This window comes from Pseudomonas vlassakiae (genome assembly GCF_014269035.2).
GTDB lineage: Bacteria > Pseudomonadota > Gammaproteobacteria > Pseudomonadales > Pseudomonadaceae > Aquipseudomonas > Aquipseudomonas vlassakiae.
This window is the reverse complement of sequence record NZ_JABWRP020000005.1, coordinates 113,677-168,890: the sequence shown is the minus strand read 5'-3', so window position 1 is coordinate 168,890 and position 55,214 is coordinate 113,677. Positions and strand designations below refer to the sequence as shown.

The 55,214-nt window shown below is 62.7% G+C and carries 59 protein-coding genes and 3 tRNA genes (2 of these 62 only partly in view); 19 read left to right on the top strand and 43 right to left on the bottom strand.

The features are described 5' to 3' along the window. Both HU738_RS08850 and HU738_RS08845 read left to right on the top strand, forming a co-directional pair. On the top strand, positions 1–576 hold the end of the coding sequence (locus HU738_RS08850; protein WP_186603470.1) for a proline--tRNA ligase. The gene continues 1,140 nt to the left of window position 1, outside the view; 576 of the gene's 1,716 nt are visible here — the last part of the coding sequence; the start codon falls outside the window, past its left edge; it ends in the stop codon at positions 574–576. A 20-nt stretch (positions 577–596) separates the two neighbouring features. After that, entirely contained in the window at positions 597–1,547 is a 951-nt protein-coding gene (locus HU738_RS08845; RefSeq protein WP_054883411.1) for a hypothetical protein, read from the top strand. A gap of 36 nt (positions 1,548–1,583) precedes the next feature. Here the strand turns inward: HU738_RS08845 and dinB are convergent, their stop codons facing one another. Next, positions 1,584–2,645 (bottom strand): DNA polymerase IV, encoded by a 1,062-nt coding sequence (dinB, locus tag HU738_RS08840; protein ID WP_186603474.1) that lies wholly within the window; start codon positions 2,643–2,645, stop codon positions 1,584–1,586. 208 nt (positions 2,646–2,853) lie between these two features. On the opposite strand from dinB, the gene HU738_RS08835 reads away from it, so the two are divergent. The 5 genes from HU738_RS08835 to HU738_RS08815 all read left to right on the top strand — a co-directional run bounded on the left by HU738_RS08835 (position 2,854) and on the right by HU738_RS08815 (position 7,504). Beyond that, a tRNA-Met gene (locus HU738_RS08835) sits at positions 2,854–2,930 on the top strand. A gap of 137 nt (positions 2,931–3,067) precedes the next feature. Then, positions 3,068–3,144: transfer RNA gene (locus HU738_RS08830), tRNA-Met, on the top strand. A 100-nt stretch (positions 3,145–3,244) separates the two neighbouring features. Beyond that, positions 3,245–3,321 (top strand) — tRNA-Met (locus HU738_RS08825). Positions 3,322–3,653: 332 nt separating this feature from the next. Beyond that, positions 3,654–6,212, top strand: a complete 2,559-nt coding sequence (gene mprF / locus HU738_RS08820; protein ID WP_437182022.1) for a bifunctional lysylphosphatidylglycerol flippase/synthetase MprF — start codon at positions 3,654–3,656, stop codon at positions 6,210–6,212. Next, the gene (locus HU738_RS08815) at positions 6,212–7,504 is read left to right on the top strand and encodes a virulence factor family protein (protein ID WP_186603167.1); all 1,293 of its coding nucleotides are present in this window, start codon (positions 6,212–6,214) and stop codon (positions 7,502–7,504) included. Before mprF ends, HU738_RS08815 begins: the two co-directional genes overlap by 1 nt. A 91-nt stretch (positions 7,505–7,595) precedes the next feature. Here the strand turns inward: HU738_RS08815 and HU738_RS08810 are convergent, their stop codons facing one another. Further along, complete coding sequence (locus HU738_RS08810) at positions 7,596–9,506, bottom strand: potassium transporter Kup (protein WP_186603168.1); 1,911 nt, start codon at positions 9,504–9,506, stop codon at positions 7,596–7,598. A 233-nt stretch (positions 9,507–9,739) separates the two neighbouring features. Here HU738_RS08810 and rimO point away from each other — a divergent pair, with 233 nt between their 5' ends. After that, positions 9,740–11,071 (top strand): 30S ribosomal protein S12 methylthiotransferase RimO, encoded by a 1,332-nt coding sequence (gene rimO / locus HU738_RS08805; RefSeq protein ID WP_054883416.1) that lies wholly within the window; start codon positions 9,740–9,742, stop codon positions 11,069–11,071. A gap of 70 nt (positions 11,072–11,141) precedes the next feature. On the opposite strand, the gene HU738_RS08800 is transcribed toward rimO, so the two are convergent. Genes HU738_RS08800 through HU738_RS08790 form a run of 3 tightly spaced genes read right to left on the bottom strand, consistent with a single transcriptional unit; the run spans position 11,142 to position 14,368 of the window. Then, positions 11,142–11,891 carry a hypothetical protein gene (locus HU738_RS08800; RefSeq protein ID WP_186603169.1) on the bottom strand — a complete coding sequence of 250 codons (750 nt, stop codon included), beginning with the start codon at positions 11,889–11,891 and terminating at the stop codon, positions 11,142–11,144. A 54-nt stretch (positions 11,892–11,945) separates the two neighbouring features. Continuing rightward, positions 11,946–13,526 carry a DUF5666 domain-containing protein gene (locus HU738_RS08795; RefSeq protein WP_186603170.1) on the bottom strand — a complete coding sequence of 527 codons (1,581 nt, stop codon included), beginning with the start codon at positions 13,524–13,526 and terminating at the stop codon, positions 11,946–11,948. Then, a complete protein-coding gene (locus tag HU738_RS08790) occupies positions 13,523–14,368 on the bottom strand; it encodes a DUF6502 family protein (RefSeq protein WP_186603171.1) in 846 nt (281 codons plus the stop codon). Before HU738_RS08790 ends, HU738_RS08795 begins: the two co-directional genes overlap by 4 nt. A gap of 204 nt (positions 14,369–14,572) precedes the next feature. On the opposite strand from HU738_RS08790, the gene HU738_RS26190 reads away from it, so the two are divergent. The 5 genes from HU738_RS26190 (at position 14,573) to tsaA (ending at position 17,685) form a co-directional block, all read left to right on the top strand. Next, on the top strand, positions 14,573–14,962 hold the full coding sequence (locus HU738_RS26190) for a hypothetical protein (protein ID WP_217871444.1): 390 nt from the start codon (positions 14,573–14,575) through the stop codon (positions 14,960–14,962). Between the two features lie 226 nt (positions 14,963–15,188). Next, a complete protein-coding gene (locus tag HU738_RS08780) occupies positions 15,189–15,644 on the top strand; it encodes a GNAT family N-acetyltransferase (protein ID WP_186603173.1) in 456 nt (151 codons plus the stop codon). A gap of 119 nt (positions 15,645–15,763) precedes the next feature. Continuing rightward, on the top strand, positions 15,764–16,474 hold the full coding sequence (locus HU738_RS08775; protein ID WP_186603174.1) for an rRNA pseudouridine synthase: 711 nt from the start codon (positions 15,764–15,766) through the stop codon (positions 16,472–16,474). Positions 16,475–16,521: 47 nt separating this feature from the next. Beyond that, positions 16,522–16,983, top strand: coding sequence for a YehS family protein (locus tag HU738_RS08770; protein ID WP_054883423.1), 462 nt, complete (start codon positions 16,522–16,524; stop codon positions 16,981–16,983). A gap of 6 nt (positions 16,984–16,989) precedes the next feature. Beyond that, complete coding sequence (gene tsaA / locus HU738_RS08765; protein WP_186603175.1) at positions 16,990–17,685, top strand: tRNA (N6-threonylcarbamoyladenosine(37)-N6)-methyltransferase TrmO; 696 nt, start codon at positions 16,990–16,992, stop codon at positions 17,683–17,685. Positions 17,686–17,754: 69 nt separating this feature from the next. On the opposite strand, the gene fpr is transcribed toward tsaA, so the two are convergent. After that, positions 17,755–18,534, bottom strand: a complete 780-nt coding sequence (fpr, locus tag HU738_RS08760) for a ferredoxin-NADP reductase (protein ID WP_060479477.1) — start codon at positions 18,532–18,534, stop codon at positions 17,755–17,757. Between the two features lie 118 nt (positions 18,535–18,652). Here fpr and finR point away from each other — a divergent pair, with 118 nt between their 5' ends. Beyond that, positions 18,653–19,579 (top strand): LysR family transcriptional regulator FinR, encoded by a 927-nt coding sequence (gene finR, locus HU738_RS08755; RefSeq protein WP_176506524.1) that lies wholly within the window; start codon positions 18,653–18,655, stop codon positions 19,577–19,579. On the opposite strand, the gene HU738_RS08750 is transcribed toward finR, so the two are convergent. From HU738_RS08750 to HU738_RS08740, 3 genes are all read right to left on the bottom strand, one after another. After that, a complete protein-coding gene (locus HU738_RS08750; protein ID WP_010952700.1) occupies positions 19,576–19,941 on the bottom strand; it encodes a diacylglycerol kinase in 366 nt (121 codons plus the stop codon). The two genes, finR and HU738_RS08750, sit on opposite strands and share 4 nt — an antisense overlap. A 73-nt stretch (positions 19,942–20,014) precedes the next feature. Next, on the bottom strand, positions 20,015–20,665 hold the full coding sequence (gene erdR, locus HU738_RS08745) for a response regulator transcription factor ErdR (protein ID WP_054883428.1): 651 nt from the start codon (positions 20,663–20,665) through the stop codon (positions 20,015–20,017). Between the two features lie 179 nt (positions 20,666–20,844). Beyond that, complete coding sequence (locus tag HU738_RS08740) at positions 20,845–21,555, bottom strand: tRNA-uridine aminocarboxypropyltransferase (protein WP_054883429.1); 711 nt, start codon at positions 21,553–21,555, stop codon at positions 20,845–20,847. Between the two features lie 225 nt (positions 21,556–21,780). Here HU738_RS08740 and HU738_RS08735 point away from each other — a divergent pair, with 225 nt between their 5' ends. Further along, positions 21,781–22,200: a quorum-sensing-regulated virulence factor family protein gene (locus HU738_RS08735; protein WP_054883430.1), complete on the top strand. Its 420-nt coding sequence runs from the start codon at positions 21,781–21,783 to the stop codon at positions 22,198–22,200. Here the strand turns inward: HU738_RS08735 and HU738_RS08730 are convergent, their stop codons facing one another. Continuing rightward, positions 22,201–22,404 carry a hypothetical protein gene (locus tag HU738_RS08730; RefSeq protein WP_176506526.1) on the bottom strand — a complete coding sequence of 68 codons (204 nt, stop codon included), beginning with the start codon at positions 22,402–22,404 and terminating at the stop codon, positions 22,201–22,203. A 292-nt stretch (positions 22,405–22,696) separates the two neighbouring features. Here HU738_RS08730 and HU738_RS08725 point away from each other — a divergent pair, with 292 nt between their 5' ends. Beyond that, on the top strand, positions 22,697–23,815 hold the full coding sequence (locus HU738_RS08725) for an LOG family protein (protein ID WP_176506527.1): 1,119 nt from the start codon (positions 22,697–22,699) through the stop codon (positions 23,813–23,815). A gap of 64 nt (positions 23,816–23,879) precedes the next feature. Here HU738_RS08725 and recX read toward each other — a convergent pair whose 3' ends face one another. From recX to HU738_RS08615, 22 genes are all read right to left on the bottom strand, one after another. Further along, positions 23,880–24,350, bottom strand: coding sequence for a recombination regulator RecX (gene recX, locus HU738_RS08720; protein WP_176506528.1), 471 nt, complete (start codon positions 24,348–24,350; stop codon positions 23,880–23,882). A gap of 11 nt (positions 24,351–24,361) precedes the next feature. Further along, positions 24,362–25,429, bottom strand: coding sequence for a recombinase RecA (gene recA / locus HU738_RS08715; RefSeq protein ID WP_186603176.1), 1,068 nt, complete (start codon positions 25,427–25,429; stop codon positions 24,362–24,364). 103 nt (positions 25,430–25,532) lie between these two features. Next, on the bottom strand, positions 25,533–26,015 hold the full coding sequence (locus tag HU738_RS08710) for a CinA family protein (protein ID WP_186603177.1): 483 nt from the start codon (positions 26,013–26,015) through the stop codon (positions 25,533–25,535). Positions 26,016–26,112: 97 nt separating this feature from the next. Continuing rightward, positions 26,113–26,556 carry a lysis system i-spanin subunit Rz gene (locus HU738_RS08705; RefSeq protein ID WP_186603240.1) on the bottom strand — a complete coding sequence of 148 codons (444 nt, stop codon included), beginning with the start codon at positions 26,554–26,556 and terminating at the stop codon, positions 26,113–26,115. A 35-nt stretch (positions 26,557–26,591) separates the two neighbouring features. Beyond that, the gene (locus tag HU738_RS08700) at positions 26,592–27,140 is read right to left on the bottom strand and encodes a glycoside hydrolase family 19 protein (protein WP_176506530.1); all 549 of its coding nucleotides are present in this window, start codon (positions 27,138–27,140) and stop codon (positions 26,592–26,594) included. Positions 27,141–27,166: 26 nt separating this feature from the next. Beyond that, positions 27,167–28,201 (bottom strand): phage late control D family protein, encoded by a 1,035-nt coding sequence (locus HU738_RS08695; protein WP_186603178.1) that lies wholly within the window; start codon positions 28,199–28,201, stop codon positions 27,167–27,169. A 4-nt stretch (positions 28,202–28,205) separates the two neighbouring features. Beyond that, positions 28,206–28,412: a tail protein X gene (locus HU738_RS08690; protein ID WP_176506532.1), complete on the bottom strand. Its 207-nt coding sequence runs from the start codon at positions 28,410–28,412 to the stop codon at positions 28,206–28,208. After that, positions 28,387–29,232, bottom strand: a complete 846-nt coding sequence (locus tag HU738_RS08685; RefSeq protein ID WP_176506533.1) for a phage tail protein — start codon at positions 29,230–29,232, stop codon at positions 28,387–28,389. Before HU738_RS08685 ends, HU738_RS08690 begins: the two co-directional genes overlap by 26 nt. A gap of 9 nt (positions 29,233–29,241) precedes the next feature. Further along, positions 29,242–30,906 carry a hypothetical protein gene (locus tag HU738_RS08680; protein WP_186603179.1) on the bottom strand — a complete coding sequence of 555 codons (1,665 nt, stop codon included), beginning with the start codon at positions 30,904–30,906 and terminating at the stop codon, positions 29,242–29,244. Between the two features lie 125 nt (positions 30,907–31,031). Continuing rightward, positions 31,032–31,334 (bottom strand): phage tail assembly protein, encoded by a 303-nt coding sequence (locus HU738_RS08675; RefSeq protein WP_186603180.1) that lies wholly within the window; start codon positions 31,332–31,334, stop codon positions 31,032–31,034. 10 nt (positions 31,335–31,344) lie between these two features. Further along, a complete protein-coding gene (locus tag HU738_RS08670) occupies positions 31,345–31,854 on the bottom strand; it encodes a phage major tail tube protein (RefSeq protein ID WP_027920000.1) in 510 nt (169 codons plus the stop codon). Between the two features lie 13 nt (positions 31,855–31,867). Continuing rightward, on the bottom strand, positions 31,868–33,034 hold the full coding sequence (locus tag HU738_RS08665; RefSeq protein ID WP_186603181.1) for a phage tail sheath subtilisin-like domain-containing protein: 1,167 nt from the start codon (positions 33,032–33,034) through the stop codon (positions 31,868–31,870). 96 nt (positions 33,035–33,130) lie between these two features. Next, complete coding sequence (locus tag HU738_RS08660) at positions 33,131–33,502, bottom strand: phage tail assembly chaperone (protein WP_186603182.1); 372 nt, start codon at positions 33,500–33,502, stop codon at positions 33,131–33,133. 41 nt (positions 33,503–33,543) lie between these two features. Beyond that, positions 33,544–35,520 (bottom strand): phage tail protein, encoded by a 1,977-nt coding sequence (locus tag HU738_RS08655; protein ID WP_202884334.1) that lies wholly within the window; start codon positions 35,518–35,520, stop codon positions 33,544–33,546. Continuing rightward, positions 35,513–36,121, bottom strand: coding sequence for a phage tail protein I (locus tag HU738_RS08650; protein WP_186603183.1), 609 nt, complete (start codon positions 36,119–36,121; stop codon positions 35,513–35,515). Before HU738_RS08650 ends, HU738_RS08655 begins: the two co-directional genes overlap by 8 nt. A 1-nt stretch (position 36,122) precedes the next feature. Beyond that, positions 36,123–37,004: a baseplate assembly protein gene (locus HU738_RS08645; protein ID WP_176506539.1), complete on the bottom strand. Its 882-nt coding sequence runs from the start codon at positions 37,002–37,004 to the stop codon at positions 36,123–36,125. Then, entirely contained in the window at positions 37,001–37,327 is a 327-nt protein-coding gene (locus HU738_RS08640) for a GPW/gp25 family protein (protein ID WP_054885343.1), read from the bottom strand. Before HU738_RS08640 ends, HU738_RS08645 begins: the two co-directional genes overlap by 4 nt. A gap of 72 nt (positions 37,328–37,399) precedes the next feature. Further along, positions 37,400–37,960 carry a phage baseplate assembly protein V gene (locus HU738_RS08635; RefSeq protein WP_176506540.1) on the bottom strand — a complete coding sequence of 187 codons (561 nt, stop codon included), beginning with the start codon at positions 37,958–37,960 and terminating at the stop codon, positions 37,400–37,402. After that, positions 37,957–38,454, bottom strand: coding sequence for a hypothetical protein (locus HU738_RS08630; protein WP_186603184.1), 498 nt, complete (start codon positions 38,452–38,454; stop codon positions 37,957–37,959). The genes HU738_RS08635 and HU738_RS08630 overlap by 4 nt, the downstream gene beginning before the upstream one ends. Positions 38,455–38,465: 11 nt before the next feature. Then, entirely contained in the window at positions 38,466–38,804 is a 339-nt protein-coding gene (locus tag HU738_RS08625; RefSeq protein WP_060479503.1) for a phage holin family protein, read from the bottom strand. A 480-nt stretch (positions 38,805–39,284) separates the two neighbouring features. Further along, a complete protein-coding gene (locus HU738_RS08620) occupies positions 39,285–40,031 on the bottom strand; it encodes a LexA family transcriptional regulator (protein ID WP_099814888.1) in 747 nt (248 codons plus the stop codon). Between the two features lie 35 nt (positions 40,032–40,066). After that, positions 40,067–41,134: a hypothetical protein gene (locus HU738_RS08615; protein WP_186603241.1), complete on the bottom strand. Its 1,068-nt coding sequence runs from the start codon at positions 41,132–41,134 to the stop codon at positions 40,067–40,069. Between the two features lie 163 nt (positions 41,135–41,297). Between HU738_RS08615 and mutS the strand changes: the two genes are divergently transcribed. Together mutS and fdxA are read left to right on the top strand one after the other, a co-directional pair. Beyond that, entirely contained in the window at positions 41,298–43,871 is a 2,574-nt protein-coding gene (gene mutS, locus HU738_RS08610; protein WP_176506543.1) for a DNA mismatch repair protein MutS, read from the top strand. A gap of 140 nt (positions 43,872–44,011) precedes the next feature. Next, a complete protein-coding gene (fdxA, locus tag HU738_RS08605; protein WP_176506544.1) occupies positions 44,012–44,335 on the top strand; it encodes a ferredoxin FdxA in 324 nt (107 codons plus the stop codon). A 502-nt stretch (positions 44,336–44,837) separates the two neighbouring features. Here fdxA and rpoS read toward each other — a convergent pair. From rpoS to HU738_RS08565, 8 genes are all read right to left on the bottom strand, one after another. Further along, complete coding sequence (gene rpoS / locus HU738_RS08600; protein WP_016392283.1) at positions 44,838–45,845, bottom strand: RNA polymerase sigma factor RpoS; 1,008 nt, start codon at positions 45,843–45,845, stop codon at positions 44,838–44,840. Positions 45,846–45,954: 109 nt separating this feature from the next. After that, the gene (locus HU738_RS08595; RefSeq protein WP_186603185.1) at positions 45,955–46,818 is read right to left on the bottom strand and encodes a peptidoglycan DD-metalloendopeptidase family protein; all 864 of its coding nucleotides are present in this window, start codon (positions 46,816–46,818) and stop codon (positions 45,955–45,957) included. A 160-nt stretch (positions 46,819–46,978) separates the two neighbouring features. Then, a complete protein-coding gene (locus tag HU738_RS08590; protein WP_176506620.1) occupies positions 46,979–47,617 on the bottom strand; it encodes a protein-L-isoaspartate(D-aspartate) O-methyltransferase in 639 nt (212 codons plus the stop codon). 41 nt (positions 47,618–47,658) lie between these two features. Beyond that, a complete protein-coding gene (gene surE, locus HU738_RS08585; RefSeq protein WP_110639791.1) occupies positions 47,659–48,408 on the bottom strand; it encodes a 5'/3'-nucleotidase SurE in 750 nt (249 codons plus the stop codon). After that, entirely contained in the window at positions 48,396–49,454 is a 1,059-nt protein-coding gene (gene truD, locus HU738_RS08580) for a tRNA pseudouridine(13) synthase TruD (protein ID WP_176506545.1), read from the bottom strand. The genes surE and truD overlap by 13 nt, the downstream gene beginning before the upstream one ends. Then, a complete protein-coding gene (gene ispF, locus HU738_RS08575) occupies positions 49,451–49,924 on the bottom strand; it encodes a 2-C-methyl-D-erythritol 2,4-cyclodiphosphate synthase (RefSeq protein WP_054885354.1) in 474 nt (157 codons plus the stop codon). Before ispF ends, truD begins: the two co-directional genes overlap by 4 nt. Positions 49,925–50,000: 76 nt before the next feature. Further along, entirely contained in the window at positions 50,001–50,855 is an 855-nt protein-coding gene (gene fghA / locus HU738_RS08570) for an S-formylglutathione hydrolase (protein ID WP_176506546.1), read from the bottom strand. Between the two features lie 8 nt (positions 50,856–50,863). After that, entirely contained in the window at positions 50,864–51,976 is a 1,113-nt protein-coding gene (locus HU738_RS08565) for an S-(hydroxymethyl)glutathione dehydrogenase/class III alcohol dehydrogenase (protein ID WP_016712915.1), read from the bottom strand. A 108-nt stretch (positions 51,977–52,084) separates the two neighbouring features. On the opposite strand from HU738_RS08565, the gene HU738_RS08560 reads away from it, so the two are divergent. Further along, on the top strand, positions 52,085–52,981 hold the full coding sequence (locus HU738_RS08560) for a LysR substrate-binding domain-containing protein (protein WP_054885357.1): 897 nt from the start codon (positions 52,085–52,087) through the stop codon (positions 52,979–52,981). 65 nt (positions 52,982–53,046) lie between these two features. Here HU738_RS08560 and ispD read toward each other — a convergent pair whose 3' ends face one another. From ispD to eno, 3 genes are all read right to left on the bottom strand, one after another. Then, positions 53,047–53,754 carry a 2-C-methyl-D-erythritol 4-phosphate cytidylyltransferase gene (gene ispD, locus HU738_RS08555; RefSeq protein WP_186603186.1) on the bottom strand — a complete coding sequence of 236 codons (708 nt, stop codon included), beginning with the start codon at positions 53,752–53,754 and terminating at the stop codon, positions 53,047–53,049. Next, positions 53,751–54,032: a cell division protein FtsB gene (gene ftsB / locus HU738_RS08550; RefSeq protein ID WP_054885359.1), complete on the bottom strand. Its 282-nt coding sequence runs from the start codon at positions 54,030–54,032 to the stop codon at positions 53,751–53,753. Before ftsB ends, ispD begins: the two co-directional genes overlap by 4 nt. A gap of 156 nt (positions 54,033–54,188) precedes the next feature. After that, positions 54,189–55,214 carry the 3' portion of a phosphopyruvate hydratase gene (gene eno, locus HU738_RS08545; RefSeq protein ID WP_176506548.1) on the bottom strand. 264 nt of this gene lie beyond the right edge of the window, so the window shows 1,026 of its 1,290 coding nt (coding positions 265–1,290); the start codon falls outside the window, past its right edge; the stop codon is at positions 54,189–54,191.

Sequence of the window (55,214 nt, the reverse complement as noted above, 5' to 3'; positions counted from 1 at the left end):
CAAGTCGCCGACCTGCGCAATGTCGTCGAAGGTGACCCAAGCCCGGACGGCCAGGGCACCCTGGTCATCAAGCGCGGCATCGAAGTGGGCCATATCTTCCAGCTCGGCACCAAGTACAGCGAGGCGCTCAAGTGCCAGGTGCTGGGTGAAAACGGCAAGCCGGTGACCCTGTCCATGGGCTGCTACGGCATTGGCGTGTCCCGCGTGGTCGCCGCCGCCATCGAGCAGAGCTACGACGACAAAGGCATCATCTGGAACGACGCCCTGGCACCGTTCCAGATCGCCCTGGTACCCCTGCGTTACGAAACCGAGGTAGTCCGCGAGGCAACCGACAAGCTGTACGCCGAACTGACTGCAGCCGGCTACGAGGTGCTGCTGGACGACCGCGACAAGAAGACCAGCCCCGGCATCAAGTTCGCCGACATGGAGCTGATCGGCATTCCGCACCGCATCGTCGTCAGCGATCGCGGCCTGGCCGACGGCAACCTGGAGTACAAGCACCGCACCGAGTCGGAGGCCCAACAGCTGCCGCTCAATGAAGTGCTGACCTTCCTGCAGGCCCGCGTTCGCCGCTGATAACCAATGCACGAGTAATCATGTCCAAGCGAAGTACCTTTACCCTGGGGGGCGCCGCACTGTGCGGCGCCTTGCTCGCCAGCGGTTGCGCCAACCAGATGTCCCAGCGCAGCGATCATGAGGAGCGTGTCGAGCGCAAGCTGCTCGAACACACCTTGCAGATCGATGTCGGCGAGCCGAAGGTGATGGAGCTTCCGCAACGGCGTGTGCGCATCCACGAGCAGAAGCGTTTCGAGGTCACCGAATACGAGGTCACCCGCCGCTACGACCGCTACACCCCATACCAACCGTGGCGGGAGATCTACGAGATCCCGCTGGGCGCGGTAGCCGTGGTGGCCGGTATAGGGGCTAACGTAGTCAACGTGTTCACCCTTGGCAACCTGCCGCAGAGCATCACCCACGACTGGCTCAGCTATGGCGTGGATGGCCTCAATCCGTTCATGAATACGCCGTCCAATGGCCGTGCTCAGCAGAACCTGGCGGGCATCAGCGAAGTGCAGAAGGACAAGCGCGAGGAGTTCACCAGCGTGCCCTGGAGCGAGCGGCTGGTTGAAGTCAAGGCAGGCAAGATGACCCACGAACTGACTACCGACAGGAACGGCGTCTTGCGCCTGAACCTGCTGGACAGCCCGTTCTCGGAACAGCACCTGAATCACGTCGGCACCTTGCACCTGCAAGCGGTCGACGAGGACAACGCGGTGCGTGGCGATGCCAGCCTGCTGGTCAGCGCCACCTTGCGCAACAAGCTGCGAGAGGCCCATGAGCTGATCTTCGATGACCTCGAGGATGACGATGTGGGCCAGTGGGTACACCGGGTCAAGCGCTTGTCCGAGCTGGGCCTGGAAGAGGAAGCCAGCGAGATGGAGCAGAGCCTGATCGAGCTGACACGCAACGATCCGGAGCTGCAACAGGAATTCCTGTCGGCACTGACCAAGGCCACTGGCCGGTTGGTCGCTGATCCCGGCCTGTAGGAGCGGGCGTGGTAGCGAAGGGCCGCAAAGCGGCCCTCACTGCTCAGAAGTAAACAGCTCCAGCTGTTCATGCGCCCCGCGCAGGTCCCTCAGCCTCACCCCCACCCCCAGCAAGCGCACCGGCTTGCCACCCCGGGCGAACGCCTGGCTTAGCAGCTGTCGGTAGCTTTCCAGGTCCCTCCCCGCCCCTGCCTGCTCCATCGTCGTCTGGCTGAAGTCATGGAACTTGACCTTGACGAACGGCTTGTCCGGGCGGTAACTGCTGTCCATCCGGGCAATCCGCTGATTGAGGCTTTCGAGCAGCTCCGGCAACCGTTCAAGGCAACTGGCCAAGTCTGGCAGGTCGTTGTCATAGGTATTTTCCACACTGACCGACTGCCGGCGGCTATCGTTGTGAACCGCACGCTCGTCAACCCCTCGCGCCAACCCCCAGAGCCGCTCGCCAAAACTGCCGAATTCACGCGCCAACGCCAGCCGCGACCATTCACGCAAGTCAAGACAGGTGTCGATCCCCAGGCGGTTCAACTTGTCGGCGGTCACTTTGCCCACGCCATGCAACTTGGCCACCGGTAATGCAGCCACAAAGGCCTCGACCTGCTCCGGGGTAATCACGAAGATGCCGTTGGGCTTACGCCAATCGCTGGCGATCTTGGCCAGGAACTTGTTCGGCGCCACCCCCGCAGATACCGTGATATGCAGGGTGCGGGCAACACGCCGGCGAATGTCCTCGGCGATTCGCGTAGCGCTTCCGGCATACCACTGGCTGTCACTGACATCCAGATACGCCTCATCCAGCGACAACGGCTCGATCAGCTCGGTGTAGTCACGGAAGATGGCGTGAATCTCACGCGAAGCCTCCCGGTAAGCGTCGAAGCGCGGCTTGACGATTTCCAGGTCCGGGCACAGCTTGAGGGCATGCCGGGACGACATGGCCGAACGCACGCCATAGGCGCGTGCTTCATAATTGCAGGTGGCGATCACCCCGCGACGGTCAGGAGAACCCCCCACGGCCATGGGGCGACCGGCCAGGCGCGGGTCGTCACGCATCTCGATGGCGGCGTAAAAACAATCGCAGTCGATATGGATGATCTTGCGCAAAGACATTGATGAGGGCCACCACTGTAAATTCATACAGATAGTAGCGCATGCCGCTGACGGTGAGACAGCCTGCTTCGATAATCGGCTTGCAAGGCCCGTCGCGCCTGACCCGCCGCCAGGCATAAACGCTAAGAGGTTGAACGAAAAAGGGTTTTCGATAATGTTGCTTGACACGGGCGAAGAAACCCGTAGAATTCGATCTCACAGGCGCGGGATGGAGCAGCCTGGTAGCTCGTCGGGCTCATAACCCGAAGGTCGTCGGTTCAAATCCGGCTCCCGCAACCAGATTCGAGAAAAGGCCACTGTTAACGCAGTGGCCTTTTTCTTTTGCCTCGATTTTCTTCGGCGAAGGAAAAATCAAGATAAATCAATAAGTAGCGCTTGACATCAAGTGCTTACGCTGTAGAATTCGATCCCACAGGCGCGGGATGGAGCAGCCTGGTAGCTCGTCGGGCTCATAACCCGAAGGTCGTCGGTTCAAATCCGGCTCCCGCAACCAGATTCAAGAGAAGGCCACTGTTAACGCAGTGGCCTTTTTCTTTGCCTCAGAAATTGACACTTGACTTAAGCGTCCAACGCTATAGAATGCGCCCCTCTGACGCGGGATGGAGCAGCCTGGTAGCTCGTCGGGCTCATAACCCGAAGGTCGTCGGTTCAAATCCGGCTCCCGCAACCATATTCGTCAGAACAAACCCCGCCTGTGTAAAAGCAGCGCGGGGTTTGTTGCATTTCGTCGCCTGTTAAATCCTTGGAACTCACCCAAACCCGCCCGTTTGAGGTGTCGACATGAGGATGAACTATCTTTAACGCTGCCGGACGACTGAAAGTAACGTTGCCCGGAGTAATATCTGGATACGTTTACCAAAGGGACTTTCACTTGGCCGCTGCACATCCCCTCCTCGCGCACTTCGCTCGAGGCATTTCATGACATCGCACACTCCCGAACCCCAGGTGCCGCTTGCCTCGGCACTGCCGACTGCTGCCCAGCGCCTGCCTTGGCTTGAGCGTATGAGCCGTTACCGCCAGCCGATTGGCCTGGGCGTGACCTTGCTGCTGTTTGCCATGGCGCTGATCGCCTGTCGGCATCTGTTGAGCGAACTGGACATCTACGCCCTGCACGATGCCATGCTCGACGTACCGGCAAAGTCGTTGATCGGTGCCCTGCTGGCGACGGTGGCAGGTTTCGTGATCCTGCTCGGCTACGAGTGGTCGGCCAGCCGTTACGCGGCCGTCAAGCTGCCTGCGCGGTCCTTGGTAATGGGTGGTTTCAGCGCCTTCGCCATTGGCAACGCGATCGGCCTGTCGATGCTCTCGGGTGGCTCGGTGCGTTACCGCCTGTATGCACGTCAGGGCCTGGGCGCCGCCGAAGTCGCACGCATGACTGTGTTCGCCAGCCTGTCCCTGGGGTGCGCACTGCCACCACTGGCGGCACTGGCCACCTTGAGCAACCTGCCGGCAGCGGCTACTGCACTGCGCTTGCCTTCGACAGTATTGGCCGGCATCGCCATCGCGGTACTGGCGCTCACCGCCGTGCTGGTGATCGGGCTGTATCGCCGCCGCCTGCCGGAACAGCCGCTAGCTGATAACCTGCTGGTCCAGTTGGGCCGCCGCACCCTGCGCCTGCCGGGTGGCCGCCTGGCAGCCCTGCAATTGCTGATTACCGCGCTGGACGTGGCTGCTGCCGCCACAGTGCTTTACTTGCTGCTGCCGCAAGCCCCACCCTTCGGTGCCTTCGTGCTGGTTTACCTGCTGGCCCTGGCGGCTGGCGTGCTCAGCCATGTGCCGGGTGGCGTCGGGGTGTTCGAAGCCATCCTGCTCGCCGCCTTTGCCGACCAGCTTGGCGCTGCACCTCTGGCCGCCGCCCTGCTCCTGTACCGACTGATCTACGTGGTGCTGCCACTGCTGCTGGCCTGTGTCCTGCTGCTGGCCAACGAAGCGCGCCGCCTGCTGTTTGCCCAGCAAGCGATCAAGGCGGCCTCGGGCCTCGGCGCACCGATCCTGGCAATTCTGGTGTTCCTGTCAGGCGTGGTGCTGCTGTTCTCCGGCGCCACGCCGGAAATCGACACACGCTTGGAGCACATGGGCTTCCTCGTGCCTCACCGGCTGATCGACGCCTCGCACTTCGGCGCCAGCCTGATTGGCGTGCTGTGCCTGCTGCTGGCCCAGGGCCTGCGCCGGCGCCTGTCGGCCGCCTGGCTGCTGACTACCGTTTTGCTGCTGGTGGGCGCACTGCTGTCGATCCTCAAAGGCTTCGACTGGGAAGAAGCCAGCCTGCTGACCCTGACCGCCGCACTGCTGGCCGTTTTCCGTCGTTCGTTCTACCGACCGAGCCGACTGCTCGAACTGCCGTTCTCACCGGTGTACCTGGTGGCCAGCGCCTGCGTGGTCGGTGCATCGGTGTGGCTGCTGCTGTTTGCCTACCAGGATGTCCCTTATACCCACAAGCTGTGGTGGCAGTTCACCCTTGACGCCGACGCCCCACGTGGCCTGCGTGCCGCCCTGGGCAGTGCGGTATTGCTGGTGATCGTCGCCCTGACCTGGCTGCTGCGCACCGCTCGTCCGGTCATTCATTTGCCTGACGAGGCCGAGCTACAGCGCGCCAACCGCATCCTGCAGGCTTCCGACCAGCCCGACGGTGGCCTGGCATTGACCGGCGACAAGGCCTTGCTGTTCCACCCCAGCGACACTGCCTTCCTGATGTATGCCCGTCGCGGTCGCAGCCTGGTGGCGCTGTACGACCCGATCGGCCCCGCCCAGGAACGCGCCGAGATGATCTGGCAGTTCCGAGACCTGTGCGACCTGCACCACGCCCGCCCGGTGTTCTACCAGGTGCGCGCGGAAAACCTGCCGTTCTACATGGACATCGGCCTGACTGCCCTGAAGCTGGGCGAGGAAGCGCGGGTTGATCTGCGCCGCTTCGACCTCGAAGCCAAGGGCAAGGAAATGAAAGACCTGCGCTACACCTGGAACCGTGGCGGCCGGGATGGCCTGAGCCTGGAGATCCACGAACCTGGCCAGGCACCGCTGGCCGAACTCAAGGAAATCTCCGACGCCTGGCTCGGCGGCAAGAACGTTCGCGAGAAGGGCTTCTCGCTGGGGCGCTTCAGCCCCGAGTACCTGCAGCACTTCCGTATCGCCCTGATTCGTTTCCAGGGCCGGCCGGTGGCCTTCGCCAACCTGCTGGAAACCCACAGCAACGAATTGGCCAGCCTCGACCTGATGCGCGCTCACCCCGAGGCGCCGAAGCTGACCATGGAATTCATGATGATCGGCTTGATCCTGCATTACAAAAGCCATGACTACGGCCGCTTCAGCCTGGGCATGGTCCCGCTTTCCGGCCTGCAGCCACGCCGCGGTGCACCCTTGACCCAACGCCTGGGCTCGATGGTGTTCCGCCGTGGCGAACAGCTCTACAACTTCCAGGGCCTGCGGCGCTTCAAGGACAAGTTCCAGCCGGACTGGGAACCTCGTTACATGGCCGTACCAGCCGGGCTCGACCCACTGGTAGCACTGGCCGATACTGCCGCCCTGATTGCCGGCGGCCTGACTGGATTGGTGAAACGCTGATGATCCGACGCTATTGGCTGTACGTACTGATTCCCCTGTTGCTGGCCGCCCTGGCTGGCGCTGCGGGCTTTTGGCTGTGGGCCCGCCCTGCCCCCGAGGCACGGCTGGAGCAGCTGACCCTGAATGACACCAGCCTCATCCGCGTCACCCCGGGCGTGCATGCCAAGGCCCGAGTCGCCATCGGCGTGCCCCAGGACCAGGCCCTGAGCGACAAGCAGTTGCTGGACCTGAGCCAGGCTGGCGAGGCGCAGCTGGTTCAGGTGATCCTGCCGCCGAACGACTGCACCAAGCAGCAACAGGCCATGGACCAGGCGCTGGCCCAGCTGTCCGACAAACCGACCCTGGTCGCCGGCATCGGCCCAGGGGCGGCCCAGGCATGGCGCTGGCTGGCCACCCAGAATGACGACAAGGCACGGGCCATCTCGGTCGACTTCACCCTGGAACAGCCAGGCTGCAAGGTCGAGCTGCCGAAGTCGGCCGCCCACGGCCACTGGAACGTCGCCTGGAACGACAACCCGGACGACGCCAGTGCCGCCTTCGTGCGCGACCAGGCCAACGCTGAGACCAGCATCAGCGACTATGACATTCACCTGCCACAGGTACTCAAGGCCCAGCTGACCCAGGCCCTGGTTGGCCGCGACGGCAATGCCCTGGCCATCCCGGTGGTGGAAGTCCCGGCCGGGCAAACCACCGACACCGTCACCCTGTTCCTGTCCGGTGACGGCGGCTGGCGCGACCTGGACCGCGACGTGGCCGGCGAGATGGCCAAGCTGGGCTACCCGGTGGTCGGTATCGACACCTTGCGCTACTACTGGCAACACAAGACTCCGGAGCAAAGTGCCGCCGACCTGTCGGAACTGATGCAGCACTACCGCCAGAAGTGGGGCACCAAGCGTTTCGTGCTGACCGGTTACTCGTTCGGTGCGGACGTGCTGCCGGCCATCTACAACCGCCTGCCAGCCGAAGACCAGCAGCGTATCGACGCAGTCGTGCTGCTGGCGTTCGCCCGCAGTGGCAGTTTCGAGATCGAAGTCGAAGGCTGGTTGGGCAAGGAAGGTCAGGAAGCGCCTACCGGGCCGGAAATGGCCAAACTACCGGCGTCCAAGGTGGTGTGCGTGTACGGCGTGGAAGAGACCGATGAAAGCGGTTGCACCGACAAGACCGCGGTAGGCGAGCGCATGAAGCTGCCAGGCGGGCACCACTTCGACGAGAACTACCCGGCGCTGGCCAAACGCCTGATCGACGAGATCGAGACGCGTCAGGGCAAGTCCAGCGTCGCGGCACAGAACTGATAACGCTCGATGGCCGTTCGCGGGTGAACCCACTCCCACAGGTTGTGCATGTACCCTGTGGGAGCGGGTTCACCCGCGAATCGGTAGCAACTCAGATCTCGACCTGAGTTCCCAGCTCGATAACCCGGTTCAGCGGCAAGTTGAAGAAGCGCAAGTTACCATTGGCATTCTTCAGCAGGAACGCAAACAGGTTGCCCCGCCAGCGCGACATCCCCTCCAGACGCGACGCAATGACCGTTTCCCGGCTGAGGAAGTAGGTGGTGCGCATCGGGCTGAAGTCCAATTCGTCCAGGTGACACAGCTTCAAGGCCGCCGGCACGTCTGGCTCGTCCATGAAGCCAAAGTGCAGCAGCACGCGGAAGAAGCCATCACCATAGGCCTCGACCTCGAAACGCTCGTGTTCCGGCACCCGCGGACGGTCCTCACTGACCACGGTCAGCAGCACTACCTGGCTGTGCAGCACCTGGTTGTGCAGCATGTTGTGCAGCAGCGCATGGGGCACCGCGTCTGCCCGTGCCGTCAGGAACACCGCCGTGCCTTCGACCCGATGTGGCGGCTGCACACGGATACTGCTGATGAACACCGGCAGCGGCAGCCCGCCTTCATCGATGCGCTCCACCAGGATCTGCTTGCCGCGCTTCCAGGTGCTCATCAACAGGTACAGCACGCAGCCTGCCAGCACCGGGAACGCACCACCCTGGACGATCTTCGGCACGTTGGCGGCGAAGAACAGGCCATCGACCAAGAGGAAGCCGACCAGGATCGGTACCGTCAGCACCGGTGGCCACTTCCACAACAGCAGCATCACCGCCGACACCAGGATAGTGGTCATCAGCATGGTTCCGGTGACGGCCACACCGTAAGCGGCCGCCAGGGCGCCGGAGGACTCGAAGCCGATCACCAGCAGCACCACACCGACCATCAAGGTCCAGTTCACCGCACCGATGTAGATCTGCCCCTGCTCGTCGCTGGACGTGTGCTGGATCTGCATGCGCGGGATATAGCCCAACTGGATAGCCTGGCGGGTCAGGGAGAAGGCCCCGGAAATCACCGCCTGCGAGGCAATCACCGTGGCCATCGTCGCCAAGCCGACCATTGGCAGCAGCGCCCAGCCTGGCGCCAGCAGATAGAACGGGTTGCGGGCTGCGTCAGGGTTCTGCAGCAATATTGCGCCCTGGCCGAAGTAATTGAGTACCAGCGCTGGCAGCACCAGGGCAAACCAGGCGCGAGCGATCGGCTTGCGCCCGAAGTGGCCCATGTCGGCATAGAGAGCCTCGGCACCGGTCAGCGCCAGCACCACCGCGCCGAGAATGGCTACGCCCATCCCAGGGTGGACGATGAAGAAATTGACCGCCCAGCCAGGGTTGAACGCCTTGAGCACTTCCGGGCTCTGGGAGATGCCATGTGCGCCCAGCACGGCCAGTGCCAGGAACCATACCACCATGATCGGGCCGAACAGCTTGCCGATCTTGTCGGTACCGTGCTTCTGCACCAGGAACAAGGCCACCAGTACCACCAGCGAAATCGGCACTACCCAGTGATCGATCCCCTCGAAGGCCAGGCCCATGCCCTCGACGGCGGACAGCACCGACACCGCGGGGGTGATCATGCTGTCGCCATAGAACAGCGAGGCGCCGATCAGGCCACAGATGACCATCAGCGACCGCAGCCGCGGATAAGCCGCCGTGGCCCGCCGCGCCAGGGCGGTCAAGGCCATGGTGCCGCCCTCGCCCTGGTTGTCTGCGCGCAGAATGAACATCACGTACTTGAAGGACACCACCCACAGCAGCGACCAGAGGATCAACGAGAGGATCCCCAGCACACCATCATGGTTGACCGGCACCCCATAGCCGCCAGTAAAGACCTCTTTCAGGGTATACAACGGGCTGGTACCGATATCGCCATACACCACCCCGACCGCTGCCACCAGCAGCCCCAGTGACCGTGTCGCGCCTTGCTTCCCCGCGTGCCCGCCTTCGGCGTGACTGCTTGCCTGAACCATCGAACACTCCCGCAGATGGCCTTGAAGGCCGGTAGAATTCACTCCTGCGTCAGGGACATGCAGTGCCCCGTCGCAATGGCGCGAAGCATAGCGCAGCGTTCGTCGCTTTTCTGCTGGTCAAGCGACCGTGCGCTCGCTAGAATTGCGCACTTTTTGATCAGAGGCGCCAAAAGCGCCCGTCAAGATCGCCCCCCTCTGCTGCGGGCGAACTGCATTCAATACCGAGGTTAGTCATGTCCACCACTCCCGCCACCCCCAAGGTTGGTTTCGTCAGCCTGGGTTGCCCCAAGGCCCTGGTCGATTCCGAGCGCATCCTGACCCAGCTGCGCATGGAAGGCTATGAAGTCGTGCCCACCTACGAGGATGCCGATGTAGTGGTGGTCAACACCTGCGGCTTCATCGACAGCGCCAAGGCCGAGTCGCTTGAGGTGATCGGTGAAGCGATCAAGGAAAACGGCAAGGTCATCGTCACCGGCTGCATGGGTGTCGACGAAGGCAATATCCGTGACGTGCACCCAAGCGTGCTGTCGGTAACCGGCCCGCAGCAGTACGAGCAGGTGGTCAACGCCGTGCACGAAGTGGTGCCTCCCCGCCAGGACCACAACCCGCTGATTGACCTGGTGCCGCCGCAGGGCGTCAAGCTGACCCCGCGCCACTACGCCTACCTGAAGATTTCCGAAGGCTGCAACCACAGCTGCAGCTTCTGCATCATCCCGTCGATGCGCGGCAAGCTGGTCAGCCGCCCGGTCGGTGAGGTGCTGAGCGAGGCCGAGCGCCTGGTCAAGGCCGGAGTCAAGGAAATCCTGGTGATCTCCCAGGACACCAGCGCATACGGCGTCGATGTCAAATACAAGACCGACTTCTGGAACGGTCGCCCGGTCAAGACCCGCATGCTCGAACTGTGCGAAGCGCTGAGCAGCCTGGGTGCCTGGGTGCGCCTGCACTACGTCTACCCGTACCCGAATGTCGACGACGTGATCCCGTTGATGGCCGCAGGCAAGATCCTGCCGTACCTGGACATCCCGTTCCAGCACGCCAGCCCGAAAGTACTCAAGTCGATGAAGCGCCCAGCCTTCGAAGACCGGACCCTGGCCCGCATCAAGAACTGGCGCGAGCAATGCCCCGAGCTGGTGATCCGCTCGACCTTCATCGTCGGCTTCCCTGGCGAAACAGAGGAAGACTTCCAGTACCTGCTGGACTGGCTCACCGAAGCCCAGCTCGACCGCGTCGGCTGCTTCCAGTACTCGCCAGTCGAAGGCGCCCCGGCCAACGACCTGGGCCTGGAAGAAGTGCCGGATGACATCAAGCAGGACCGTTGGGACCGCTTCATGGCTCACCAGCAGGCCATCAGCGCCGCTCGCCTGCAGCTGCGCATCGGCAAGGAAATCGAAGTGCTGATCGACGAAGTCGAGGAACAGGGTTCGGTTGGCCGCAGCTTCTTCGATGCTCCGGAAATCGACGGCAGCGTGTTCATCGACGGTAACCATGGCTTCAAGCCCGGCGATAAAGTCCGGTGCCGCGTGGTGGATGCCGACGAATACGACATGTGGGCCGAGCCCGTTTAAAGCAGCCGGCCCATGAAAAAGCCCCTGCCGGGTATTCCGCATGCGGAACTGCCCGGCAGGGGCTTTTTTGTCAGAACGTGTGAAAAACCATCATTCCAGCTTCAGCATCGGGGCTGGCATCGGAAAAACCCTTGACCGCATACAGCTGCACTTTCCATTCCCGGTTGAGCTTGTGGGTCAGGAACAGTGTCAGTTCCTGAATTTCCGACCCCGTCGAGACGACTTTTTGCCGCCAGTCGTACGAGGCACCCGCCGACGTACCTTTCCTCACGGGAATGGCAAAGCCCAGGCTGGTGAATATCGGATCTTTGAAATCGCTGCCAGGCGGGTCACCGAACTTCTTCCAGCCGAGGGTCGCGAAGCCGGTGACCGGGCCGAATGCCTGGGCGATATCGACCTGGCCGGTGTAATCGTACTCCCCTGTACCCAGGCACTGCTTTTCATCGGCAGTGGGAAATTTGACCTTGCCGATGAGGTCCAGCATCAGGCCACCGTCACGGCCATCGAGCAGTGCATAAGCCGCACTGGCTACCGTGTCACCCAGCCCACTCTCCACCGCATGGCATCCACCGGGCAAGGGGTCACCATTGGGCCCCACTTCCGGGTTGGTGATGCGTAGCCAGGGCACGGTGACTTTGTAAGTCATGGGGCCGGTTTCATACTTGCCGACCACAGGGACATACCAGATTTCCGAAGTGGTACCCGTGCCATAGTCGCCACTCGAAAAGTCCATGCCAATCGAGGCGCTGAAGGTATCGGCCAGGGCCGAGGCACTGCTACAGGACAACAAACAGGCGAAAAGAGGGAGCGCGGGTCTCATTTGCACCTCGGTATTGCGTCGGGAAGTGTGAACGGACTAACCCAGCCTAGTTGCCTAATGCCCGGACCGCTCCGGATGCTCGACTTTTTCAACCTTCTCTGCCGTCTCAGGTCTTTCGACCTTTTCGACTTTTTCTACCGTTTCAGGCTTTTCGACCCGTTCGACCTTTTCTACCTTTTCCACTTTCTCGACCTTTTCAGGCTTCTCGACCTTATCTACTTTTTCAGGACGTTCGACTTTTTCCACTTTCTCGACCTTCTCTATTTTCTCGACCTTTTCCACCTTCTCCACTCTTTCCAGCTTCTCGATCTTTTCCACGCGATCGGAACTACCACTGTTGCTGGTCTCGCGTTGCTCCACGGTATCGACCCGTACCGACTTGCCGGACCTGTCCTCAACGTCCACGCTGTCATGATCATTGGCGCCGCTACCGGCGCTGCGCCCATCGTGGTCATCACCGCTTTCGCTGCGGATGCTGGAGCTACTGCGCTCACCCTGGCTGCTGCTGCCCGAAGTGCCCGAAGTGCCCGAGCCGCTTGTAACGTGCTCGCTGTTACTCCCGGAATGCCCTGCACCCGAATGCTCTGCGCGCTCGTCATCGAGCTCGACGCGGGATGCCCGCAGCTCGTGGGTAGCACTGAATACGCCGATTACCCGCACCCGTTGGTCGAGCGCGATGGACGCGGGCTGCTTGCCGACGACCACGGTATCCTGCCCCAGAGTCACGTTGATGCCGCCGACCACCAGCTGACGCGCTTGCGTGCGCTGCACCAGCCCTTCGATCACCATCGTCTGCCCTCGCCCGGCAAACGCCAGGCTCGGGTCAGGGCGCGTTTGCGCCACTTCCAGCTGGCTGCCGGTCCATTGGCCGCGCACCAGCATTTCCCGCGCCGGTGCCACAGGAGTACCTAATTTGAGCCCCTGAAGGCTGCCGCGGTGATCGATTGCGCCAATGGCACTGGCCTCCCTGAGCCCTGGTGCCCGCTCGATACGGCTGGCGACCACTTCACCTGCAGCATCGCGCAGGCCGCTGACCCTGACCGGTTCGCCCGGTCGCAGCCCTTCTGCCACCCGCGCCCCGGCTGCCAGGCGAACGGGCTGGCCCATGACCCGCAGCGGCCCCGAAGCATTCGGCAGTGCCGTCAGCGGCCCCTGGTAAACGTTGAGGATCGCGATGCGCCCGGCTTGCAAGCCGCGCTGTGTGCCATACGCCTCCACCGCGACCACCTGGCCGATCGCCAGATGAGCGCTGCTGGCAGGGGCACCATTTTCACTGACAGGTACATCCTTGGCGTAGTGCACCTCCTGGCCACTGACGCAGATCGATGCGAACCCGGTGATGGTGCCGACGATACCAGTACCACCAGTGCCGCCCGGGCGCTCGATCGGCGTGCCGGTCCCCCCCGTGCCACCGGGGTGCTGCTGAAGCGGCGCACCCGTGCCCCCCATTCCACCGGTTCTGGCGCCTGTGCCGCCAACGCCCCCCGGCAACTGCAGGCTCGCAGCCCCCGCCATGCCCACTTCATCACGGCTGACGCACACTGGCGCTGCTACCACCTTGGCAGGCGCCACCAGGTTCAGCCCGAAACCAAAGACCAGTGCAACGAGACTGAGGCAGCGCACGAAGGGCGTCATGAGTCGGCGGCCTTCGACGAATCGGGGTCAGTGGCTTCAGAATAGAAATAGAGCCCGACGGTGATGCGCTGGCGCTGCCCGTGGCTTGGCTCGTCGGTGTTTTCCAACTCGGCTGCCAGCCGGCTGAAGGCCAGCAGGGTTTGCATGCCATCCTGGCTGACGGCTTCGCGCAGCGTGTCGACGCTGGCAGGGGTCAGGGCGTCGTAGTGCACGCTGCGTTCGAAAAACGGCAGACCTTCGCCACTGAGGTTGTGCACCGCCGCGCAGGCGTGATCATGCAGGTTATGGCCAAAATAAGCGGCTTTCTCATCGAAGCCCTTCTGCGGTACGAATGCCTGGGCCTCGAGGTGGACGCGGTCCTGATCATCGAGGCGGACGACGCCCAGGCGCAACCATTCATCCAGCACTACCCGCCCACGGATGTCCGTGCTGACCTTCGCCACCAAGGCGTCGAAAGAACAATCGCCGCCAACGCTGGCCAGCCTTGGCAGGGCCAACGCCTGGCCGGCCTCCGAGCAGAAGGGCGGGCTACGGGTCCATACATTCACCAATTGCGCACCTAAGGTGATGTTTTCCGGCAGCGCCGCGCTAGACGCTTCACTTTCACTTCGCAGCCGCCGCACATCCTTGCGATGCACCCCGGTCAGCAGGCTGATGCGACTGTCGGTCGGCACCTTGTCGTCCAGGCGAAACTCGCGATGAGCCACATCTACGAAGACTTCCTTGAGCACGTCGGTGAACATCGTGTAGGTCACCCCTTTGCGCAGCATCAGGCGCACCAGAGGGCGCATGATCCTGCGCAATGCACTCAGCATGGACGGGGGGATAGAGGGCGATTGCATGGAGCGCATTCCTTGAACTGTGAACCCAGTATGCGGGAAAACATCCCACACCACTGTAACCACTTCCCATCGAGAATGAGAAAAAGCTGTCAGCGCTCACTGCAAACGCATGATAGGAGCCGCCCATACAAAACCCGTCCGTTGGGTCTTGTATGGGCTGTTCACTGCCAATCAGCTCCTGTCATCCCCGACTTCACCACCGGCATGAGCACCGCGGTCATCACCCTGTTCGCGACCCACATGGCTGCCGTTATCGTCACCAGGTTCACCACCAACGTGATTGCCATGATCGTCGCCAGGTTCACCGCCGACATGATTGCCATGATCGTCACCGGGCTCACCGCCAACGTGGTTGCCATGATCATCACCCGCTTCAGCATGGTTGCTGCTGCGACCGGAATTCGAGTTGCCATCGTGACCCTGGCCTGCGTCACCATGGCCGCTGCCACTGTTGCCGCCATGGCCGCCGCTGCCAGTACCACCACCGTGGCCACCGCCGCCATCCTTGGCATACGCGCTGGAGCCATGAGATATCGAATCTGGAATCAACACGATGGCCGTCGACAGCACGCCTGCAACGGCGACTGCCAGTAGAGCCCTTTTGAACAGCATGTGGATTTGCATTTTCCGTCTCCAGGTCTTCGCCATGAGAACGCCAATCGAGCGGGAATCTGTTGTAGGTTGTTTCTTTTTACCGCGTGGGATTTTTTCCCACGCTTTAGTAATAGACCTCTACCTCCCACGCTTCAAGCTGCTCACAGAGCAGCTGACCAGTGGTTGGCCTGCTATGTTTTCCCTATCGCCTTGGAGGAATACCGGCATGCATTCGGCCCTCACGCTGCAAACACCGCGCTACAGCGACTACAGCGAGTTGGTGCAGATCTGGGAAGACTCGGTGCGCGCAACCCATGACTTCCTGCCAGAGGCCTATATCCTGTTGCTCCGCGAACACGTGCTGCGCCGCTACCTCGATGCCGTGATGCTGATTTGCTGCAAGGATCGCCAGCACATCTGCGGCTTCGCCGGCGTCGCCAATGGCTGCGTGCACATGTTGTTCGTCGCACCCGACTACCGGGGCAAGGGGGTGGGCAAACGCCTGCTGCGTTATGCGATCGACGAATTGAATGCCGAACGTCTGGACGTCAACGAACAGAACCCGCAAGCCCTGGGCTTCTATTTGCACGAAGGCTTCCAAGTGGTTGGCCGTTCGGAAACGGATGGCTTGGGGCAGCCCTACCCCCTGCTGCACATGAGGCTGATTCCTACAGTGCCCTAGGACGGCGTCCGAATATGCCGTGGTCTGCGTCCCAAACGGCGCATTTGACACACATTCCCATCATCAACCGCGCACAGGCAGGTACAATGTCAGTCTTTCCCTGCCTTGCGAATTGCCCCATGTCCGAACCCGTCCGCCTGTCCAAACGCCTCATCGAGCAGCTTGGTTGCTCCCGCCGCGAGGCCGAGCTTTACATCGAAGGAGGCTGGGTCACGGTCGATGGCGTGGTGGTGGAGCAGCCTCAGTTCAAGGTTGACAGCCAGCGCGTAGAACTGCTGCCTGGGGCACGCGCCGAGGCATTGGAGCCAGTCACCCTGCTGATGCATCAAGCGGCCGGTGTCGACAGCGAAACTGCCCGTGCCAGCATGAACATGGGCAACCTCAGCGAGGCTCACCGCGAAGGGGTACGGCCCCTGCATGGGCATTTTGCCCGGCTGTCCTGCCTGGCGCCGCTGGAACGTGGCGCCAGCGGCTTGCAGGTGTACACCCAAGACTGGCGGGTCACCCGCAAGATCGACGCCGACCTGCGCCGCATGGAGCAGGAATACATCATCGAAGTGCGCGGCGAGACTACCCCGCAGGCCTTGGAGCAGCTGGCGCGCGGTGCGACGCGCAATGACCGGGAACTGCCCAAGGCCAAGGCCAGCTGGCAGAACGAGACCCACCTGCGCCTGGTGGTGAAAAACCCGCAACCCGGGCAGATCAGCGAGCTATGCGCCTACTTGCGCCTGGAGGTGCTGGGCATGCGTCGCATTCGCCTGGGCGGTGTGTCCATGGGTAAGCTGCCCGTGGGGCAGTGGCGTTACCTGGCAGTCACCGAACGATTCTAAGCAATGCGCCACGCCCCGACGTGGCTACTGAACAGGATTTTGCAGCAATGAACCACAACGATGTCCTGCGCAGCCTGCGCTACATGCTCAAGGTGAACGACGCCAAGATGGCCGAAATCATCGCGCTGTCCGGCCTCGAAGTTAACCCGATCGTGCTCGCCACCTACTTGAAGAAGGAAGACGAAGCCGGTTTCGTGCGTTGCCCTGAGCGGGTCATGGCGCACTTTCTTGACGGCCTGGTGATCCACCGCCGTGGCAAGGATGACAGTCGCCCGGCGCAGCCCGTCGAGTTGCCGGTGACCAACAACACCATCCTGAAAAAGCTGCGGGTCGCCTTCGAACTCAAGGAAGAAGACCTGCACGCGATTCTCAAGGCGGTCAATTTCCCGGTGTCCAAGCCTGAGCTCAGCGCACTGTTCCGCAAGGTAGGGCATGACAACTATCGCCCCTGCGGCGACCAGTTGCTGCGTAACTTCCTCAAGGGCCTGACCCTGCGCGTGCGCGGCTGAGTGGCCATGCACCATACGGTTGCACCGGTCGGCATCGTCCGCTCCTGCTTCAAGGAGAAATTCGCCATCCCGCGCCAGCCGCAACTGGCGCCAGCCGCCCGTGGGGTGCTGGAGCTGCTGCCGCCGTTCGATCAGGGCGATGCGGTGGCCGGGCTGGAGCAAGTCAGTCATGTCTGGTTGCTGTTCCTGTTCCATCAGGCACTGGAAGACAAGCCGCGCCTGAAAGTGCGCCCGCCACGCCTGGGCGGTAACAAGAGCATGGGGGTGTTCGCCACCCGCGCCACCCACCGACCCAACGGCATCGGCCAGTCGGTGGTGCGCCTGGAGGGCGTGGAGCCAGGGCGCCTGTTCCTGTCCGGGATCGACCTGCTGGACGGTACGCCAGTCCTGGACATCAAGCCCTATGTCCCCTACGCCGACAGCGTTGTCGGGGCAAGCAACCTGATGGCCAGTGAAGCACCGGTCGCGATCGCCGTTGGCTGGAGCGCAAATGCCCTTCCCCAGGCCCAGGCGCATGGGCTGCGCCTTGGCGAGCCGCTGGTGGCACTGATCGAGCAATGCCTGGCACAGGACCCGCGCCCGGCCTATCAGGTGCCGCCAGCGGAGCGGGTGTACGGTGTGAAGCTCTGGGACGTGCAGGTCCGTTGGCATTACCCGCAACCGGGTCATATCCAGGTCCTGGAAGTCGTGCGCGAAGACTGAAGAGGCCCCGTCTTGCAGGCATAAAAAAACGCAGACCCGGGTCTGCGTTTTTTCGTTGCTGCGTTCGTCTTATTTCTCGACGAAGGCACGCTCGATCAGGTAGTCGCCCGGCTCGCGCATGCGTGGGGAGACCTTCAGGCCAAAGCTGTCGAGCACTTCACTGGTCTCGTCGAGCATGCTCGGGCTGCCGCAGATCATCGCGCGGTCGTCCTCTGGGTTGATCGGTGGCAGGCCGATATCGCTGAACAGCTTGCCGCTGCGCATCAGGTCGGTCAGGCGGCCCTGGTTTTCGAATGGCTCGCGGGTCACGGTCGGGTAATAGATCAGCTTCTCACGAACCGATTCTCCGAAGAACTCGTTCTGCGGCAGGTGCTCGGTGATGAACTCGCGGTAGGCCACTTCGTTGACGTAACGCACACCGTGAACCAGGATCACTTTTTCAAAGCGCTCGTAGGTTTCCGGGTCCTGGATCACGCTCATGAACGGCGCCAGGCCGGTGCCTGTGCTCAGCAGGTAGAGGTGCTTGCCCGGCTTCAGGTCGTCGAGCACCAGGGTGCCGGTTGGCTTCTTGCTGATGATGATCTCGTCGCCTTCCTTCAGGTGCTGCAACTGCGAGGTCAGCGGGCCGTCCGGGACTTTGATGCTGAAGAACTCCAGGTGCTCTTCCCAGTTCGGCGAAGCGATGGAATAGGCGCGCATGAGCGGACGGCCGTTGTCCTGTTGCAGGCCGATCATCACGAACTGACCGTTCTCGAAGCGCAGGCCCGGGTCGCGGGTGCACTTGAAGCTGAACAGGGTGTCGTTCCAGTGGTGCACACTGAGGACACGTTCGTGGTTCATGTTGCTCATCTAAGGGGCTCCTGAAGAAAAACGCAGCGCGCAAGACGCGCAGTTGCGCGATAGTTTAGGGGTAGCCACAATATCTGTTAACTGAATTATCAAGATATGTGTTATCGGTTATATAGATATGCGATTTACACTTCGTCAGCTTCAGGTATTTGTTGCCGTGGCCCAGCACCAGAGTGTGTCGCGGGCGGCCAGCGTGCTCGCGCTCTCACAATCGGCGGCAAGCACGTCCATTACCGAGCTTGAGCGTCAGTCGAGCTGCCAGCTGTTCGACCGAGCCGGCAAGCGGCTGGCGCTCAATGCCTTGGGCCATCAGTTGCTGCCCCAGGCCGTCGCCCTGCTCGACCAAGCCAAGGAGATCGAAGACTTGCTCAATGGCAAGTCAGGCTTCGGCTCGCTGGCGGTCGGCGCCACGCTGACCATCGGCAACTACCTGGCCACCCTGCTGATCGGCAGCTTCATGCAGATTCACCCGGAAAGCCAGGTGAAACTGCATGTGCAGAACACTGCACATATCGTGCACCAGGTCGCGCAGTACGAAATTGACCTGGGTCTGATCGAAGGTGACTGCAACCATCCGGACCTTGAAGTTCAGCCGTGGGTCGAGGACGAACTGGTGGTGTTCTGTGCACCGCAACATCCCTTGGCCAAGGCCGGCCGAGCCGATGTCGAAGCCCTGTCGCAGGAAGCCTGGATTTTGCGCGAGCAGGGCTCCGGCACACGCCTGACCTTCGACCAGGCCATGCGCCATCACCGTACCAGCCTGAACATTCGCCTGGAACTGGAACACACCGAGGCGATCAAGCGTGCCGTGGAGTCGGGGCTGGGTATCGGCTGCATTTCCCGCCTGGCCCTGCGCGATGCCTTCCGCCGCGGTAGCCTGGTGGCGGTCGAGACGCCGGAACTGGACTTGATGCGCCAGTTCTATTTCATCTGGCACAAGCAGAAATACCAGACCTCGGCGATGCGCGAATTTCTGGAATTATGCCGCAGCTTCACTGCGGGCTTTACCCGCAGTGACGAGATCGTCCTGCCGCCAATCGCTTAGAGCAGAATCACGCCCCACACCAGTGCGACCATGGTCAGCGCCACCAACTGTGCGGCGCTGCCCATGTCCTTGGCGTTCTTCGACAACGGGTGGCGCTCCAGCGAGATGCGATCGATGGCGGCTTCCACTGCCGAGTTGAACAGTTCGACGATCAGACCGAGCAGGCACACGGCGATCATGATTGCCCGCTCGGCACGGCTGACCGGCAGCCAGAAAGCGATCGGGATCAGCAGCACGTTGAGCAGCACCAGCTGGCGGAAGGCGGCTTCGCCCTTGAAGGCGGCGCGCAGGCCGTCCAGTGAGTAGCCGGCAGCGTTGAAAATGCGTTTCAGGCCGGTCTGGCCTTTGAATGGCGATGTCATGTGAGTCACTTCACAGCAGAAAGGCCAGCAGACTAGTGCGGCGCGGGTCAAAAAAGCGTGAATCCAGGCACCCTCAGTTACTGGCAACCGATTCAAGTTGTTGCAGCAACAGCGCGGCCTGGGTGCGGGTACGTACACCCAGCTTGCGGAAGATGGCCGTCACATGAGCCTTGATGGTCGCTTCCGACACACTCAGCTCATAGGCGATCTGCTTGTTCAACAAACCTTCGCAGACCATGGTGAGCACGCGGAACTGCTGTGGGGTGAGGCTGGCAAGGCCTTCGCTGGCGGCCTTGGCTTCCGCCGAAACATCGACCTTTTCGAAGGCTTGCGGTGGCCACCAGACCTCGCCATCGAGCACTTTTCTCACGGCATCCTGAATGACTTCAAGGCCGCTGGACTTCGGAATGAAGCCGCTGGCTCCGAACTCGCGGGATTTGACCACCACCGCGGCCTCTTCCTGCGCCGAGACCATTACCACCGGAATCTGCGGGTACTGGCCACGCAACAGGACCAGCCCGGAGAAGCCATAGGCGCCCGGCATGTTCAGGTCCAGCAGCACCAGGTCCCAGTCGGCCTTTTCGCTCAGGCGGGTTTCCAGTTCGGCGATGCTCGCCACTTCAACCAGTCGCACATCGGCGCCCAGGCCGAGGGTAACAGCCTGGCGCAGGGCGCTACGAAACAGCGGGTGGTCATCGGCAATCAGGATTTCGTATGTGGCCATCGATCTATGGATCCTGTTCTGTGCCAGGCGCATGCGGAGTGGTAAAGCGCCGGGCGGGGAATCGGCGCCAAGGATGCCGAGCACGGACGGAAGTGGTCAAGCCGACTACCCTGCCGTCTCGCCCACCCTGGCTGCCAGCCCCGACATTATGAACCAAAGTGAGCCATATGCCCCTTGGACTATAGGAAGGTATGCAAACGCTGGTGGGTGTCGTCCTGATCATCCAGTGGCAGGCGACGCTTGCCGCTCAGGTAATGCAGGCTGAATACATCCAGATAGGCGTCCAGCGCCTGGGACGCCTGGCTGTCACCCGCCAGGTCCAGGCACATGGCCGCGACTTCGGCGGTGCAGAAATGGTCGTCACGCTTGGACCGACGCAGGCGATAGCGCGACATCTGCTCGGCTTGCAGGCTCAGCACCGGGAAGCGATCCAGATACGGGCTCTTGCGGAACATCTTGCGGGCTTCGGTCCAGGTGGCATCGAGCAGGATGAACAACGGGCGCTTGCCCGGCTCGCGCACGACCTCGCTGACCACCCGCTCCCGGGCGACGAACTCGCCGGGAAAAACAATGTAGGGCTGCCACTGCGGATCGTCGAGCAACGCCAGCAGGCGCTCGTCCACCGAGGTGCGCAGCCAACCGAAGGCGCTTGTGTCTTCGATCAGGTCGGCGATCAACCAGCCGGTGTTGGTTGGTTTCAATGGCTCGGTGTCATGCATGAGCAGACACACGCCTGAGTCGGCCTGCACCTTGGGCTTCCACGCACACAGGCAGTGGGTGGCAATTACACGGCAATCGGGGCAACGCTCGGCGCGTGAACCACGGGCAATGAAAGGCTTGTTGCTGCGTGCCAGACGCTCGGCACGCAGGCGTGCTACCGCGTGGCTCATGCTGGCAAGCCTGTGGACGGGTTGTGACTGGACACTGCTGGGACTCGGAAGGTGCAAAACGCCAGTCTACCAGAGCAGGCGCCATTTGGCCGTGCAGCGGAGCCAACCGGTCCCTTATAATCGGCGGCACTGGCCACCATGAATTTGCCCGCGATGCAGCCGGCTTCATGGAACGCCCGCCGCCGGCGCATGTCAAAGCGCCAGTCATCGAACCAGGAGAGATTCATGCTGCGTCTTATCGTCCCGACCCTGAGCCTGTTGCTCGCCCTGCCATTGGCAGCCCAAGCTGCCTCCAAGCAGGAGTTCGAGCTCAACAAGTTGCTGCAGAAGGTCGCCACGGAAAGCAGTGTCGGCACCCCACGCGCGATCAACGAAGACATTCTCGATCAGGGCTATACCGTTGAAGGCAAGGCGCTGATCAACCACCTCAGCGTCCGCGCCGAGCATGCCGCACGTATGCAGCAGAACCCGGAGCAAGTGCGCAGCCAGCTCGGTGACAGCGTGTGCCGCAACAGTGGTTTCCGTAACCTGATGTCCAAAGGGGCGGTGATGGTCTACCGCTTCAGCGTGTACAAGACCAACCAACCGGTCATGGACCAGGCCTTCGATGCGGCCAGCTGCACCGCTGGCAACAAGAAGAAGTGATCAGATAACCCGCTCTCCCTCGACGCGCCGCGGTTCTTCGTCGGCGCGCATCTCCGCCAGTAACGCCTGCAGGTAGCGTGACTGGCACTCGAGCGCTGCCAGCCTGCGGCGGCACTCTGCTTCCAGGCTGACATGGTGATCCTGGGCTGCATTTTCCAGCTGCTGATAGAGTTGCCGGTCTACCTCGATGACCAAGCGATGCATACCGCCACCTCCTGCATCGACACGTTTCGCTTCTCCAGTTAACCAAACCCTCGACAAGGCTGGTCGCAGGCCGACGAGTGGCCACGGTGATCCCGTCTGCACGATCAGGCGCAACGGTCTAGATTGATAGCGAGGACTCGCAAAACAACAAGATCCTGCACCAAGGCCTTGAAGGCCTACTGCAATGCTCGGGATGCACACTCGAGTCACGGCAGCCAGCGACACATGCAGTGTCGCGGCCGTGCCACACCATCGGCCCGGTCAGAGGTTTTGCTGCAGAAGGAGACGTTGAATGCCTTACCAATCCAATGAACACCTGTTCAATCACTTCAGGGACCACGGCATCGACCTGGGCAAGATCGACCAGCAGCTGCAACTGGTCGCCCCAGACAGCCCCAACCTGCCGCTGTACCGCGACATGATGCTCACTGTCTTGCGCATGGCCCATGACGACAGCGACCGCTGGAGCGCCAAGATCACCCTGCAGGCCCTGCGCGAACTGGACCACTCGTTTCGCATGCTTCAGCGCTACCGTGGGCGACGCAAGGTCACCGTGTTCGGCTCGGCACGCACCCCGGTGGAACACCCGATGTACGCCCTCGCCCGTGAGCTGGGGGCGACCCTTGCCCGCTCCGAACTGATGGTCATTACCGGGGCCGGCGGCGGCATCATGGCGGCAGCGCACGAAGGTGCCGGCAGTGACCATAGCCTGGGTTTCAACATCATCCTGCCCTTCGAGCAGCATGCCAATGCCACAGTGGATGGCACCGACAAGCTGCTGCCCTTCCACTTCTTCTTTATTCGCAAGTTGTTCTTTGTCAAGGAAGCCGATGCACTGGTGCTCTGCCCCGGCGGCTTCGGCACCCTGGATGAAGCGCTTGAAGTATTGACGCTGATCCAGACCGGCAAGAGCCCACTGGTGCCGGTGGTACTGCTGGACTCACCGGGCGGTACGTTCTGGCAGGACTGCCTGGCATTCATCAGCCGTCAGCTCGAAGAAAACCGCTACATCCTGCCGAGTGACTTGAAGCTGCTGCGCCTGGTGCACAGTGCCGATGAGGCGGTGGAAGAAATCAACCAGTTCTACAGTAACTACCACTCCAGCCGCTGGCTGAAAAACCAGTTCGTGATCCGCATGCACCATCGGCTCAGCGAGGCTGCACTGCATGACATACAGGAGGGGTTCGCCGACCTGCGCCTGAGTGGCCGTTACCACCAGCACGCCGACAGCGGTGCCGAACACGAGGTGGGCAACTTCAGCCATCTGACGCGACTGACGTTTGCCTTCAACGGGCGTGATCAGGGACGACTGCGCGAATTGGTCGACTTCATCAACTTGCCGGAAAACTGGGCCAAGCCGGAGCCAATGCATACCACCCAACGGGCTCGGGAAGCGTTGAAGGTCAGCTGAAGAGCAATTGCGGGACAAAGCAAAATGGCCTCATCGCTGGCGTACCGGCGATGAGGCCATTTGACTAGTAATCATCCAGATCCCGGCCGCTGAGCAGCCTGCCGATCATGTCCATCGGGAAACCGCGGTAGGCAAGGAACCGGGTCTGCTGGGCGCGACTTCGCGGATCCTCGGGGCGTTGCCCAGCGAATTTGCGCTGCCAAGTATCCCGCAGCAGTGCCGCCCAATCCACTTCGCTTTCACGCAGGGCCTGCTCGATATCACTGCGGTTCAGCCCGCGCTGGCCAAGCTCTTCGCGAATACGCGCAGGGCCATAGCCGGCACCCGAACGGTATCGGATGAAACTCTCGAGGTAACGGGCTTCGCTAAGCAGCCCTTCTTCGGCGAGCCGATCGAGCGCGGGCTCGATCAGTTCATCCGGGGCACCGCGCTGACGCAACTTGCGTGTCAGCTCGACGCGACCATGCTCGCGGCGTGCGAGCAGGTCCATGGCTGTCCGCCTGACGGCGACGGGGGTGTCGAGTACGGCGGACATACCAGCTGCTATCAATAACCGGCGTCGGCGTCAGCCATGTCGTCGGCATCGGCTTCAGCGGCAGCAGCCTTACCAGCTTCGGCAACGACACCGGCCTTGAGCAGCTTCTCGCGAATCTGCTTCTCGATTTCGGCACCAATGGCCGGGTTCTCTGCCAGGTACTTGGCCGCGTTGGCCTTGCCCTGGCCGATCTTGTTGCCTTGGTAGGCGTACCAGGCACCCGACTTCTCTACCAGGCCTTGGGAAACACCCAGGTCGATGATCTCGCCATTGCGATAGATACCCTTGCCGTAAAGGATCTGGAACTCGGCCTGACGGAACGGAGGCGAGACCTTGTTCTTGACGATCTTGACGCGGGTTTCGCTACCGACCACTTCATCGCCTTCCTTGACCGCGCCGGTGCGACGGATGTCCAGGCGCACCGAGGCGTAGAACTTCAGGGCGTTACCACCGGTGGTGGTTTCCGGGCTACCGAACATCACGCCGATCTTCATACGGATCTGGTTGATGAAGATGACCAGGCAGTTGGCGTTCTTGATGTTACCGGTGATCTTGCGCAGCGCCTGGGACATCAGACGGGCCTGCAGGCCGACGTGCATGTCGCCCATTTCGCCTTCGATCTCAGCCTTCGGCACCAATGCAGCCACGGAGTCGACGATGATCACGTCAACGGCGTTGGAACGCACCAGCATGTCGGTGATTTCCAGGGCCTGTTCGCCGGTGTCCGGCTGGGAGACCAGCAGGTCATCAACGTTGACGCCCAGCTTGCCGGCGTATTCAGGGTCGAGGGCGTGTTCGGCGTCGACGAAGGCACAGGTTGCGCCGTTCTTCTGGGCTTCGGCGATGACCGACAGGGTCAGCGTGGTTTTACCCGAGGATTCCGGGCCGTAGATTTCGACGATACGGCCTTTTGGCAGACCGCCGATGCCGAGCGCGATGTCCAGGCCCAGGGAGCCGGTGGAAATGGCCGGGATGCCTTGGCGCTCGTGGTCGCCCATGCGCATGACTGCGCCTTTGCCGAATTGGCGTTCGATTTGACCCAGGGCCGCAGCCAAGGCGCGCTTCTTGTTGTCGTCCATTGAAATCCTCACGTGTTCGACTTGGCCCTGACGGCCGGAATACCTGTATAAGTAGCCAGTATTATTCCACAGGCAAGCGCGCGCGCAAACCCCTGTCGTCGATTTACTCGGCACCAAGCTGTAACAAGCCGTCTAACGCAGCGATCACCGTCTGTCGGCGCACCGCCTCGCGGTCACCGTCGAAGTGCCGGCGCTCGCTGCTGACATGGCTACCATCGGCCCAGGCGAGCCACACGGTCCCCACCGGTTTGGCCGGCGAACCGCCGTCCGGCCCGGCCACGCCGCTGACCGCCACGGCAAAGCGTGCACCGCTGGCGGCCTGGGCACCGCGGGCCATGGCCTCGACCACCTCCTGGCTGACCGCGCCAACCTCGGCGAACAGCGCCTCGGGCACGTTCAGCTGGCGGGTTTTCTGGGCATTGGAGTAGGTCACGTATCCGGCCTCGAACCAGGCCGAGCTGCCAGGCACACGGGTGATGGCCTCGGCGATGCCACCGCCGGTGCAGGATTCGGCGGTGGTCACCTGCGCGTTGAAACGGCGCAGGTGTTCGCCGAGGCGGGTGGACAGAACGGTGATCGGGTCCATGGGTGGGTTCCTTGAGCGGGTGGTGACACCGTAGCATTTGGTGAGCGGGAGTGGGATGGGCAGCATTCTACGGCGCCATGTTTTAGTCTGGCATGCACTAAAGCCCCCCACGCACCTCCCGCACATAGTCCTGACAAGCCCGCAACGCCATCAAGCCCCGGTCCCCTTCATCGGTGATGGCGATAATTCGTCGAGCATGCGCCGGCTCAAGTCCGGCGCGTACGGTTGCATGATCCACGCCGCCGGCCTCGGCAGCGGCTGGCATTGCACTGCAGACGGCACCACGTTCGACCAGGACCGACAAGCGCAGATCGGCAGTAGCAAGGCGATCACGCAGGCGAGCCTGAGACTGTTGTGCATCGGCAAGCTCCTTGTAATGACGGTTTTCACTTTGTTCCAGGCGTTGTTCAAGTAACTGACGCGCCCCACGTTCGGCGAGCAGCCGGGCCAGCTCGGCATCGGCCTGTGCTTGCGCCAGCTGCGCCAGTTGCCGCCCGCAGCGCCAGCCCTGCAGTTGCCAGGCCAGCGCTGAGCACACCATCAACAGCAACACACCCAGGCCAAGTTGCAATCGGCTCAACACAGCACCTCGCGCGCACGCGCCCAGAGCCTGAGGCGATCCTCCAGCCCATTGAGCCCACCATTGATATGGCGCGTGATGCGGTTGAACTCACCGCGATCAGCCAAGGCATTGAGCCCCCGCGAATGCCAGAACCACGCCGCCGACTCGCAGGCCCAGCGCGGTTGTTCGAGCAACTGCGGTTGCGCCAGCAAGCGCTCGTCGCCAAACAGTGCGCGGCTGCAGGCCTGGTAGTTGTTGCGCCCGGTGATCTGGATCAGGCCGCGCCCGCAATACAGCTGCCCATCGCCATCGGCCTGTGGTGTATTGCCCAGGCGCAAGGCCAGGCTGCCGGTGTCGTAGCGCGCCAGATAGCGGTCATTGCCCAGCTCCTTGACGTAGCGGAACTGGCCGGATTCATGGCCGACCTGGGCGATGAACGCCGCCACACGCTTGGGGTTGTCGATTTCCCAGCGCGGCAGCGTGGCATTGAGTGCCGAAAGAAAAACGCCCGCAACAGGGCGGGCGTTCGGCAGAATCTGTAGCAATTGCGTTTCAGTGAGCATATCTGACTCCTTCCCTGTAGCGTCCTTCAAGCCTTGATCACGGCCCGCCGGCGAGGCGCTGCCCCCTTGGCCTGCACCTTGCCCGTCTTGCCGCCATTGCCCTGCACCGTGGTGCGCCAGCCCGATGCGGTGAACACCTGCTCCACCGAATCGATCTGGTACTGCCCATCCAGGCCATCGGCAAAGCCGTGCAAGGCAATGCTGCGCTCGGCAAACAGGTCGGTACGCCCCGGCAGATCCAGGCGCACCTGGGCAGTATCACGGTTGAAGCTGGCCAGCCGCGCCCTGGCCGCTTGTTCGGCAGCGGCGCGGTTGGGGTAGAGGTGACGGTCGGTATGCACTGGCCGCTGGCCTTCAACAGCCGCCTCGTTGACCAGTTCGATGGTCTTCGTTTCACCGCTGGCAGCGTCCTGATGACGAGTGCGCACGGCTTTGCGCGCGGCTTTGTCGTCCAACCGGAAATGCCACTGGCTGACCTCGTTGCGGGCAACGCCGACCACGCCCAGGGGGGTGCCGCTGGCGCTCTGCCCGGCCTGGCGCGGCAGCACCAGCAACTGCCCATCGGCGAGCTTGGCGGTGCAGTCGTACTGGCGGGCCAGGCGCGTGATGAAATTGAAATCCGATTCGTTGTACTGATCGACACGGGGTACTTGGACCCGCACCGGGCAGACCACCTGCCAGCCATTGCGCGCGCCGATTTCGGCGACGATGCGCTGTAGCGGCACGGCCTCCCAGCTGCCACTGCGAATGGTCCTGCCACTGCCGCGCAGGTCACTGGCCTTGCCGCGAATCACCAAGGTATCCGGCGGTCCGGACAGCTCGACCTCATCGACGGTGTAACGCCCCATCCGAGTCAGCGGCAGGCCGGCGTACCCCAGATGCACCTCGATCAGCGCACCGCGCGCCGGCAACGCCACAGCACCGTCGCGGGCGTCGATGCGCAGCTCGAAGTCGTCCGATTCCATGCCCGGTTTGTCGGTGGTACGCAGCAGCAACAGGCGGTCATTGATCAGCGCAGTGATGTCCTTGCCATCAGCCTGGATACGAAATACCGGTTGCATGGCATCAGTCCCACAGCTGCACGAGGTTGGCCGGGACCAGCGCCAGCGTCGGCAAGCGGATCGTTACGCCGCTGCGAAACGGCTGGGCCTCGTCGGCCAACCCCTGGTTGGCTTGCAATACCGCCTCGACGCTGCCGTCGAGATGCCCGTAATAGTGGTGACAGAGGGTATCGAGCACATCGCCCTCAGACGTTTTGCAGGTCTTGTCCATAGCTGACGAACTCCAGTGAGAAACCTTGTTTGCGGGGAATGCCGCCGGCCAGCAAGGCGGCCTGCTCTTCCTCGATACTGGTCAGGCACCAGGTGCCGAGCACTTCGCCATAACCGGTGGTCAGCGACAGCGGCAGCAGTTGGCGGCCAATGCCGCGCAGCGCCTGCAACTGGCCCAATCCGCCCTTGAAACCGGGGAAAATGGCGCCACGGATGCTGATGCTGTCTTCGCCCAGGCTCACCGCCTGTTGGGCGTTCTCGCGGCTCAAGCGCTCTTGCCCGGCCCAGCGGAAACGCGTTTGCCGGCGCAACTGGTCGAAGGCGGCGGTGTCGAGGTTGAAGTAGTACGGCGCAGCGTTGGCCTTGAGAGGCTGTAGTACCAACAAGTGCGGGAACGGCTTGATCGCTTCTGCCGCCGGGGTGACTACTGGCGCGAAGCCAAAGGTCGACAGCACACCGTTGGCGACCGAACGCACATCGCCGATCACGCGCCGAATGGCCGCTCCCGCCTTGCCCAGGTGTTCGGCAAAGGCATCGACGCGGTCGCGCACCTTGCGCACCACGTCGAGGGTCTGGTCATACTTGGCAATCACCTTGTCGACGCGCTGCTTGGCCGAATCAATGGCGCGCATCGTGCGTTGCAGGCGTTTGCCGATTTCCGGGCCGATCCATGGCAGGGCTTCGAGTTCGCTGGCCGCCTCCCTGGCATGGCCGACCGCCTGGTTCATCGGGTCGAGCATGGCGTCGGCACGCCGACGCCCCTCCTCGCCCGCCTTGACCAGTGCATGCAAGCCAGCTTGCAACTGTTCCAGGTAGGTCATGGGTCCTCCTCATGGCTGTGGTTGATCGGCCATCTGCACCGAACGCGCCTGGCGCATCAGGTCGTCGAGCACGCGGCGGGCGATGGCTTCCAGTTGTTGCAGGGTGGTCGGGTCGTCGAGGCTGTTACTGAAGGTCACCGGCATGTTGGCGGTGAAGGTGAATTGCTGGTTTATCGGCGCTGGCAATGCTGCGCTGGCAGGCGCCGAAGACGGCAACTGCGCAGCGGCGGACCGCGCGGGTTCGGACACCGGGTGCTTGCTCGCAGGGCTGTTCTCCAGGCCAAGTCCTGCACCCAGAGCCTTGCCAAACCACCCGCCAAGGCTCTCGCCGCCGATGCTCCCCAACGCCCCACCGAGCAGGCCGCCTATTGCCGTGCCGATCACCGGTACCACCGAGCCGATCGCAGCACCGGCAGCCGCGCCAGCCAAGGTGCCGCCCAGCCCGCCGACCGCACTGCCGTAGCCTTCGACCTTCTGCACGGCGGTGGCATCACTGCGGTAGGTCTGCGCCAGTTGCAGCGAAGTATCCAGCAGCGCGCCGACAGGCACGCGCCTGAACAGGCTCCTGACTGCACCTGGACGGCTGCCGCCAGCCGGCGCAAGCGCGGGCGAAGCAGCAGCAAACCCAAAGCCCTGCCCTGGCGTACCCGCAGTAGCGACACTTGCCAGCAGGCTGAATGCACCGGAGACGGCAGCGCCGGGTGGGCTCGGTACTTGCGTGGCCCGTAGCGCCTGGACATCCTCGACGGCCTTGCTTTCCCCGCGATACTCGGCGCCTTCGACAGCAGGCGCGGTGTTGACGACCGTCGCTGTGGATGAGCCTTGCACCGAGCGATCAGGATTGTCCTGGTACATCACCAGATCAAACAGACGCCCTCCGAGCAGTTCACCTGCCCATTCACCCAAGTGGCCACCGGCAACGCCGGCGAGCTCCTGAACGTCCTTGTTCTTGGTGAAAACCGCCGCTATCGACGCACCGAGGAGCGTCCCGCCCAGCTCACCAGCGGCCGCCCCCATCCCCTTGGCCTTGTCCTCGGGCGTCTCGCCGTCGTTCCAGGCCTTGAACGCCGAAATGCCAGCATTGAACGCACCTGACTTCAATCGGCTGCTGATTGCAGTCTGCGCACGCTGCCGCTGTTCAGCTGGCAAACGACGGCCAACCTCATAGGCCATGCGCGCCCCTACAATCGTGCCAACGCCCAACACCGACGCGGCAACCTTGACACTCTCAGCGGTCGATCGGCGAGTGTGCGAGGGTTTTTCGGACGAAGCAGCAGATGCCTCGGCGGCCGGATCGCGTGCAGTGTCCGGCGCTGCACCGTGCTGCTGCCCTTGCTGGAAAACAGGCTTGAGCCGAGCCAACCCGGCGATTACCCGATCGAGTGACAGATAGTGCTGACGCAGGCGCTCCACTTCGTCCGCTTCAGTACCCAGCCGGGCAAGCTGATCTTGCTGATGCTGATCCTGGTCCAGCGCCAACTGGCGTTCGACCTGGCGTACCTTGCCGAGCTCCAACCCCAGGCGGATCACCTCGCCGATCAGGCGACCGAGCCGGGTGCCATCGGCCTGCCTGCGCAGGCGTTCGACATCCCGGCGCAACTGCTCGATGGCGAGGCCCAAGGGGTTGATCACGGTGACGCCGAGCCCGAGGGTGAACACCTGTGTGTTCGCCATAGGTTCCTCCTGGTCACGGCGCGAGCCACCAGACCATGTCGCTGTACGGCATGGTCATGATTTCGCTCGCGGAAAAGTTCAGTTCCCTGGCCAGCCGCTTGGCGGCGGCCTTCTGCCGGGCCGGGTCAAAGTTCGTCGTCCTGCACCAGGCGAAAATAGCCGCTCTGCAAACGGCTATAGTCCTTGAGGGCAAGGCCTTCGAGGTCCTTGATGCCGACTTCGGCCAGCGACGCGAACAGGTTCAGCTCGCGCTGCTCGTCATCCGCCACGCCGCCGGCCTGGGCATTGCGGATATCGCGCACGGTCGGTGCCCGCAGCGACAGGCTGTCGACTTGCACGCCGTTGGCTTCGCTGGGGCGCGACAGACGCACGGTGACGCGGTCGGCACTGAGGGTCAGCCAGTGCGGCTGTTTTTTCGCCTGAGCCATGGTCGCCTCCTTACAGGCCAAGCGCAGCGCGCTGGGCGGCCAGTTGGTCGACGCCATCGATCACGCGCTTCATGCCCAGCGCGTCGATCTCGTAGATCAGGCGGCCATCGACTTCGAGCTTGTAGTAGGTCAGGCCAACGCTGTGCTTGATCTCGGCCTTGTCGCCGGACTTCCAGTCGCCCATGTCGATTTCTTTGAGGGTGCCACGCAAGGTGACCACCACCGGGTTGATCTTGCCCTTGAGGCCCTTGAAGGCGCCGCGGAAAGTGCCGTTGAAGCCGCTGCCGTCGGCCAGGCCGAAGAATTTCAGCGCTTCACGGCGCACGCCTGTGGTGGTGAAGGCCGCTTCCTGTTTCTCCATGCCCAGGTCCATCTCGACCGGCATGTCCATGCCGCCGGGGCGGTGTTCTTCCATCTTCAGGGTGAGTTTGGGCAGGGTCAGGCTGGGTACATCGCCCTGGAAGCTGACGCCATCGACGAACAGGTTCAGGTTGGCCAGGGTTTCGGGGATCATTGCCATGTGGATGCGCTCCTTAAGCGGCGGAATCGAGGACTTCGGTCAGCCACTGGTTAGTGACTTCAACGCGGAAATTGGGGTTTTCGGCAGGCGGCACGTCGGTGAAGCGGATGTTCCAGTACACCTTGCCCTGCTCGAGCTGGCTGGCCGTGTTCAGCTCCGGGTCGGCGAAGACCTCGAAGTTGATGATCGCGCCCTGGTTCTTCAGGTCGCGCATGAAGGCCTGCAGGCCTTCGGTGACGTCCTTGACGTAGGTGGCGGTGATGGCGCGGTCGACGGCCCACTTGTGGCCGTAGAGGATCGCGTCCATGACGATGTCCAGGGTCCGCACACGGGTGACGAAGGCCCATTTCGGGTCGCTGGACAGGGTGCGGTTGCCCCACAGGCGGAAGCCGTCGTCGCGGATGATGGTGGCGATGTTGGCGTTGTTCAGCAGGTTGGCGCGGCAGCTGTCGTCGCCGTCGAGGAACTCCACCGGGCGGGTGGTGCCGGTGATGCCGACGAACTCCTTGTTCGACGGCGAGGCCCAGAAGCCGTATTCGCTGTCGGTCCAGGCGAACAGGCCGGCCACCCACGCCGAGCCCGGCGCGTCGACAGTCGCCTCTTCACCGTTGTCCCAGTACTGCACACCCGGGTCGACCAGGAAGGCGCGCTTGGCGCCGAAGTTCTTGGCGTAGTCGAGGGCTGCCTCGTCGGTGGTGTTGGGGCCGTCGATGATGGCGATGCCGCGCAGTTTGTCGGCCAGGGCTACCAGTGCGGTGCCGACCGCCTGGGTAGCGCTGTGACGGGGTGCGGCCAGCAGGCGTGGCTGGGCGTTGAAACGGCTCTTGCCGTCGAGCAGCGCCTGCAGGCCGGTGCGTTTGCCATCGGCTTGAACGCTGCCGATGATCGCGGCAGTTTGCTCGGCGGCATCTTCGAGCTTGGCTACACCGCAGGCGACGATGACCGCCTTGGCGCGGGTGTAGATGGCGCGGCAGGCCTTGGTGATGGCCGCGTTTTCGCCGAAGGCGGCGATGGCTTCGCGCTCGCTGGTGATCAGAACAAGGTCGTTGGCCTTGGCCGTGACGCCAGCGCCTTCGGTGAAGGTGTCGACCAGGCCGATGATCGAGGAAGACGGCAGCGCGATGCTGCGGGCGCCGGTGTCGACGTTGGTTACGGTGACGCCGTGGAAGAATCCACTCATGTAGGTTTACTCCAGGTTCAGGTACGAAAAGGCCCTGCGGGTGCAGGGCCGAGTAGAAAACTTGCAGATAGAAAAAAGCCCCGGGGAGACGGGGCTTTACTGAGCTTGTTGAACTAGCCAAACCGGTGGCTCTGGTCTCGATGAGGAATCAGGAAACATTGAAGAAGTTGGCCAATCACGGAGGCTCTGTCGATAGACGAGTAATTCACTGTATTGCGCCGATGACAGCGAGCTGTTGATACTCATTGCCAGCTCGTCACGATGACGCATCACCAGCCACTCGCTAGTTTGCAGTTGATAGTCGCGCCACATGCGCATAGCTTGAATCAACTCACCTTCAGTCGTGCCCGAGGGTGGAGCAAATCCGCCCTCGACAACGTTCCAACCGGGTCTCGTCTCAATCGAACACTTTTCCCAGACTAGCTCGGAATGATAGCGGTCGAGCGGATCAATATCGGTAATTTCCATTACCCGACCGTTTGCAATTCGTGCCCACATATCAATTCTCTTCAGTAAGTAATGACTACGCAGCCATCGGCGCCCGACTGCGAAATAATAACCGTACGACCGCCGCCGCCCATGCCCGGCTGTGTCGGTGTGGAACTGTCAGAACCGGCATAAATTGATTCCCCACCGCCGCCAGGCCCGCCCCACGCACCAGAGTTGTTAGTGTTGCGTACCGGCGGGGAGCCTGCCCCCAAGGAGGCATTGAAGTCTCCACCAACCCCCATGCCGCCGCCTGCACCGTTAAATAGCGTTCCCCCCTCTCCCCCGGTTGCGGAACAGAACGAACCGAACGACGATGTACCTCCCCATGAGCCAGCCGTATTTACGACATTTACGGCTTTGCCGCCTGCACCCACCGTTACAGTGATGCTTTCTCCAGGGGTAACAGCGCAGATGCGGCTGCAGATTCCTCCGCCACCGCCGCCACCCGCGCCAGTCTCAACAGGCCCGAACGCACCGCTGCCTCCCCCCCCGCGTAGATCGACGAGCACTCGAGTTACATTGGCAGGTACTTTCCATTGGTAAGTACCTGCCTTGGCATAGAGCGCGCGACCGCGAAAAGGAAAGTTAGCGCTGGTAGCACTTGTTGCTCCGCCCGCAACGACCCCGTAAATACCGTCGGAAAGACACGCCAAGATCAATGGCGGGTCGAGATGCGTAACGGTCACCGCCGCATAAGACGTTGAACCAACGGCAACATACCCTTTGCCAGAGCGAGGCGCATTTATCGTCAGCGTTCCATTACCGGAGCCTACCGACACAATGAAAATCGACCCGCTTGTTACTCCCGAATCGGGAAGATTTAAGGTTCCTTCCCAACTCCCTACTCCGGACATGGTGCAATACTTGCCAGCATGCGCCTGACTCAAGGTTTGCCCGTTAGATAATCCGACTGCAGGGCCTGGCAAGTTAAAACCCAGCTGCTTGACGAACTCCGTTGTAGCCAATTGAGTACTATTGTCATCCCGAGCAGCGGTTGGAGCGCGGGGAAGCCCCGTAAACACCGGACTGGCCAGATTAGCCTTGAGACTAAGCGCGCTGTTAACTTGAGAGGTCGTTAGAACATCTGTGAGGCCGTAAGCTGCTACCGTGCTTGGATTAGTCGCAGCAAACACACGACCATACTTATCGACCGTCACACTGCGATAAGTGCCCGCCGAAATTCCGCTGCGCCCGAATGCCATTTCGTACTGCTGGGCACTGACACCCAATGTAATCGGCCCGTCGCTGACTAGCTGCCAGGCGCTGTCGCTATTGGCTTCCCCCCTCTCCACCAATATCAAAAGTCCAGGGGTCACTTTTGCATCGGTGTCAGCGTCGCTGCTGCGACTCCACCCCCCCGCAGCAGCCAGATAGATGCCATTGTCCTTAGCAGCCGCCTGGTTCTTGACCAAGACTCGCGCTCCCGCGACAAGCGCTACGCCATCTATAGTCTGCAACCCGCTCAAGGCAATGTTTGCCGTTGTCGCTACCAACACCGAATGCTTGAAATCCTGCTTCGCCAACTCTTCGGTCACCCATTCCCGAGTAGCCAGCACCACCGCCGGATCTATCTTCAGCTGCACATTACTGGCACTGCTCACCACCAGGTTCATCCGCACCACCTGGGTACGTCCCGAGCCCTGGCTCAGCAGCGGCTTGAAGGTCGGCGCACAGTTGGCCACGGCCACCATGTCGCCATCGGCATCGTAAAGCGCGATCTCGCGGATCCACTTGCCGCCGACATCCGCCGGAATGACCTGCTCGGCAATGATGATCGCGCTGTTCTTGTCATCCACCTTCAGCTGGTTCAACGGCGCGCGGCGCCATTCGTTGATCAGGGCGGTCTGGGTGGCGTTGGGGGTGGGGTCGGTGCCGTTGGCGTCGCCTACGCCCATCTGGGTGATTGTCCAGGCAATGCCCAAGGCATCGGCATTGGCCTGTTTCGCCGCGCCCACATTGGTGAGGATCGCGTAGAACTGAGAAGTCTGGTCAACCATGTGCAATGTCCAAGGTATCGATTGTATGTTCGCGGCCGCCTCGCCCAACGACGCCGGTGATCTCGATGTCACGTAGCGTCGGCGGGTAGATGTCCAGTTCGTCACCGTCCTGGATTGCGCAGCCGACATGAAGGGCGCCCCGGCTTTCGAGGCTGATCACCAACCCGGTCAGGTGGCGGCTGACGGGCCGGGCGTCATCGATCAGCGATGACAGTTCCTGGTAGGTGCTTTCACTGATGCCCGCATCGGAAACGCCGATCTTCAGGGCAAAGGTCCCCGCTGGTGCGGGGGGCGTGGCTTGCCACCACTCCTCCACCTCGATCAGGTAACCGAACGGTTCCACCACCCGCCTGAGCGCGCCGAGGGTGCCTTTGTGGGCGTGAACGAAGAACGCAGCGCGGATCACCGAACGCTTGATCTCGTCGCTCCAACTGTCTTCCCAGCGGTCCACCGACCAGGCCCAGGCCAGGTGATACAGCAGGTGCGCGGGGCAACTGTCCGGGCTGTAGAGACGGCGCAGGCTGACTCTCAGGTCCTCATCGGCCGCCACTTCGATGGCCCGCTCCAGCGCTGTGCGATTGAGCGGCAACAGGCTCTGCATGTCAGCCACCCCGCTTGAGGGTGTAGCCCGTGCACCAGGCCGCCTGCGCCTTGCTCGGGCGGATGTCGGCCCAACCGCCCAGCTCGACCCGGCTGACACCGTCGATATGCAGCTGGGCATCGATGCCCGAGCGCGCCACTTCCACGCCCAGGCGACGCCGTGGATTGATCCAGGCCTCGAGACGGCGCTGGCACTCGGTGAGGATCGCCTCGTACTCAGGACCGCTGTCGGCCAGGTACAGCACCGCATCGATGCGATAAGGCAGGATTTCGGCGCTGCGCACATTGACCCGATCGGCGACCGGGCGGATGTCATCGTCATTGAGGTAGGTGGCCACCTGCGCCAGCAGCTCGGCACTGGCCTGGCCATTGCCCTCCAGCCCCAACACGGTGACATCCACCACCGCCGGCGACGGGCTTTCGGCGGTGGCGTCAGCCACCTGCCCCGAAGCGTTGCGGGCGTGCAGGATGTAACTGTTGCGTGGGCCGGCCGTGGTCAGGCCTTCGTAGACCAGTTGTACCCGCTCACGAAGCGCATCGTCGGACTCCAGCAAGGCCTCGACGGGCGGCACGCTGGCCAGGTCCTCGGCCTGGATCACCAGGCGCTGCAGGCTGACATTGGCCGCCAGTTGGTCCAGGTCACTGCCTTGGGCGTAGGCCAACAGCAACGCCTTGGCAGCGTCGTTGATGCGGGCCCGGTTGAGCAGCTTGCGATAGGCGCCGACCTCGAGCAGTTTGGTGACCGGATCGCTCTCCAGGCTGGCGGTCCAGCCGTCGCCCAGGTATTCGCGAAAGGTCTGCAGATCGGCCTGATAGAGGGCTTCGTAGTCGAGGTCCTCCAACAGCTGCGGAGCTGGCAGTTGTGACAGGTCGACCTGGCTCATACGCGCACCTCCAGCAACGCTTCATCGCCCAGGTAGCGACCCTTCAAGGCCAGGCTGACCTGGCCATCGAGCACGGCGACGACCTTGACCCGATCCAGTTGCAAACGGGGCTCCCAACGGCCCAGTGCGCGAGCCACTTCGGCCTGCACGGCACTCTTCCAGCCCTCGTTGACCGGCAAGTCGACGAAACGCCGCAGCTGGCTGCCGTATTCAGGGCGCATGCGCCGGCTGCCCAGCGGCGTGGTCAGGATGTCTTCAATGGACTGGCGCAAATGATCGATGCCGGCCAGCGGCTGGCCGGTGCGGCGGTCCATGCCGATCATGGTGCACCGCCCTGTTCATGGGTATGCATGGCATTCTCCTGTTATGAAAAAGCCCGCATGCGCGGGCTTGATTCAGTGTTTGTGGTTGGCCGTGTTGCCGGCGGTGTCGATGATCCGCCCACCGCCATTGATGTCGCCGCTCACCTGCAGTGGGCCGTCGACCGTGACATTGCCTGTGAGATGTATCGCTGCCGCCTGCAGGCTGATCGCCGCTTCGCTGACCTGCACGGTGCTGGCGCCGACCTTGATCGTCGCGCTGCCGCCAGGTAGCTCGATGTCGTAGTGGCTGGCCTGCCAGTCGTAGCTGAGCGAACCGCCATCGGGAAAACGCCAGACCTCGACATGCGCGCGGGTGTCCGGCGCACTGCCGGCATTGCCATACAGCCCTGCCAGGAAGGTGCCCTGGGCCGGCTCGCCGCTAGGGCTGAGCAATACGCCCTGCTCGCCCAGGCTGGGGGCTCGCCAGTGCCGCGCCTGGCCGGCCGCCTGGGCGTGCCAGCGCAGCCAGGCGCTGGTCCAGCCGCTGCCGTCCGACACCCGCACCCGGGCGGCGGCAAGGTCAACCGCCACCACCCGGCAAGGGATGACCAGGCAGGCCAGCATGCGGTCATGCATGGCGCTGACATAGCTCATGACAGCTCCTCGGGGGCGATGTACTGCGCTTCATTACCCACGCCGATTTCCGGCGCGAAACCCAGCACCAGGCTACCGGGAGGCTGGTCCGGCCAGTTCCAGCGGGCCTCGCCGAGCAGCACCGGCTGGTCCCAGCGCACGGTCCAGGCGCTGCCCTCGAACTGCGCCTGCACGTTGCGGCTGGCCTCGACGAAGTCCAGTGCCCAATGCTGCTGGCGCAGCAGGTCCATCAGTTGTGCGGCGAGCAGGCTGCCCTGCAGGCGCGCTTGCGGGTTGGCGCTGTCGGCGGTGATGTCGGCCTCGAAGGTGGCAATCAACACCGAGCGGCCATCGCGCGGTGCTGCATCTGCCGTCATTTGCACGATGCCGTGGCGCAGCGCGGGGCGCTCAGGGGCATTTCCTACGAACGTATAGGCATCTACCGATGCCAGTTCCGGCATCGCCTCACGAATGGTTGCGGTCACGGCCGCATGCAAAGTGGCCAGTTCGCTCATGCATATTCTCCTTATCGCTCGTCGGCTTGGGTACTGTCGCGCAAGCCCAGGCGCCGGATCGCCCAGCGTTCGTAAAGGCGCATGGCGACATCGGCGCCGCCAACCGCAGTCATGCAGCCAAATGCACTGGCCGCCCAGATCGACAGGCCACCGGCATACAGCAGCATCACCGTCGACACGCCGCAGACCATGCAGGCCCCGGAGCGCAGCGCCAGCCGTCGCAGCAGCGACCAGCCCGTGGCTCCGGCCTTGTCAGCCCGCCACATCTCACCGCTGAGGCCCCCCAGCAATGCCAGGACGATTACCAGCCAGAGCGGCATTTCCAGCAACGCTTGTTGCTCGTTCGTCACTGTCCTGTCTCCTGTGTAATGCCTGTTGGCAGGGGCCAGCAGGCGGGTTGTGGGTACTCTGTCTCTTTCAAAAGCCTCGGCATTCCAAAAGGCCCGGCTCGCCAGGCCTTTCAGTAATGCGTTGTCGAACCGGCGGCCACGACTGGTGACGCCGCGCGGTTGCGCTACAAATTGGTGACTCCGACCGCGGCCACCTGCCCGCCGGATAACTGTTCGTGGTGCTTTACGCTGCACACCCGGGCCAGTTGCCAACCCTCTGGACAGTTGAGGCCTGTCCATCGCTGCCTGTGTAACAACCGGTTTCCGTCCGGCTTGAGACACAGGCTATGCATTAATGCATATGCAGTCAATGCATTTCCTCACTTTTCTATGCACTTATTTTTGCTGATATGCATGCAAGCCATGCGCGGCATGGTTTGTAGGGCTTTTCTGCAGGCGAAAAAAAACCCGCCGAAGCGGGTTTGTTTAGCCGTGAGGCTGTCAGCGAGCGTACATGCCCCACCAGAATACATGCCCAAGCAGGCTGATCTGCTCGTCCTGCATCTGCTGGAAGCTGTAATCCTCGTCGGGGTGCTCATCGCGATTGAAACTGCGCAGGCGGATGCCGGTAGGCAGGCGGTAGACCTGCTTCACGCGCAGCTGGCCATTGTGGTTGATGGCGTAGAGGTCACCATCGATGATGTCGCCAATCGAACATTTGCCGGTATTCACCCCGACCGTCGCACCGTCCCGCAGCACAGGCAGCATGCTGTTGCCACGCACGGTCACACACTTGGCCTGGTCGAACTGCACGCCATTGTGACGCAGGCTGCGCTTGCCGAAACGTAGCCGCGCACGCTCGCTCTCTTCGATGACGAATCTTCCTGATCCTGCTGCCAATTCGACCTCACGAAGGAAAGGTACCGACACCTCGTCATCCTCGACGGGGGTTTCATCGTCCCACAGGCTGATGTCGCTGAGGTCCGCGTGGCCATGGGCCGGCAGCGCGGCTTCGCGCGACTCGCCAAGCTCGGCACGCCCGCGCAACTGTTCGGTGCTCACGCCGAAGTATTCGGCGATCTTCGACACGTGCTTGTCGGAAGGGTCGACGATCTTGCCGCCGAGAATCCGCGACAAGGTGGATTGAGGGACACCCGTGCGCCGGTACAGCTCCGTCGGGGACAGGCCGTGGCGGTCGAGCAGTTCTCTGAGTACGGAGGCTACGTTGCGTTTTTGCATAGCGTGCATAATGCAGGCATAAGGCAGCGAATGCAATGCAGCGTTCAGCACACCTCGAGGCTTTCACGAGCCATTGCCATGACCACTTGTTCGTCGGCCTCTGGCAGACGCGGCAAGCCCCGGGGCCAACCGTTCGACCAGTCGCAACCACCCTGCCGGCGCATGTCCTCGAGCGCCGAGCGCCACCAGATCACCTTGCATGCCTGTTGATACTCGTCGTTGCCGATGAAACTGCCATACAGCAGCTTGCGTCCGATGCCACGCATTTCTGGCGGCAGCCGCTTGAGGCTCCACTTGGCGGTAAGGCGATCGAACCAGGAGGGTTCTGGCCTTTGCACCGGCACCTGCAACGCCAGCTCGAGCATGCGCGCATCGAAGCGATCACCATGGCGCGCGAAGAAGACCTCCAGAACGGCATGAATAAACGGCTTCATCGCGAAGTAGTGGCTGATGACGCCCCGCGCCTGGTTGATCTGCTTGCCATGCAGCTCGAATGAAAAGGCGATCTGCTCGATGGTATGCAGGGTAGCAGCATAAGGCGTCCAGGCGTCTATGCGATGCACGGCACGCTCGGCGATACCGGCGTTTTCCAGGGAAAAGCCCAGTACTCCGCTGTTACAAAGCCGCAAGTCGCTTGCCGGCGCGTCCCCGCAGTCGGTCAGCGCCTGGGTGAAACTTGCGTAGTAGTTGGCGCGTAAAGCCTCTACCCAGCTCATCTCGATTTCATCCACCAGGAACTGGCGCGCATCAACCTGCTGGAACAACTGCAGCGGTGACTGCAGGAACACGGTATCGGTATCGATGAAGATGGTCTTGTCTGCCCACGGCGCAGCATGGGCGATTGCGCATGCCTTGCGGCGGTGAATATAGCCACCGTCGCCGCTCCAGGCCTGGAGCTGTTCCGCCTCAAGAGCGATCACTTCCACGGGCCAGCCATCGAAGGCCTGCGGCTGGTCGGTCAGCACGCGAATGGTCGGCAGTTCCCCAGGCTTGCTGCGCGCCAGCGCGGTGAGGATGCTCAGTTTCGCCTCCAGCTGGTAGATCCGCCGCTCACCATAAAGTAGGTAGATCAGCTGCTGTTTGGCAAAAGAGACCGTGCTGGAAACATTCATCGTGAAATTCGGGGGATCGCGCTGCAAAGGGGGGGCATTGTAGAGAAGTGCGCGGCGCTTAACCACACTGCTTGCCGCGCGCCTCGCCTGCAACTCGGCAAAAAAGCCTGTACCATTGCCGGTTTCACAATCGCCAACCAGATCACCCGCTGTAAGGCCCCGAATGTCTGATCTTTCCGCACACACACCGATGATGCAGCAGTACTGGAAGCTGAAAAACCAGCACCCGGACCAGCTGATGTTCTACCGCATGGGCGACTTCTACGAAATCTTCTACGAAGATGCGAAGAAAGCCGCGAAGCTGCTGGACATCACCCTGACCGCGCGCGGTCAGTCGGCCGGCCAGTCGATCCCCATGTGCGGGATTCCGTTCCATTCGCTGGAGGGCTATCTGGCCAAGCTGGTCAAGCTTGGCGAGTCGGTGGTGATCTGCGAGCAGATCGGCGACCCGGCCACCAGCAAGGGCCCGGTGGAACGCCAGGTGGTGCGCATCATCACCCCCGGCACGGTCAGTGACGAGGCCCTGCTCGACGAGCGCCGCGACAACCTGATTGCCGCCCTGCTCGGCGACGAACGCCTGTTCGGCCTGGCGGTACTGGACATCACCAGCGGCAACTTCAGCGTCCAGGAGATCAAAGGTTGGGAAAACCTGCTGGCCGAGCTCGAGCGCCTGAACCCGGTAGAGCTGCTGATCCCCGACGACTGGCCACGCGACCTGCCCGCCGAGAAACGCCCGGGCGCCCGTCGCCGCGCGCCGTGGGACTTCGACCGCGATTCGGCGCGCAAAGCCTTGTGCCAGCAGTTCGCGACCAAGGATCTCAAGGGCTTTGGCTGTGACAAACTGACCCTGGCCATCGGTGCCGCCGGTTGCCTGTTGACCTACGCCAAGGAAACCCAGCGCACGGCCCTGCCGCACCTGCGCAGCCTGCGCCACGAGCGCCTGGACGACACGGTGATCCTCGACGGCGCCAGCCGCCGCAACCTGGAGCTGGACATCAACCTGGCCGGTGGCCGCGACAACACCCTGCAATCGGTGATCGACCGCTGCCAGACCGCCATGGCCAGCCGGCTCTTGACGCGCTGGCTGAACCGCCCGCTGCGCGACCTCAAAGTGCTGCAGGCACGCCAGGACTCGATCCGCTGCCTGCTCGACGGCTACCGCTTCGAAAAGCTGCAGCCGCAGCTCAAGGAAATCGGCGATATCGAGCGCATCCTCGCCCGTATCGGCCTGCGCAATGCCCGACCGCGAGACCTGGCGCGCCTGCGCGATGCTCTCGGTGCCTTGCCCGAGCTGCAGAACGCCATGAGCGAGCTGGAAGCACCGCACCTGGCACGCCTGGCCGCCATCACCGGCACCTACCCGGAGCTGGCCAGCCTGCTGGAGCGTGCCATCATCGACAACCCGCCAGCGGTCATCCGTGATGGCGGCGTGCTCAAGGCCGGCTACGACAGCGAGCTGGACGAGCTGCTGGCGATCAGCGAGAACGCCGGGCAGTTCCTCATCGACCTGGAAACCCGCGAGAAGGCCCGCACCGGCCTTGCCAACCTCAAGGTCGGCTACAACCGTGTGCACGGCTACTTCATCGAGCTGCCGACCAAGCAGGCCGAGCAGGCACCGGGCGACTACATCCGCCGCCAGACCCTCAAAGGCGCCGAGCGTTTCATCACACCCGAACTCAAGGCCTTCGAGGACAAGGCGCTATCGGCCAAGAGCCGTGCCCTGGCGCGCGAAAAGATGCTCTACGACGCGCTGCTGGAAACCCTGATCAGCCACCTGGCTCCACTGCAGGACAGCGCCGCCGCGCTGGCCGAGGTCGACGTACTGAGCAACCTTGCCGAACGTGCGCTGAACCTCGACCTGAACTGCCCGCGCTTCACCGACGAGCCGTGCCTGCGCATCGAGCAAGGCCGCCACCCGGTGGTCGAGCAGGTGCTGACCACGCCGTTCGTGGCCAACGACCTGAGCCTGGACAACAGCACGCGCATGTTGATCATCACCGGCCCGAACATGGGTGGTAAGTCCACCTATATGCGCCAGACGGCCCTGATCGTGCTGATGGCGCACATCGGCAGTTTCGTTCCGGCCGCCCGCTGCGAGCTGTCACTGGTCGATCGCATTTTCACCCGTATCGGCTCCAGCGACGACCTGGCCGGTGGGCGTTCGACGTTCATGGTCGAGATGAGCGAAACCGCCAACATCCTGCACAACGCCACCGACCGCAGCCTGGTGCTGATGGACGAAGTCGGCCGCGGCACCAGCACTTTCGACGGCCTGTCACTGGCCTGGGCTGCAGCCGAGCGCCTGGCCGAGCTGCGTGCCTACACCCTGTTCGCCACCCACTACTTCGAGCTGACCGTGCTGCCGGAGAGTGAACCGCTGGTGGCCAACGTGCACCTGAATGCCACCGAGCACAACGAGCGTATCGTCTTCCTGCACCACGTGCTGCCTGGCCCGGCCAGTCAGAGCTACGGCCTGGCCGTGGCGCAGCTGGCGGGCGTGCCGGCGCCAGTGATCCTGCGCGCACGCGAGCATTTGGGCCGGCTGGAAACCACCAGCCTGCCCCATGAAGCCCCGCTGAGCAAAAAGGCCAAGGACGAGCCGCAAGTCCCACACCAGAGCGACCTGTTCGCCAGCCTGCCACACCCGGCCATCGAGAAGCTGGGCAAGCTGGACCTGGACGACATGACCCCGCGTCAAGCTATCGAAACGCTATATCAACTAAAGAACCTGTTATAACGGCGCCCACTACAAGCTGGTAGAATCCGCCGCGGTTTGCTGGTGCTGCAGGCTATTAGCCTGGCCTGCAGCCACATGCCCGTAAACCGCGCGGCCCTGAGAGGAAGGGCCGCCGCCGTCGCCTGAGGAGAGAACTAGAAATGACCTTCGTCGTCACCGACAACTGCATCAAATGCAAATACACCGACTGCGTGGAAGTCTGTCCGGTGGACTGCTTCTACGAAGGCCCGAACTTCCTGGTGATTCACCCGGACGAGTGCATCGACTGTGCACTGTGCGAGCCTGAATGCCCGGCCCAGGCGATCTTCTCTGAAGACGAGATCCCCGCAGGCATGGAAAACTTCATCGAGCTCAACGCCGAGCTGGCAGAAATCTGGCCAAACATCACCGAGCGTAAGGACGCCCTGCCCGACGCAGAAGAATGGGATGGCAAGCCTGGCAAGATTGCCGATCTGGAGCGCTAAGCGCCCGGACACGAAAAAGGCCCGCAACGGGCCTTTTTTCATTTTCTGCGGGCAAAAAAAAGGGGCGGTTTGACCCGCCCACATTTTTTCCGTAGTCCCTGCTTGTCCCAAACATCATCCTGATGAAATCGCTTCTTGCGATGTCCTTGGCCTTCTCCCTGAAAGCCTGTGCATGTCCGTGTGCACAGTTCGAATACTAGCGAGTTCCTTGAGGCAGGCAACTGCGAGATCTGTCGGGATGTTACTGGGGACACATTTCCACACAGCCAAAAAATATCTATATTTCAGTTGGTTAGGAAAAAACCAGACCTGAAAGCGACGTTGATTTACTGGTAGTTACACCGATGGCTTACAAAAAGAGTAAGCAAAAGCTTACACGCCATGCATGAGGGGTAGCGCCGTACACAATGCTCAGCCCCGGATTGCTACCCGCCTCACCCAGATAGCACAAACAAAAACGCCCCGAGGTCATCGGGGCGCTTCAGACAGCGTAAAGCCTGGCTTACTGGAACAGCGACTCGCTGGAAAGTCCGTTCTTCTCGAGGATCTCGCGCAGGCGCTTGAGCCCCTCCACCTGGATCTGCCGCACCCGTTCGCGGGTCAGGCCGATTTCCAGGCCAACGTCTTCCAGGGTGCTGCTCTCATGCCCACGCAGGCCGAAGCGGCGTACCACAACCTCCCGCTGCTTGTCGGTCAGCTCACCCAGCCACTGATCGATGCTCTGCGACAGGTCATCGTCCTGCAGCAGTTCGCACGGATCGGTCGGGCGGTCGTCGGTCAGCGTATCGAGCAGGGTCTTGTCCGAGTCCGGGCCGAGCGACACGTCCACCGAAGACACCCGCTCGTTCAGGCCCAGCATGCGCTTGACCTCGGCGACCGGCTTTTCCAGCAGAGTGGCGATTTCTTCAGGCGAAGGCTCGTGGTCGAGCTTCTGGGTCAGTTCCCGCGCGGCACGCAGGTAGACGTTGAGCTCCTTGACCACGTGGATCGGCAGGCGGATGGTGCGGGTCTGGTTCATGATCGCCCGCTCGATGGTCTGGCGGATCCACCAGGTCGCGTAGGTCGAAAAGCGGAAGCCCCGTTCCGGGTCGAACTTCTCCACCGCGCGGATCAGGCCCAGGTTGCCCTCCTCGATCAGGTCGAGCAGTGACAGGCCACGGTTGACGTAACGGCGGGCGATTTTCACCACGAGGCGCAGGTTGCTTTCGATCATGCGCTTGCGGCCGGCAGGGTCACCCTTTTGCGACAGGCGCGCAAAGTGCACTTCTTCTTCCGGCGAAAGCAGAGGCGAGAATCCGATCTCGTTGAGATACAGCTGGGTGGCATCGAGCGCCCGGCTGTAATCGATGTACTTGTGTTGCTTGAGCGAAGAGCCCGATTTCGCTCTGGTCCGAACCGAAGGTACAGCAGGTTCGTCTGACACCACATCCGTTTCCAAAACGATGCCCGTCTCCATGAGGAGGACGTCATCGTCGATGTCAAACTCCGGCGCTTCTTTACTGAGAGCCATTGTTATAGTCCTTTGCTGAGTTCGAACTCAGACTCTTGCGGCGCCTGTCTCCCTGGCATCGCAGGAGCCTGTCCCCTCTACATCCAAGGAACAGGCCGGGGTACAACGATCAACGGCGTGGCAGGAACTGGAGCGGATCGACGGGTTTGCCCTGGCGGCGAATCTCGAAATGCAGCTTCACCCGATCTGTGCCCGTAGACCCCATTTCAGCAATCGACTGCCCTGCTTTGACCTGCTGCCCCTCCCGAACCAACAGCCTGCGGTTGTGACCGTAGGCACTGACGTAGGTGTCGCTGTGCTTGATGATGATCAGTTCGCCGTAGCCCCTCAAGCCACTCCCGGCGTAGACCACCGTACCATCAGACGCAGCAAAAACAGGCTGTCCCAAATCACCGGCGATATCAATGCCTTTATTCAAACTACCGTTTGAAGCGAATTTTCCAATCAGCACGCCATTGGCTGGCCACGTCCAGTTCCCCACCGCACGCTCTGCGGCGGGCACCGTGGTAACCACCGGAGCAGGCGTGGCGGGGGTTGTTGGCGTCGACTTTCCGCCGTTCCCGGCGGGGCTGACAGGTGCCCCGGCAGGGCGACGAATGACCGTTGTCCGGCTCGATGAGGACGGGCTGGAGACCACGGTACTGCTGCCGGAGGCGCCACTGCTGAAACGAATGGCCTGGCCCGGGCGAATGGTGTAAGGCGCGGCGATGCCGTTACGTGCCGCCAGCTCCTTGTAGTCCCAACCATAGCGGAAGGCGATGGAGAACAGCGTATCGCCAGGCTTGACGACGTACTGCCCCGACGTCACTGCCGGCCGCTTGGGCGCTGCAGCGTTTCGATCGACCACGCGCGCACCGCTGGAACTGCTGCTGGTGCTGGAGCAACCTGTCAGCAAGGTGCCCATGGCCAGTGCAATCAGCAGAAGCTTGAAAGCCGACCGATCCTTGCGCTGCCGAATGACTGTGTGCCCCACCCGCGCTCCCCTCATGGTGCCGAAAATCGATAAGACGAAAAGAAATGCAATATTGTTGCAATTATAACCAAGCCACACGGCATTGGCAGGGCTCTGGCCCCGCCAGATAGACAGGGCCTTGCCGCAAGAATTCGTTGCTGCTGCAAATATTCCCGGCGCTTCAGGCCAGCGGGCCGTTGAGCAGCGGCACGAACCGGACCGCGCCCAGGACGCGACGGGAGAAACCGTGCTCTTCGCGCACGATCAGCATCAACTGCTGCACCTCACCGGCCTGGCCTACCGGGATCACCATGCGCCCGCCCGGCGCCAGCTGATCGAGCAGCGCCTGCGGCACTTCCGCCGCCACCGCCGTGACGATGATGCCATTGTAGGGCGCCAACGCCTGCCAGCCGTCACAGCCATCCCCCCAGCGAAACACCACGTTACGCAGGTTGAGTTCGACCAGGCGCTCCTTGGCCCGATCCTGCAGCACCTTGATCCGTTCCACCGAGAACACCCGCTCGACCAGTTGGGCCAGGATCGCGGTCTGGTAGCCGGAACCGGTGCCGATCTCCAGCACCTTGTCCAACGGCCCGGCTTCCAGCAGCAGCTCGCTCATGTGCGCCACCATGAACGGCTGGGAGATGGTCTGGTTGTGCCCGATCGGCAGCGCCGTGTCTTCATATGCCCGATGCGCCAGCGCCTCGTCGACGAACAGATGGCGCGGGGTACGGCGAATCACCTCGAGCACCTTGGCGTTCGACACGCCTTCCTCGTAGAGGCGCTGGATCAGCCGCTCGCGGGTGCGCTGAGAGGTCATGCCGATACCGCCACGGCGCTGCAGATCGTCCTGTTCACGCATCAGAGCAGGCCCTCCAGCCAGCCGTCGAGCTGTTCGAAGGCATCGTTGAACGTGCGGTCCAGCTGCAAGGGCGTAATCGACACATAGCCTTGCATGACCGCATGGAAATCGGTGCCAGGCCCGCCGTCCTCGGCGTCGCCGGCCACGGCGATCCAGTAGCCTTCCTTGCCGCGCGGGTTGACGACCTTGGTCGGTGCCGCCGCCCGCGCCCGATGGCCGAGGCGGGTCAGCTGGATCCCGCGGATGTGCTCCAGCGGCAGATTGGGGATGTTGACGTTGAGCACGGTGCGCGGCGGCAATTGCAGGCGCGGCAGTGCCTCGACCAGGCGCCGGGCGATGTGGGCAGCCGTCGGCAGGTTGTCGGGCTGGCGCGACAACAGCGAGAACGCCAGCGAGGTGCCGCCCAGGAAGCGGCCCTCCAGCGCGGCGGCCACCGTGCCGGAATAGATCACGTCATCACCCAGGTTGGCCCCCAGGTTGATGCCCGAAACCACCAGATCAACCGGCTCGGGCAACAACCCATTGAGCCCCAGGTGCACACAGTCGGTCGGCGTGCCGTTGAGGCTGATGAAACCATTGGCCAGGGTCTGCGGGTGCAGCGGCCGGTCCAGCGTCAGCGAACTGCCGGCGCCGCTCTTGTCTTGATCCGGGGCGATCACCACGCACTCGGCATAATCCGCCAGCGCACCGTGGAGCGCGGCGAGGCCAGGTGCCGTAACACCGTCGTCATTCGAAATCAGAATACGCATGGGCTGTCCGTCTGCCCTGCCGGCACCAGATCGACGAGTTCGCGCACCACCACGGTGGCGAAGCATCCGGCCGGAAGGACGAATTCCAGTTGCAGGATATCAGGCTCGGGATAATGCCACGTCAGGCCGCCAATAGGGAGCCGCAGGATGCGCCGTTCGTGACTCATGCCCGCATATGCCAGCCATTGGCATAGCGCCAGGTGCTGCTCGCCGATCGCCGCTTCCAGCTCGAAAGTCGCACCGGTTGCGGGCGACGGCCCTTCACCCCACATCGGGCCGGTGGGATGCAAATCAAGGATTCCCAGGCGAGGATCAGAACATTCCTGCTCGCCCGCCGGAAAGAAACTACGACTGTCGGTGAACGCCAACAGATCCCCGACCTGAGCGCGCTGCCAGCTGCCATCGGCGACTCGCGCCGCCAGCACCTGGTTGAACACGTAGCTGCGTGCTGCCGAAAGCAGGCGCGAACGCACGTTGCGCTGCTCTGGCAGGGCCTTGCGCGATGCCCAGTCCCGAGCATCGTGGACATTGCCACCGCCGTAGCCGAAACGCTGGCTGCCAAAGTAGTTCGGTACGCCCTGCACCCTGAGCTGTTGCAGGCGTGCATCAAGGGCCTGGTGGTCGGCTGCCAGGGCGGTCAGGCGCAGGGTGAAGCCGTTCGCCGAATGAGCGCCGCGCTGCAGCTTGCGCTGGTGGCGCACTTGCTTCAATACGCGCAGGCTGTCGTCTTCGGCACGCGACAGGTCCGGGTCGGCCTTGCCCGGCAGGTGCAGGCTGAACCACTGACGGGTCAGGGCCTGGCGGTCCTTGAGGCCGGCATAGCTGATGGCACGTACCGGTACGCCAGCAGCACGGGCCAGGCGGCGCGCGGCTTCTTCGGTGTTGAGGTCACGCTTCTCTACCCACAGCCACAGGTGCTCGCCCTGGCCGGACAGCGGTATGTCCAGCACCTCGTCGACCTGGAAGTCTTCGGCGACGGCTTTGAGCACTGCGCTGCCCAATGATTCACCCGACGCGCGCGGGCCCAGCAGGTCCAGTTCGGTCATGCTGGCAGCAGCAGGGCGACCGCATGCACAGCGATGCCCTCCTCGCGACCGGTGAAACCCAGCTTCTCGGTGGTGGTGGCCTTGACGTTGACCTGGTCGAGTTCGACCTGCAGGTCTTCGGCAATCAACTGGCGCATGGTTTCGATATGCGGAGCCATTTTCGGCGCCTGGGCGACGATGGTGGCGTCGACATTGCCGACCTTCCAGCCCTTGGCCTTGACGATAGCGACCACATGACGCAGCAACACGCGGCTGTCGGCGCCCTTGAACTGGGGGTCGGTATCCGGGAAGTGCTTGCCGATGTCGCCCAGCGCCGCAGCACCGAGCAAGGCATCGCTCAAGGCGTGCAACAGCACGTCACCGTCAGAATGGGCCAGGAGGCCGTATTTGTGAGGGATACGCACCCCACCCAGGGTAATGAAATCACCGTCGCAGAAACGGTGCACATCGTAGCCGTGGCCAATACGCATAGAAAAACGCCCTGATTGAGTCAGGGCGTGATTCTACCCGCTTTGCAGGTGGTTGGGCGGCTTTTGGACCAGGCTGTTACACCCGCCCCAATGCCATCGCATGATGGCGCAGGTGCTCATCGATGAAGCTGGCGATGAAGTAGTAGCTGTGGTCATAACCAGGCTGCAGGCGCAGGGTCAGCGCATGTCCGCCTTTGCGTGCGGCCTGCTCCAGCGTTTCAGGCTTGAGCTGCTTCTCGAGGAAGTCATCACGGTCGCCCTGGTCCACCAGCAACGGCGGGCACTCGCCTGCAGCGGTTTCCGCCAGCAGCACACTGGCATCCCACTCGCGCCAGCGCGCGCGGTCTTCGCCCAGGTAGCGGCTGAAGGCCTTCTCGCCCCACGGGCAGTCCATCGGGTTGCTGATCGGCGAGAACGCCGACACCGAACGATAGCGCCCTGGGTTGCGCAAGGCACACACCAGCGCGCCATGGCCCCCCATGGAGTGGCCACTGATGCTGCGCTGGTCGGACGCCGGGAAGTGCGCCTCGATCAGTGCCGGCAGCTCCTGCACGACATAGTCGTGCATGCGGTAATGCTGCGCCCAAGGCTGCTGGGTGGCATTGAGGTAGAACCCTGCGCCGAGACCGAAGTCCCACGCGCCGTCAGGGTCGCCCGGCACCTGCTCGCCACGCGGGCTGGTGTCGGGGGCGACGATGATCAGGCCGAGCTCGGCAGCCAGGCGCTGGGCGCCGGCCTTCTGCATGAAGTTCTCGTCGGTGCAGGTGAGGCCGCTGAGCCAGTACAGCACCGGCAGCTTCTCGCCCTGCTCGGCCTGCGGCGGCAGGTAGACGGCGAACACCATGTCGCAGCCCAGCACCCTGGAGTGATGCCGGTAACGCTTGTGCCAGCCGCCGAAGCTCTTCTGGCAGGAGATGTTATCCAGGCTCATGGCTCACCTCAGAAGTGGATCACGCTGCGGATGCTCTTGCCTTCGTGCATCAGGTCGAAGGCCTTGTTGATGTCCTCCAGGCCCATGGTGTGGGTGATGAAGGTATCCAGCGGGATTTCGCCCTTCTCGGACATTTCCACGTAGCTTGGCAGCTCGCTGCGGCCACGCACGCCACCGAATGCCGAACCCCGCCAGACGCGCCCGGTCACCAGCTGGAACGGACGGGTGGCGATTTCCTGGCCGGCACCGGCGACACCGATGATCACCGACTCGCCCCAGCCCTTGTGGCAGCATTCCAGGGCCGCGCGCATCAGTTGCACGTTGCCGATGCACTCGAACGAGAAGTCCACACCGCCGTCGGTGAGGTCGACGATCACTTCCTGGATCGGGCGGTCGTAGTCTTTCGGGTTGATGCAGTCGGTGGCACCCAGCTGGCGGGCGATCTCGAACTTGGCCGGGTTGATATCGATGGCGATGATGCGCGAGGCCTTGGCCTTGACTGCGCCGATGACTGCCGACAGGCCGATGCCGCCGAGGCCGAAGATGGCCACGGTGTCACCGGGCTTGACCTTGGCGGTGTTGAGCACTGCGCCGATCCCGGTGGTGACGCCGCAGCCGAGCAGGCAGACCTTCTCCAGCGGGGCTTCCTTCTGGATCTTGGCCACGGAAATTTCCGGCAGCACGGTGTACTCGGAGAAGGTCGAGGTGCCCATGTAGTGGAACAGCTGCTGGCCTTTGTACGAGAAGCGAGTGGTGCCGTCCGGCATCAGGCCCTTGCCCTGAGTGGCACGGATGGCCTGGCACAGGTTGGTCTTGCCCGAGAGGCAGAACTTGCACTTGCCGCATTCCGGCGTGTACAGCGGGATCACGTGATCGCCCACCGCCACCGAGGTCACGCCCTCGCCCACTGCTTCGACGATCGCACCGCCTTCATGACCCAGGATCGACGGGAAGATGCCTTCCGGGTCAGCGCCGGACAAGGTGTAGGCGTCGGTGTGGCAAACACCGCTGGCGACCACGCGCAGCAGCACTTCGCCGGCCTTGGGCATGGCCACGTCGACTTCGACGATTTCCAGGGGTTTCTTGGCCTCGAAGGCAACGGCAGCACGGGACTTGATCATCACAGGGTCTCCAGACAGAGGATCGATTCAGTCCCGCAGTGTAATCCAGGCGCTTTTGGTGAATAATCCAGGTAAAGCCAAAACATTATTGCCATACAGGGATAATCCATGAGCAGCCGTTGGGAAGGCATCGACGAATTCGTCGCCGTGGCCGAGTCGGGCCAGTTCACGGCGGCAGCCGAGCGCCTGGGCGTGTCGTCGTCGCACATCAGCCGGCAGATCGCCCGCCTGGAAGAACGCCTGCAGACCCGCTTGCTGTACCGCAGTACTCGTCGGGTAGCCCTGAGTGAAGCCGGGCAGACCTTTTTGCAGCATTGCCAGCGCCTGCAGGACGGCCGCGAGGAAGCGCTGCGCGCCATGGGCGACTTGGCCAGCGAACCCAAGGGGCTGCTGCGCATGACCTGTGCGGTAGCCTATGGTGAGCGTTTTATCGTGCCGCTGGTGACGCGTTTCATGGCGCTGTATCCGCAACTGCGGGTCGAAGTGGAACTGAGCAACCGCACCCTCGACCTGCTGCACGAAGGCATGGACCTGGCGATCCGCCTCGGCCGCCTGGCAGACTCACGGCTGGTGGCCACGCGCCTTGCACCGCGGCGCATGTACCTGTGCGCGTCGCCAGCGTACCTGGAGCGTTACGGGCGGCCGCACAGCCTGTCGGAACTGGCCCGGCACAATTGCCTGATCGGCAGTTCCGACCTGTGGGCCTTGCAGCAGGATGGCCGCGAGATCAGCCAGCGGGTGCAAGGCAACTGGCGCTGCAACAGCGGCCAGGCAGTGCTGGATGCGGCGCTGCTGGGGATGGGCTTGTGTCAGTTGCCCGACTATTACGTGCTCGAGCATCTGAACAGTGGGGCGCTGGTGTCGTTGCTGGAGGGGCATCAGCCGCCGAATACGGCGGTGTGGGCGCTGTATCCGCAGCAGCGGCACCTGTCGCCTAAAGTCAGACGGCTCGTGGATTATCTCAAGGAAGGGTTGGCCGGGTTGCCTGAGTACCGGCATGGCTGATGCGTTGGCCTTGTCGGCCTCTTCGCCGGTAAACCCGCGAAGAGGCCGGATCAGAAATACGCCGATCAGCGCCGCCCGGCCCAGCGCTGGCGCAGCCATTCCAGGTCTTCCGGCCGGGTCACCTTGATGTTGTCGCTGCGCCCTTCGACCAGCCGCGGCGCCTGCCCAGACCATTCGATGGCCGACGCTTCATCGGTCACTACCACATCGGAAACCAGGCTTTCGGCCAAGGCCCGATGCAGCGCCCCCAAACGGAACATCTGCGGCGTGTAAGCCTGCCAGATGGTACTGCGATCGACCGTCGCGGCAACCCGCCCATGGGCATCGGCGCGCTTGAGGGTATCCCGTGCCGGCACCGCCAGCAGGCCGCCGACCGGATCATCGGCCAGTTCCGACAGCAGCTTGTCGAGGTCGCTGCGCGCAAGGTTCGGCCGTGCCGCATCGTGCACCAGCACCCAGTCGTCGTCCGAAGCCCCTTGGGCATGCAACAGCAGCAAGGCACTGAGCACCGAGTCGGCGCGCTCGTCACCACCCGCTGCGCGCTGGATGCGCGGGTCGTTGGCGCAGCGCAGCCCCGGCCAGTACGGATCGTGTTCGGCAATGCTGACCACCACGCCCTTGAGCGAGGGGTGGCCAAGAAAACAGTCGAGGCTGTGCTCGAGAAGGGTCTGCCCCGCCAGCTCCAGATATTGCTTGGGGCGGTCGGCAGCCATGCGGGCACCGACGCCCGCAGCAGGAATCACGGCCCAGAAGGCCGGCAGTGTTTCAGTCATTTTTGCGGCAACTGGAAGAGGGTTTCGCCCTCTTTGACCATTCCCAGTTCATGACGAGCCCGCTCTTCGACGGTCTCCATACCTTTCTTCAACTCCATCACCTCGGCATCGAGCACACGGTTACGCTCCAGCAGCCGTTCGTTCTCGGCATGCTGTTCGTCGATCTGCTGCTTGAGCTCGGCCACTTGCGCCAGGCTGCCGTTACCCACCCAAAGGCGGTACTGCAGGCCACCGAGCAGCAGGAGCAGGACAAGGAACAACCAATAGGGACTGCGCATCAAGGTATCCAGGTTAAAGACCGCCGCACACGGGCGTCATATAGCACGAAGCCTGGCCGAGGCCAGGCTTCGTTGACAGAAACCCGCATGAAGCGTCAGAAATTTCACTATGAAACTTCCGACAGCCTCGGCTGCTGTCTTTTTACCATCTCTTGCTTAGCCGCGAAACTCGGCACGACCACGGTAAACCGCTTTGGCGCCCAGTTGCTCTTCGATGCGCAGCAGCTGGTTGTACTTCGAGACGCGGTCGGAGCGGCACAGCGAGCCAGTCTTGATCTGGCCAGCAGCGGTACCCACGGCCAGGTCGGCAATGGTCGAGTCTTCGGTTTCACCGGAACGGTGCGAGATCACCGCGGTGTAGCCGGCAGCCTTGGCCATCTGGATGGCTTCCAGGGTTTCGGTCAGCGAGCCGATCTGGTTGAACTTGATCAGGATCGAGTTACCGATGCCCTTCTCGATGCCTTCCTTGAGGATCTTGGTGTTGGTCACGAACAGGTCGTCGCCGACCAGCTGGACCTTGGCACCGATCTTGTCGGTCAGGATCTTCCAGCCAGCCCAGTCGGACTCGTCCAGGCCGTCTTCGATCGAGATGATCGGGAAGCGCTCGGTCAGGCCTTTCAGGTACTCGGCGAACCCTTCGGCATCGAACGACTTGCCTTCACCGGACAGGTTGTACTTGCCGTCTTCGTAGAATTCGGAAGCCGCGCAGTCCAGGGCCAGGGTCACGTCGGTGCCCAGCTTGTAGCCGGCTTTTTCGACCGCTTCGGCGATAGCGCCCAGAGCGTCTTCGTTGGACGCCAGGTTCGGAGCGAAACCACCTTCGTCACCCACGGCGGTGTTCAGGCCACGGGCCTTCAGCACGGCCTTGAGGTGGTGGAAGATCTCGGTGCCCATGCGCAGGCCGTCGGAGAAGGTCTTGGCGCCCACTGGCTGAACCATGAACTCCTGGATGTCGACGTTGTTGTCGGCGTGCTCGCCACCGTTGATGATGTTCATCATCGGCACCGGCATCGAGTACTGGCCCGGGGTGCCGTTGAGGTTGGCGATGTGCGCGTACAGCGGCAGGTCCTGATCCTGTGCAGCGGCCTTGGCGGCAGCCAGGGACACGGCGAGGATGGCGTTGGCGCCCAGCTTGGCCTTGTTCTCGGTACCGTCCAGTTCGATCATGGCGCGGTCCAGGGC

Bases quoted from the DNA above. Each gene is read 5' to 3' on its own strand.
- recA (WP_186603176.1), bottom strand. From the start codon at position 25,429: ATGGACGACAACAAGAAGCGCGCCTTGGCTGCGGCCCTGGGTCAAATC.
- HU738_RS08665 (WP_186603181.1), bottom strand. From the start codon at position 33,034: ATGAGTGGATTCTTCCACGGCGTCACCGTAACCAACGTCGACACCGGC.
- recX (WP_176506528.1), bottom strand. From the start codon at position 24,350: ATGTCCGCCGTACTCGACACCCCCGTCGCCGTCAGGCGGACAGCCATG.
- HU738_RS08795 (WP_186603170.1), bottom strand. From the start codon at position 13,526: ATGACGCCCTTCGTGCGCTGCCTCAGTCTCGTTGCACTGGTCTTTGGT.
- ispF (WP_054885354.1), bottom strand. From the start codon at position 49,924: ATGCGTATTGGCCACGGCTACGATGTGCACCGTTTCTGCGACGGTGAT.
- HU738_RS08695 (WP_186603178.1), bottom strand. From the start codon at position 28,201: ATGCAACCGGTATTTCGTATCCAGGCTGATGGCAAGGACATCACTGCG.
- HU738_RS08775 (WP_186603174.1), top strand. From the start codon at position 15,764: ATGTCCGAACCCGTCCGCCTGTCCAAACGCCTCATCGAGCAGCTTGGT.
- HU738_RS08675 (WP_186603180.1), bottom strand. From the start codon at position 31,334: ATGGCTCAGGCGAAAAAACAGCCGCACTGGCTGACCCTCAGTGCCGAC.
- HU738_RS08565 (WP_016712915.1), bottom strand. From the start codon at position 51,976: ATGATCAAGTCCCGTGCTGCCGTTGCCTTCGAGGCCAAGAAACCCCTG.
- HU738_RS08740 (WP_054883429.1), bottom strand. From the start codon at position 21,555: ATGAGCCACGCGGTAGCACGCCTGCGTGCCGAGCGTCTGGCACGCAGC.
- HU738_RS08750 (WP_010952700.1), bottom strand. From the start codon at position 19,941: ATGACATCGCCATTCAAAGGCCAGACCGGCCTGAAACGCATTTTCAAC.
- HU738_RS08685 (WP_176506533.1), bottom strand. From the start codon at position 29,232: ATGACCTACCTGGAACAGTTGCAAGCTGGCTTGCATGCACTGGTCAAG.
- HU738_RS08735 (WP_054883430.1), top strand. From the start codon at position 21,781: ATGCTGCGTCTTATCGTCCCGACCCTGAGCCTGTTGCTCGCCCTGCCA.
- HU738_RS08700 (WP_176506530.1), bottom strand. From the start codon at position 27,140: ATGCTCACTGAAACGCAATTGCTACAGATTCTGCCGAACGCCCGCCCT.
- HU738_RS08650 (WP_186603183.1), bottom strand. From the start codon at position 36,121: ATGCAGAGCCTGTTGCCGCTCAATCGCACAGCGCTGGAGCGGGCCATC.
- HU738_RS08705 (WP_186603240.1), bottom strand. From the start codon at position 26,556: ATGGTGTGCTCAGCGCTGGCCTGGCAACTGCAGGGCTGGCGCTGCGGG.
- rpoS (WP_016392283.1), bottom strand. From the start codon at position 45,845: ATGGCTCTCAGTAAAGAAGCGCCGGAGTTTGACATCGACGATGACGTC.
- HU738_RS08790 (WP_186603171.1), bottom strand. From the start codon at position 14,368: ATGCAATCGCCCTCTATCCCCCCGTCCATGCTGAGTGCATTGCGCAGG.
- HU738_RS08770 (WP_054883423.1), top strand. From the start codon at position 16,522: ATGAACCACAACGATGTCCTGCGCAGCCTGCGCTACATGCTCAAGGTG.
- fpr (WP_060479477.1), bottom strand. From the start codon at position 18,534: ATGAGCAACATGAACCACGAACGTGTCCTCAGTGTGCACCACTGGAAC.
- HU738_RS08680 (WP_186603179.1), bottom strand. From the start codon at position 30,906: ATGGCGAACACACAGGTGTTCACCCTCGGGCTCGGCGTCACCGTGATC.
- fdxA (WP_176506544.1), top strand. From the start codon at position 44,012: ATGACCTTCGTCGTCACCGACAACTGCATCAAATGCAAATACACCGAC.
- HU738_RS08630 (WP_186603184.1), bottom strand. From the start codon at position 38,454: ATGAGCGAACTGGCCACTTTGCATGCGGCCGTGACCGCAACCATTCGT.
- HU738_RS08810 (WP_186603168.1), bottom strand. From the start codon at position 9,506: ATGGTTCAGGCAAGCAGTCACGCCGAAGGCGGGCACGCGGGGAAGCAA.
- fghA (WP_176506546.1), bottom strand. From the start codon at position 50,855: ATGAGCCTGGATAACATCTCCTGCCAGAAGAGCTTCGGCGGCTGGCAC.
- HU738_RS08560 (WP_054885357.1), top strand. From the start codon at position 52,085: ATGAGCAGCCGTTGGGAAGGCATCGACGAATTCGTCGCCGTGGCCGAG.
- HU738_RS08640 (WP_054885343.1), bottom strand. From the start codon at position 37,327: ATGATCGGCATGGACCGCCGCACCGGCCAGCCGCTGGCCGGCATCGAT.
- HU738_RS08635 (WP_176506540.1), bottom strand. From the start codon at position 37,960: ATGAGCTATGTCAGCGCCATGCATGACCGCATGCTGGCCTGCCTGGTC.
- mutS (WP_176506543.1), top strand. From the start codon at position 41,298: ATGTCTGATCTTTCCGCACACACACCGATGATGCAGCAGTACTGGAAG.
- erdR (WP_054883428.1), bottom strand. From the start codon at position 20,665: ATGGCCACATACGAAATCCTGATTGCCGATGACCACCCGCTGTTTCGT.
- mprF (WP_437182022.1), top strand. From the start codon at position 3,654: ATGAGCCGTTACCGCCAGCCGATTGGCCTGGGCGTGACCTTGCTGCTG.
- HU738_RS08725 (WP_176506527.1), top strand. From the start codon at position 22,697: ATGCCTTACCAATCCAATGAACACCTGTTCAATCACTTCAGGGACCAC.
- HU738_RS08590 (WP_176506620.1), bottom strand. From the start codon at position 47,617: ATGACCTCTCAGCGCACCCGCGAGCGGCTGATCCAGCGCCTCTACGAG.
- HU738_RS08690 (WP_176506532.1), bottom strand. From the start codon at position 28,412: ATGGACAAGACCTGCAAAACGTCTGAGGGCGATGTGCTCGATACCCTC.
- ftsB (WP_054885359.1), bottom strand. From the start codon at position 54,032: ATGCGCAGTCCCTATTGGTTGTTCCTTGTCCTGCTCCTGCTGCTCGGT.
- HU738_RS08730 (WP_176506526.1), bottom strand. From the start codon at position 22,404: ATGCATCGCTTGGTCATCGAGGTAGACCGGCAACTCTATCAGCAGCTG.
- finR (WP_176506524.1), top strand. From the start codon at position 18,653: ATGCGATTTACACTTCGTCAGCTTCAGGTATTTGTTGCCGTGGCCCAG.
- HU738_RS08670 (WP_027920000.1), bottom strand. From the start codon at position 31,854: ATGGCAATGATCCCCGAAACCCTGGCCAACCTGAACCTGTTCGTCGAT.
- HU738_RS08815 (WP_186603167.1), top strand. From the start codon at position 6,212: ATGATCCGACGCTATTGGCTGTACGTACTGATTCCCCTGTTGCTGGCC.
- HU738_RS08615 (WP_186603241.1), bottom strand. From the start codon at position 41,134: ATGAATGTTTCCAGCACGGTCTCTTTTGCCAAACAGCAGCTGATCTAC.
- rimO (WP_054883416.1), top strand. From the start codon at position 9,740: ATGTCCACCACTCCCGCCACCCCCAAGGTTGGTTTCGTCAGCCTGGGT.
- HU738_RS26190 (WP_217871444.1), top strand. From the start codon at position 14,573: ATGAGCACCGCGGTCATCACCCTGTTCGCGACCCACATGGCTGCCGTT.
- HU738_RS08780 (WP_186603173.1), top strand. From the start codon at position 15,189: ATGCATTCGGCCCTCACGCTGCAAACACCGCGCTACAGCGACTACAGC.
- HU738_RS08645 (WP_176506539.1), bottom strand. From the start codon at position 37,004: ATGAGCCAGGTCGACCTGTCACAACTGCCAGCTCCGCAGCTGTTGGAG.
- HU738_RS08845 (WP_054883411.1), top strand. From the start codon at position 597: ATGTCCAAGCGAAGTACCTTTACCCTGGGGGGCGCCGCACTGTGCGGC.
- HU738_RS08660 (WP_186603182.1), bottom strand. From the start codon at position 33,502: ATGGAAATTACCGATATTGATCCGCTCGACCGCTATCATTCCGAGCTA.
- truD (WP_176506545.1), bottom strand. From the start codon at position 49,454: ATGACCGAACTGGACCTGCTGGGCCCGCGCGCGTCGGGTGAATCATTG.
- HU738_RS08655 (WP_202884334.1), bottom strand. From the start codon at position 35,520: ATGGTTGACCAGACTTCTCAGTTCTACGCGATCCTCACCAATGTGGGC.
- HU738_RS08800 (WP_186603169.1), bottom strand. From the start codon at position 11,891: ATGAGACCCGCGCTCCCTCTTTTCGCCTGTTTGTTGTCCTGTAGCAGT.
- HU738_RS08710 (WP_186603177.1), bottom strand. From the start codon at position 26,015: ATGGACCCGATCACCGTTCTGTCCACCCGCCTCGGCGAACACCTGCGC.
- surE (WP_110639791.1), bottom strand. From the start codon at position 48,408: ATGCGTATTCTGATTTCGAATGACGACGGTGTTACGGCACCTGGCCTC.
- tsaA (WP_186603175.1), top strand. From the start codon at position 16,990: ATGCACCATACGGTTGCACCGGTCGGCATCGTCCGCTCCTGCTTCAAG.
- ispD (WP_186603186.1), bottom strand. From the start codon at position 53,754: ATGACTGAAACACTGCCGGCCTTCTGGGCCGTGATTCCTGCTGCGGGC.
- HU738_RS08620 (WP_099814888.1), bottom strand. From the start codon at position 40,031: ATGCACGCTATGCAAAAACGCAACGTAGCCTCCGTACTCAGAGAACTG.